Origin of the sequence: Streptomyces sp. UG1, from assembly GCF_049974585.1 — a bacterium.
In the GTDB taxonomy this organism is placed as follows: domain Bacteria; phylum Actinomycetota; class Actinomycetes; order Streptomycetales; family Streptomycetaceae; genus Streptomyces.
Genome location: NZ_JBNGGG010000031.1, coordinates 113257 through 154442, shown reverse-complemented (window position 1 = coordinate 154442; position 41186 = coordinate 113257). Strand labels below are relative to the sequence as shown.

Below are 41186 nucleotides of genomic sequence, written 5' to 3'. Positions count from 1 at the left end.
CACCTACGCGCCTCGATGATCTGGATCAAAGACATCACCCGGACCACCGAATGATCACGACTCAAAACGCGCCCTAGCGCCGTGTAGGTCCACTAGGCAGGCGCTACGCGCCCCGTGGATCAAGGAATCAGCTGCGCGGTCACCGTGCGCCTACGAGGCTCTGGTGACGCGACAGACCCCATATATAAGGAGAGGGCGTCTCACACACTTCTCACAGACCGTGTCACACCATCTCCCCTCCCTGCCCCCCCTGACTTGGACGTTTGCCGGACTCCCTGGACTGTGACGCTCTGACCTTGGGGTCAGTCTGGGAATCAAGGGGTCGCAGGTTCAAATCCTGTCGTCCCGACCAGCTTTGATGCAGGTCGGAGGCCGTTCTCTCGTTTGCGGGAGGGCGGCTTTTCGCGTTCCGGGAGGGCTGGTGGTCGCAGTGTGGTCGCAGGCCGGGTCTGGGGCCGGTTCGCGGGGGTGCAGAAGCCGGGCGACTGTCACCCGGGGAACACCCGCTTCGTCGGGGTGCGGGCGCTGGAGAGGGCCTGGTGGCGGAGGGCGGCGGCGACGCGGGGTGAGATGGCCACCCAGTTCTTGCTGGTGCGGGTCTTGGGCGTCGTGATGACGAGCCGGTTGTTGTCGATCGCGGAGAGTGTGCAGTGCATGTAGTGGACGTCGTCCCAGTGCAGGCCGAGGGCTTCGCCCTTGCGTGGGCCGGTGCCGATGAGGAACTGGAGCAGGTCGGCCATGTCGGGGTCGGCGGTGTGGCAGGGACGGAGGAAGCGCACGGCCTCGGTGGCGGTTCGGATTCGGTGTTCCGGTGAGGAGGGCCGGCGCCGGGTGGGGGGTTGCCGTGCTGTGGTGGAGGAGCCGGGACACCGCCGTCCATGCGGTGCGTACCGAGCATGCAGCTCACCGACCGCGTCTGGGGCGCCGACTACTGGGGCGCCGCCAAGACCCTGGACGGGCATGTCAGGCGCCTGCGCCGCAAGATCGAGCCGGACCCGGGGGCGCCCAGGTGCCGGGCTTGGCTTCGTCGTTTCCGAACCACGCGCCGAAGCCGGTTCAGAGCTTCGCCGGCCTCGCTGACGGCTCGCGCGAGGGGACCGACCCGCGGACCGGTGCGTGGTCTGGCCGATCCTGCCCGCCTCAGGTGTAGCGGCGCAGGACGAGGCGGCGTTGGCCGTTGTCTTCGAGTACGTCGGAGTCCACCTCGTAGCCGTTGTCCTCGGCGTAGCGCAGCGCGGCGGCGTGGCCGTAGGCGCGGGCGACCTTGGTGAGCCAGAGCTGGTCGTAGCGGGACCTGTCGTACTCGCTGATGACGGCTTCGAAGGTGCCGTCGTCACGTCGGCGGAAGCCGATGTCGTTGCTGAGTCGCCCGATGCGGGCGCGGCGGATGATCACTTCGGCGCGTTCCGGGCGGGCGTCGCCCAGGTAGCCGTAGAGGGTCTGCGGCGTGTCGTGGGTTTCGACGGTGGTGAAGCCGACGGCGGCGAGGGCCTGGACGAGGAGGTCGGGGTCGCGCAGTGCGGTGCGGACGCGGGTGAAGTGAGACATGGTGAGTCCTCGGGGTCGGTGCGGGGAGTGGCGGGAACGAGTGGTCACGCGAGGCGGACGACCGGCTGTCTGTCCAGGACCAGGGTGTGGCGGCGCAGGTCGTAGGCGGTGACGGTGAGGCGTTTGTGGGCGTCGATGCGGAATTCGAGGCGGAAGCGGTCCTCGCCGGCGGTGGCGGGCGGGTCGGCCTCCAGGAAGGTGGGGCTGTCCTCGTTGAGCCAGAGCATGGAGCGCTGCTGGCGTTGCTGCGGGGTGACGGCGACGGTGCGGGCGCCGCCGCCGGCGTCGAAGGCGATTTCCAGTTCGGCGCCGGCGTCGCGGTAGGTGGCGTGGGCCAGTTCGTAGACGGCCAGGCCGAGCCTGCGCTGCTTCTCGTGCACCGCCCTGACGGTGAGCGTCCTGACAGGTTCCTCGGTGGGGTAGGGGGTGCCCGCCTCCACCAGGGTCTCGAACTCGTAGGCGCCGGTGCCGTGATCGACGTGCCGGATGGCGTAGTCGTGCTGGATGTGGTCGAACAGCTCGCTGCCGCCCGCGACGGCCGCCGCTCCGGCAGCCACCGCCTCCAAGGGCCGGTCCAGGCGCACTACTTCGGGGTCGAAGTGCAGGTGCACCAGGTCCTGTACGGCGGGGATGAGGCAGCTGCCGCCGACGAGGAAGACGCCCCTGATGTCCTCGCCGCCGAAGCCGCGCGCGGCTGCGGAGTCGAGGCAGGACCGCAGAGCCTGGTTGATCCGGCGCAGCACCCCCTTGTCCTTGAGGAGGGTCTCGAACTCGCCCCGGGCGACGGTGACTTGGTGCACCTCATCGGTACGGGCGTCGGCCGCGCGGATCACGGCGCGATCGGCGGCGGCCAGCTCCCGTTTGGCGCGCTCGGCGGAGGCGAGGAGACGGCGGAAGACCTGGTTGCGGCCGATCTGGTCGCCGTGCGGCAGGGAGAGCCGGCCGATGGCGTGTTCGGCGAGGAGCGCGTCGATGGTGTTGCCGCCCAGGTCCAGGCCCCGCTTGGCGACGGTGCGCACCGCGGCTCCGGAGCCCGCCTCGTCCGGTTCCTGTACGCGGACGACGGAGACGTCGAGGGTGCCCGCCCCGAAGTCGATCACGGCGAAGGCGTCGCCGGGATTGAGTCGTGCGCTGTAGCCGACGGCGGCCGCGGTGGCCTCGTCGACGACGCGGAGGCGGGCGGTGGGCAGGCCGTCGCGGACCTCCCGTACCAGCCAGTCGCGGTAGCCGTCGAAGGATTCCACGGGGGCGGTGGCGACGATCTCCAGGTCGTCGTCCTCGACGGCGAGCAGGGCCAGTGCCATCACGTCGCCGAGGAACTGGGTGGCCGCCTGTCTGCCGGTGACCTTGCGGTCTCCGACCGGGCGGGCGGCGTCGTAGGTCTGCCCCGCGACGTTGCTCTTGGTGGACGCGAAGACGGTGAAGCCGGGGTCGTCGTCCATCTCGGGCGTGACCTGGGCGCCGAGGCGGCGGGTGGTGCCGTCGTGGACGTAGGCGATGAGCGAGGGCACCACCCGCTGGGTGGGCCCGGGGCCGGCCTCGCGCAGTACGTCGATGCCGGGCAGCGGGATGGGGACGCCGCGGCCCGCCTCGTGGTCCCAGCCTGCGACGACGGTGTTGGCGGTGCCGAAGTCGATGCCGATTCGGGTGGTCATACGGTTCCTTGGGGCTTGTCGGTGGACGGGCCGAGGGCGATGTCGTGCGGGCCGCCGGAGGGGACGGAGCCGTCGGCGCCGAGGGCGATGTCGTGGCCGAAGCGTTCGGTGAGGCACTCGGCCAGGAGGTCGAGCGCGTCGCGCACCGCGCGGTCGCCGATCAGCGGGCGCAGCTCCCGCAGCCGCCACATGTCCTGCGGCGTGCTGTGCAGCAGGGGCTGTTCGAGGAGTTCCCGCGCGCCGGGCAGATGGGGACTGTGTACTTCGAGACGCCGAACCGACTGCTGTGCGACGGCGAACATGTCACCGCCTGCCGACATCGCGAGCAGCTTCTGGCCGTGGAAGGACCACTGGTTGGGGGAGAAGGGACGCGGCAGCCAGGGAAAGTCAGGGTCGGGTCGCTGGGACGTCCGCCGCCGGTCTGCGCCGGCCACCCGGGCGGCGAAGGAGTCGTCGAGGACCATTCCTCGCCAGGTGTCGAAGGGCCACCGGTTCCGGATCGCGCCCTCGTGCACGGAAGTCCGGCGCGGCGCACGCCCGTTGGAGAATTCCCACACCTCGGTGAACTGGCCGACGACATCGTCCTCCTTGCCCAGGCGGCCGTCCCGTCCGGCCCCGCCGGCGTACCAGTGCAGCGCCAGCTTGTCGGGGGAGACGAAGGAGAGCGCGGGAAAGAAATCGGAGGCGCGACCGCCCACCCGGTTGCACACCGCCTCGTCGCTCAAGGACATCGAGTGCAGCACCCGGCCGTCCTCGTCCATCACCAGGCAGCCCGCGCCGAGGCCGGCGAACGCGACGAGCCGGGAGGCGGGCAGCGTCGCGAGAGCGCACCGGGCCATGTCGAAGCGGATGTCCCCGCCTCCGTAGATGTCGGCGAGCCGGGGTACGGGCACATACCTCAACTCCCGTGCGCCGCGGTCGGCGAAGGCCAGCCCCGAGGGGCCGACCAGCACCGCGCCGCTGCTCGAGCGGCGCATCTTGACGACCTCGGAGGGCGGGCAGAGCGTCTGGTGGTCCGGCCGGATCCGGACGATCCGGTACCCGTCGCGCCGGCCCTGCTTGAGCAGGATCTCGTCCCCGAGATGCAGGATCGCGTCGTCGTCCTCGAAGTCCCACTTCGTCACCCAGCCGTAGCCGCGGCGGAAGACCTCCGTGGCCGTGCCGGAGCCGATCCGCAGTCTCTTCACCCGCAGTTCCTGCTCGTCGGTCTTCCACCAGGGGGTGCACCGGACGGCAAGTTCGGAGGAGTCCGGGGAGAAGGACGCGCGATGGAAGCCGCCGAAGGTGTGGTGCTCGATCAGCTGTTTCCGTGGCAACCGGTCCACCACGGACCGCAGTTCACTGGCGGACTGCTGCGCGAGCCTCGAAAGCAGCCCGTCCGGGCCCCCGGCGCGCTCGCGTTCGGGCAGCAGCCGGGCGGCCGCTGCCGCCTTGACCAGGGGCAGGTCGCGGATCAGCCGGCGCAGCTCGGGCCATTGACCGCGCTCCGCGAACTGGCGGCCGACATAGTCGAGTTCGTCGTACGACAGCTCGGCGACCCGGTCCCGCTGGTCGCCGGTGACGGCGACCCGGATCACCTCGGTGTCGCCCTCGGCGGCCATGACCGTACGCAGCCGCACGCGGACCTCGGGCGTGGCCGCGCGGTATGCGAGGGCCAGCAACGACCCGTCCGGATCCAGCGCCTGACGCTGGGCCTCCTGACCGACGAGCGCCAGATAGGCGGCCCGGTCGGCGGGCTGGGAGGGGGCTGCCGCCGCGAGTTCGAGGGCGTCCTCGGCGGAGAGGCTTGCGGCCGCGGACCGTACGGCGTCCTGCGCGGCGGGCTCTCCCGCGGCGCAGGCCCGCAGCAGTCGCCGCCAGGCCCGCCGGGCGCGCAACCCCCGGGAGCCGTCGGCGCGTCGGTGTGCGGCGGTGTGCAGGAGCCGGGCGGCCCCGTTCGCAGTGAGCGTCTTCGTCATCCCCATCACCCGCCCAGCTCGATCTCCGAGTCGGCGACGGCCGTCGCCCCCGTCACGTCGCCGATCCCCACGTCGTGCCGGAACCGGTGCTCCAGACAGACCCGCAGGAGCTGAAGCGTCTCGCGGTGGTCGTCGGACAACGGGGCCTGCAGGGTCGCGGTCACATCGTCCAGCGTGCGAGTGGGCATCAGGCCGACGGGCCTGTCGATGACCGAGCGCAGCGCGAGCGGGGCGAGGAAGTGGAGGTCGACGGTGTCGCCCCGGCCCGCGGTGGCCAGGACGTCGCCCCGGGGCGAGAGCCGTACGGGGCAGCCGGCCCAGGCGACGCGCGGCCCGGGGAGCGGGATCGTCTCGGGCACCGGGAGTCCGGGCGCGGAGCCGTCCGGGGCCGGCGGGATGTCGAGGAGTTCCAGCCCCGTCCCGGTCACCGCCAGGAACCGGTTCAGCGCGGCCGACCAGACGAGTCCGATCGGGCCCGCCCCCGCCGGCCAGACGTGGTGGCGCCGCGGCGGTGTCGCGGAGGAGAACGGCTCGTGCCACACCGTCAGGGAGCCGTCGGAGGAACAGCGGACGAGAGCGGAGGGCGACAGAGCGGCATGCCCCGGCTCGTTGAACACCGGGCGCGATCCGCTGTGCAGCCGGGTCACGTCGGAACCGGTCGCGTCCGAGACCACGGCGTACCCGTGGGAGTCGCCGCCGAGGAAGGCGATCCTGCGGCCGTCGGGGCGCACCGCGGTGAACGCCAGGGAGTCCCCGGTGGGGTGGGCCACCCGGTGGCTTCGGACGAGGCTGTTGCCGGGGCCCGGGACGAACACCGCCCACTCCCGTTCTCCCGGCGGATGGTGGATCCATGCCGTCACGGCGAAGGCCCGGTCACCGGCGAGGCGGTGCACCCCCCTGACGACGACGTGGGCCGTGGCGGCGTCGTCGATGAAGCGGAGGGTGCGAAGGCCCTTGCCGTCGGCGCGGTGCACCCGGTGTATCTCGAAGTCGGGACTGCCCTTGTGCGCGGTCGCCGAGGCGACGACCAGAGCGTCCGAGCCCAGATGCGCCACGTGGTCCACCGAATCGACGAAGCCCGAATGCAGGCGCGTCAGTGCCCGGCTGCCAAGATCGACGATCCCGGCGTAACAGCCGTCACCCCCTGCCGCGAAGGCGAGTTGGGTGCCGTCGGGGGAGAGGCCGATGTCACGGACGTACTGCATGCGCCGGTCGAAGTGGGTCAGGCTGATGCGGGTGTGCGGGAGGAGCCCGTTACGGAAGTCCCCCACGCAGGTGCGCAGCTGTGGGGGACGGGCGGCGCGCAGGGCCTCGAAGACCGCACGCTCGCCGTCGCCGGAGGGCCGCCAGTCGCCGAATCCCCGCGTGGTCTGCGCGGCCTCGGCCAGCGGCAGCCGGCGGGTGAGCGACCACAGCTGGTGCCATTCCCGCCGGTCGGCCAACTGCCGTACCAGATAGGCACGTTCCTTCTTGGTCAGGGCAGCGAGGTCGGACCGTCCCGCCAGCACGCGCAGCACGTCGATGCCGCCGAGCGCGGTCATGGCCTCCCGCAGCACCTCGCGCTCCTTGGCCGACGCGCCGCCGTAGCCGAGGGCGAGCAGGGTCCCTTCGGGGTCCAGCGCCCGGTACTGCTCCTGCTGTCCGGTGCATGCGAAGAAGAGGGCGCGCCGGACCTCGTCGGAGGGTGCGAGGTGGTGCGCGACGCAGAAGGCGATCGCCTCGGGCGCGCAGTTCGCCATCGTGAGCTCGCAGAACAGGTCGACGGCCGCGGGGTCGAATGCGGTGAGCAGGCGGGCCCGGGCGACCGCTCCGATCGGGTGGTCGAACCGGCCGGCGGCGTCGGCCAGCGCATCGGGCGGGATCTCCGCATCCCCGTCGCCGAGCGCCAGCCGGCTCAGGGGGACGTGTGCGCTCAGGCCCGTGGCGGGACGGTTCCAGCGCTGAAGCAGGGACCACAGGTCGTCGTCGTGGAGGTACAGCCAGTCCCGCCAGGCGGTGTCCACGACCGCCTCCGGAACCGGCGCGGCCCGGGTGAGCAGCTCGGCGACGACCGGGGAATCCCACGCCCTCGGAGGCGTCTTGGCCCACAACTGCGCCAGCCACGCCTGCCACACCGCCTCCCCACCCTGCCGCTCCACGACCCGGGCGACCCGCCTCAGGGCGCCGGGCGCGCCGGAGGCGGCCGCGCGCACCACGGTGTCGAGGGCTGCGCTGCGGCGCGCGGAGTTCTTGCGCAACGGCAGCCGCAACACGATGGCGGCCATCCAGGTTTCCATACGGCTCACCCCGCCCCGCTCTCGCCGAGGGCGATGTCGGTGGCACCGCCCGCCGCCACCGGACCGGTGGCCCCCAGCGCGATGTCGCCGCCGGAACGCTCTTGCAGACAGCCGTGGAGCACAACGAGGGCGCTGTCCACCTCCGCGTCGCCGACGACCGACCGCACGTCCTCGATCTGCCGCAGCCATTGCGGACTGCCGAGCGCCAGCGGCCGTGCGAGGAGGTCCCGGGCTGCGGGAAGGTGGGGACTGCGCACTACGAGGCATGCTTCCGGTCCCGCCGCCCGGCTGACCAGGATGTCCCCCCACGGCGTCCACGCGACCGCTTCCGCCTCCGGCGCCGCCGGGTACAGGAGCTGGCGTACGTCGACGAGGCGAGGGTCGCCGTGCGGCGGGAGCTCCCAAGTGCGGACCTGCCCCCGCTGCTCCACCGCGAGGAAGCCCGGCGAGGGGAAGGTGAGTGTCACCCTGTCCTGCGGGGCCGGGCCGGGCTCCTGACAGGAAGCGAGGGTGTGCAGCAGTGCGCCGTCCTCGTTCACCACGAGGATGTCCGTGCCGACGCTGAACGCGACGAGCCCGGCCGACGGCAGAGTGGTCAGCCCGCACGTGCGGATGTGCGTCGTGGCCCCCTCATAGCCCGTTGCCTCACGGAGGCCTGAAATCCGCTGGTACCGGAGCTTGTTGGCGCCCCGGTCGACGAAGAGCAGCCCGGTCGCGCCCAACATCACGGCCCCGCCGCTGGCCGGGCACATGTCCGAGACGGCGAAGTCGGGCAGGTCCAGGACGACATGGTCCGGCACGGCGCGGACGAGCTGGTCCGGCCGTCCGGGCTGTCCCGTCCGGACGAAGATCTCGTCGCCGAGATGGAAGACGGCGCTGTCGAGTTCGTGCGGTACCGTCCACGTCCAGCCGCACCGGTGCGTGACGACACCGGTGCCGATCCGGAGGGTCGAGACGTCGAACCGGTACGCGCGGTCCCGCGGCAGCCCGGTCATGATCGTGCGGACTATGGCCAGTTCCGACAGGTCCGCAGAGAAGGACGCGCGCAGATGACCGCCGCGGCCCACATACCCGAAGCGGTACCTCATCTGTGCCTTCGCAGGCAGCCGCTCGACCAACGCCCGCAACCGGCCCGCGGGTTGCCCCGCCAGCTTGTCGAGCAGCGGCCCCCTGCGCTCGCCCGGCGGCAGCAGAGCCGCGGTGGCTGCCGCCCCGGCAAGCGGCAGGTCGCGGGCGAGACGACGCAGCCCGTCCCAGTCCTGGCGCTGCGTCAACTGGCCGTGGACATAGTCGAGTTCGTCGTACGTCAACTCGCCGAGCCGGTCGCGCCCCTCGCCCGTCACCACGACCCGGATGACCTCGCTGTCGCCCGCGGCGGCCAGTGCGGCGCGCAGCCGCGCCCGGACGTCGGGCGGTGCCGCGCGGTAGGCCAGGGCCAGCAGGGTGCCGTCGGGATCGAGGGCGGCGTGGTGGGCGTGCTGCCCGATCAGGACGAGATACGCGGCCCGGTCGGCGGGCTCGGCCGGTGCCCCGGCGAGCAGCTCCAGCGCGTCGGAGTCCGGCACAGCCGCTTCCCGTATGGCGTCCTGCGCCGCGGGATCGCCCGCGGCGCACGCCCGCACCAGCTGCCGCCAGGCCCGCCGGGCGCGCAGTCCGCGCAAGCCGCCGGCCCGGGTATGCGCCGCGAGTTCGGTCAGCCGGGCGGCGTGGCGTGCGCCGATTGTCTGCGCCATACGGCTCACCCGCCCAGCTCGATGTCGTGGTCCCCGGCGGGCGGGATGACGTCGGCGGGACCGATGCCGATGTCGTGCCGGAAGCGGTGCTCCAGGCAGGTGTACAGCAGGTGCAGGGGCGTGCGGTGGTCCTCGTCCAGGAGCGGGTCGTCGAGCAGGGCGGCCACGGACGCCAGGTTCTGCGAGCTCATCAGGCCCATGGGGTTGTCGATGAACGAGGGCAGGGCGGTGGCGGCGACGGGGTAGAGGTCGACGACCGGGGGCACACCCGGGCTCACCGCGAGCACATCGCCCCGGGGAGACAACCGCATGGGGGTGTGGCCCTTGTGGCGTTGGGTGCCGAGGCGGACCGAGGACGACACGAGGGAGTCCGGGATGGGACGGTCAGGGGATTCCGGCACGTCGAGAACCTCCAGGTACTGCTGACACTTCCCGTTGTTCTTCAGCCGCAGGCTGAGCCCCAGGAACCGGCGTTGCGCGAGCGACCACGCGAGGTTCGTCAGCGTCTTGTCCCGAGCGGGCCACAGGTGGCAGGACACGGGAGGCTCCGTGGACGTGAGGGGATCCCGCCACACCTCCACGTGGCCCTCGCGGTCGGCACGCAGGAGAGCGGAGGGCGACAGAGCGCCGTGGTGCATGGCGGTGCCGGCCTGGGGCCAGCTGGGGACGAGTTCGTGCGTCACGGCGTCGGCGAGGTCGATGACCAGGGTGTGGTGACGGGCGAGTACGGCGACGAGCCGGCCGCCGGGCTCGACCACGATCGCGGCGTTCGACAGGTGCAGACCGCCGAGGAGACCGGTGTCGGCCAGTGGACCGGCGGCCTGCCCGGCGGACAGCGTCCAGGTGCGCTCTCCGTCCCGGACCTGATCGGAAAGGACGACGAAGGTCCGGTCGCCTGCGACGCGCGCCAAGCCGTGGACGCGGGCGTCGGAGTCGTCCGAGAAGGGGAGCTTGCGGCGACCGAAGCCCTCGCAGCAGCAGATCGTCTCCTCGAAGCGTCTGCCGGTCACACCCTCGCGGAAGCCCGTGACGACAAGGGTGTCCGCCCCGAGATGCGCGACCGACTGGGCCGAGAACCCGAGGCGGCGGTGCAGCCGGGACAGGCCGGCGCTGCCGAGATCGACGATCCCGGCACGCTCGTCTTGCGTGGCGAAGGCGAGCTGCCGGCCGTCCGGCGCGAAGTCGAGGTGGGTGATGCCGGTCGTCCACTCGTCGAGGTCGGCCAGCGGGATGCGGACGTGCGGCAACCGCCCGGCGGCAAGGGCCTTGAGAGACCTGCGCACGGCCTCGACGTCCGCGGCGAGGAGCGTCTCGAACATCCGGCGCTCGTCCTCGCCCGGCGGCCGCCAGTCCCCGAACTCCCGTATCCCCTCCACGGCTTCGGCCAGCGGCAGCAGCACCGTCAGCCGCCACAGCCGGTCCCATTCACCCCGTGCCCTGAACTGCCGTACCAGGTAGGCGCGTTCCTTCTGGCTGAGGGAGACGGCCTCCTCCTCCCGCGAGCGCTGTCCGGCCAGTACCCGCAGGACGTCGATGCCGCCGAGTCCGGTCATCGCCTGCCGCAGAGTCGAGCGCGCCTTGCTCGGGGCACTGCGGTAGCCCAGCGCGAGGAGTTCCCCGTCGGGATCGAGCGCCCGGTACTGGTCGTGTTGACCGGTGCGGACGAAGAAGACGGCGCGCTGCACGGGGTCGTAAGGGGCGAGATGGTGGGCCGCGCAGAACGCGGCGGCCTCCGGTGTGCCCGACTCCAGCACCGCCGCGCAGAAGAGATCGACGGTTTCCCCGTCGTCGAGGGTGAGGAGCCGTGTGCGGGCCCGCTTCCCGATGGGATGGTCGAAGCGGAGGGCGGTGTCGGTGAGGGTTCGCATGTCCAGGGGCGCATCGTCGCCGAGGGCCAGTCGGCTCAGGAGCGCGTGCCTGGAGGGGCCCGTGGCGGGACGGTTCCACCGCTGGAGCAGGGACCACAACGCGGCGTCGTGCTCGGCCAGCCAGTCGCTCCACGCGGCGTTGACGACCCGTACGGGAACGGGCGCCGCGTCGGCCGTCGGCTCGGTGACCACGGGCGAGGACCACCGCCGTACGGATTCCGCCAGCCAGACCCGCCACACCGCCTCGCGCCGCTGCGACGCGAGAACCCGGGCCACGGACCGCAGCGCAGCGGGCTCCCCGGCGTCGGCCGCGGCCAGGACGGTCACCAGCGCGTCGCGGACGTATACCGAGGTGTACGGCGGACGTCCGGTGAGGCGCAGCACGAGCCTCGCGGTCCACAGGCGCATCGGTCTCACCCGTCCGTTCCGTGCTCGCCGAGGGCGATGTCGGTGGGGCCGCCCCCGCGGATGGCGGTGGTGCTGCCCAGTGCGATGTCGCCGCCGAAGCGCTCGCTCAAGACGGCCACGAGCAGGTCGAGCGCTTCCCGTACCGCGAGGTCGCCGATCTTCGGGCGGAGTTCCAGTGCGTGCCGCAGGTCCGCCGGAGTGCTGTGCAGCAGCGGCCGTTCCAACAGGGCTCGTGCGTCGGGCAGGTGAGGGCTGTGCACCTCCAGGCGCTGGGGGCCCGAGGCCAGCGCCTCGGTGAAGTACATGTCCGCCCCGGGTGACCTGCCCAGGAGCCTCAGGAGCGGCGGCGAGACGTCGGAGCGGCGCTGGATCCACGGCGCGAGGGGGTCGACCCGATGCGCGTCGGCGTTGTTGTAGATGCGGGCGACGAAAGAATCGTCGAGTCGCTTTCCCTGCCATTCCTCATAGGGCCAGCGGTCCGGAATCGCTCCCGTGTGCCGGGCGGTACGGTGCGCGGCGCCTTTCGACGGGAACTTCCATATCTCGGTGAGCCCTCTGGGCGGGAAGGACGCGTTCATGTGCAGCACGAGCGAATCCGGTGAGAGAAAGGACAGCGCGGGGCTGAACCCGCTCATGGTCCCGGCGTCCTTCTTTGTCTCATGGAGCACGGTTCCGTCCTCGTTCACCACAGAGATCTGCTGCATGCGGTAAACCGCGACAAGCCGGTCTTCGGGAAATGTCGTGAGCGTGCAGGAGGCGTCACTGACGGCGAATGAGTGGACACTGTTCTTGAACCGGGGAACCTCCAGACGTCTCAAGGTGTGTGCGCCCGGGTCCGCGAAGGCCAGTCCCGCGTCACAGACGAGTACTGCCCCACCGCTCGACCTGCGCATGTCGGACAGCGCGGAGGGCGAGCCGAGGGCCCTGGGATCGGGGACAACCCGGACGATCTGGTAGCGGTGGTCCTCATCCTCCAGCCTGATGAGGATCTCGTCGCCGAGGTGCAGTATCGAGTTGTCGCTGTCCACGTCCCCCAGCGGGTCTCCGCGGAAACGATGGGTCGTCTCACCCGTGCCGATCCGCAGTGTCTCCACATGGATCTCGTTGTGCTGCCCCCGCTTCCAGACCCCATATCTCAGGGCCACCTCGGACAGGTCCGGGGAGAGCGAAGCCCCCAGGTAGCTTCCACCGGTGTCGTGCGTGATGAGACGGGTGGCCGGCAACCGTTCGACGGTGGCCAGGAGTTGCCGGGCGGACCGCTCGGCGAGCATCGAGAACAGTTCGGCGTGGTTTCCCGGATACTCCGCTACGGGCAGTAGCTGAGCCGCGGCCACCGCCCTGGCCACGGGCAGGTCGCGGATGAGGCGACGCAGTTCGTCCCACTGCCGGTGCTGGGCCAACTGATGCCCCAGATAGTCCAGTTCGCCGTCCGACATCTCGGCGATCCGGTCACGCTGATCCCCGCTGACCACCACCCGGATCACGTCGGCGTCACCCTCGGCGGCCAGGGCCGTACGCAGCCGCTCGCGGACCTCGGGAGCCGCCGCGCGATAGGCCAGCGCCAGCAACGACCCGTCGGGATCGAGGGCCTGCCGCTGGGCGCCCTGCCCGATCAGAGTCAAGTACGCGGCCCGGTCGGCGGGCTGGGCCGGGGCCGCCGCCAGCAGGTCCATGATCTGCGGCTCGGGCAGCTCCCCGGCTATGGCACGTACGGCCTCCTGCGCGGCCGGGTCTCCCGAGGCGCACCGGCGCACCAGTCGCCGCCAGGCCCACCGCGCCCGCGGTCCCCGGGATCCGTTCGCGTGCCGGCCGCCGGCCCGCCATACCAGTTGCCGCGCGGCCTCATCGGTGAGCCGCTGCACTCCGCCTACACCTCCAGTACCGGAACCTGGTGCTCGGCGGCCTGTGCGGCCCCGGCGAAGGAGGCGGACTGGGCGCGGCCCTCGCGCAGCCAGGCCCGCAGGTCCTCGATGACCTCGCGCTGGGACTTGCTCAGCGGGACGGTGCGGGCGGCCGCGCGGGCGATGTCGTCGGTGGTGATGTCACGCTCCTGGGCGAACGCCTCGTACATGGCGTCCACGACGACCTGTTCCAGCTCGGCGCCGACGAACCCGTCGCAGATCCGGGCCAGTCGGTACACGTCGAATGCCTCCGGCCGACGGCCGCGTTTGCGCAGATGCACGGTGATGATCTCCCGGCGTTCCTCCTCGGTGGGCAGGTCGAGGAAGAACACCTCGTCGAACCGGCCGCGGCGCAGTGTCTCCGGCGGCAGGGCGCTGACGTCATTGGCGGTGGCGACCACGAACACCGGCGCGGTCTTCTCCTGCATCCAGGTCAGCACCGTGCCGAACACCCGCTGCGAGGTGCCGCCGTCGTGGCCGCCCGCAGCCAGTGCCTTCTCGACCTCGTCGATCCACAGCACGCACGGAGAGACGGTCTCCGCCAGCCGCAGGGCGCGGCGCACCCGCTCCTCCGACTCACCCACCAGCGAACCGAACAGTGCACCGACGTCCAGGCGCAGCAGCGGCAGCCGCCACAGTCCGCCGATCATCTTCGCGGTGAGGCTCTTGCCGGTGCCGGGGATGCCGATGAGCGCGATGCCCTTGGGAGCGGGAAGGCGGAACTCGCGGGCGGCGTCGCCGAAGGCGCGCTCGCGCAGTCGCAGCCACTCCTTGAGCACGTCCAGGCCGCCGAGGTCGTCGGGGCTCTCCTCGGCGCTGTAGAACTCCAGGGCCTCGTTCTCCCGGATGACCGCTTTCTTCTCGGCCAGCACCGCCTCGATATCGCGGTCGTCGAGCACCTCGTCACGCACGATGGCCTTCGCAAAAGCCCGGCGGGCCTGGGCGGCGGTCAGGCCCAGCGCGGCCTGCGCCAGTCGGCTGCGGCCCGCCGGGGTGAGCGTTGACTTCACGCCCTTGGTGCTGTCGATGAGATGGTCGAGTTCGCGGCGCAGCGCGTCGGCCTCGGGCAGCGGCATCTCCACCACCACCGCGTCGTCGCCCAGTTCCACGGGGATGGAGCGCACCGGGGTGGTCACGATCAGCGACGATCCGGTGAAGACGAGTTTGTGGGCGAGGTTGCGCAGCCGACGGCGTACTGCCGGATCACGTTCCCAGAAGGCATGGAAGTCCTTGAGGACGTACAGGTCGCGGCGGCGCGGCTCCTTCTGGGCCAGCTCCTTGATCTTGGTCAGCGCATCCGGCGGGGAGGTCGCCTTGGGCAGCTGCCGATGCGAAGCGGATTCCAGGCCGTCGGCGATGTCCCAGGTGACAAGGTCGGACGACGGATCCCGGTCGCGCCGTACCTGGTCCAGTACGTTCAGCGCCCGCTGCTCCTCGACCGTGACGAGTACGATCAGTGCCACCCGGGCACGCAGATACAGCCGGATCTCGTCGTGAATACCGGTGGCGCCCACTCAGAATTCCCCTCCCGGTGCGTGCATTCCGGTGAACGTCACCGACGCATCGCCGGCGATGGTGATCTCCAACTCCGGTACGGCGGCCAGGTCGTCCGCCGTGTAGCGCCCCGTGCGCATCCAGTACTCCTTGTTCGACGAGCCGCGCAGCCCTTGGGCCAGCCGCAGCCGCGCGTTGTACCGGCCGGCGATCACCACATCGGCGTCGGCGACGGCCGCCGACCGGGCCGGGTCCGCCTCGATCTCGGCACGCGAGAACCCCGTCAGGACGATCACCGACAGACCGCTGCGGGCCCGCAGTTCGGCGCAGAACGCGGCGACGGGGGCGGGCTGCTCCAGCGGCTCACCGCCGGTCAGGGTGACGCCCTCGAGGTGAGCCGCGCCGGCCAGGGCCTCCCCGGCTACGTCGCCGACCGTACGTTCCAAGCCGGCACCCGACACGGGGTGGGTCTCGGGGTTGAAACAACCCGGGCAGCCCAGGGCGCACCCCTGACTCCACACGACATACCGAACCCCGGGTCCGTTGGCGGCACTTCGGGGGACGACGGCATGCAGCCGCCACGGGATGTCCAGGCCGCTCACCCCTGCCACAGGCGGTCCTGCTCCTGGGCCTCGTCCTGCTGGTACGCCTCGTCGGTGAGTGTCTGGAGCTCCACCTGTCCGCCGAGCAACCGGACGAGCTCGTCGGTGTCGGCCACGCACCGCGTGCCGGCGACACCCTGGACGTGCACCTCCACGGTGCCATCCGCCGAGATCACGACCTCGACGCTCTCCTCCGCCATCAACTCACCCTTCGTCCGGGGGAAATGACACCGCCCATTGTGCGGGGCGAAGCTCGGGAGGGGTCCCGAGGGAAGCGGGCACGGGCGTCACCGGACGTCCTGGCGCTGCCGGGTGCGCTCGTCATCGGCGCAGCGGCCGGGGGCCTGGTCGTGGCGGCTTGAGCGTTACTGACCCTGAAGGAAGGCGTGATGTCGTCATGGTGGGGCGGGGGACGAGACCGGTGCCGGCCGGGCAGCTGTGGAGGACGTCATGACGGGACTGGAGTTGGAGGTCAGTGATCCCAGGGCGAGTTCGGCGCGCAGGCGGCGGAGCCTGTAGATGCCGAGGATGGCCTCGGTCAGCCAGGCGTGCCGCACCGTGTGGGCCGAGGGCGGCCGGTCGCGCCGTCGTCTCCCCGAGCAGTTCGGCCGCTCGGCGGTGGATGGCCGGCTCGGCCTGGGGCATCACGGCCTCCGGAGGCTGCTGGACGGTCGACTGCGCTCGACGAAGACATTTCCCTTGAACGACGGCGCGTCGGCATGAGTCGCCTCAGAGCGATGGGCGTCGCGACGGTACGGGTCGGGCTGCTGCCGACGTACGAGACCGCCGGTCTTCTCGCTCTCGCGCTGCTGGTGGCGCTCCGGCTTCTGCAGGGCGTCAGCATGGGCGGCGAGTGGGGCGGCGCGGTGCCGCTGGCCGCCGAGCACGCGCCTGCGGGGCGCCGGGCGAGCTCGCGTCGATCCCGCAGGTCGGCCCCTTGCTGGGCTTCCTGCTGTCCAGCGCGGCGATTCTGCCGACCCTCTCCATCGCCGGGCGCGACGGCTCCGCGGCCGGGGCATGGCGTGTGCCCTTCCTGCCGGACGCCGAGCACGCGGCATCTCGTACGGTCCGAAGGCCCTTGGCATCTCACAGAGCACGATGCCGGCCGCCGCGAGCGTGGGTGCCGTCGCTGCCGCCGCCACGACCATCCCCGCCGCCCGGGTCGGCAGACGGCCGGTGATCCTGGCAGGCGCGATCGGCTGTGTGCTGTGGGCACTGCCCATGTTCGGGGCGCTGAACACCCGCAACGGGCTTGTCATCACAGGGGCGTTCACCTGGCTGAACAGCCACTGGGCGTCGCCGCCGGCTCTGGGGGGCTACGTGCCGGAGACCCGGGACGGAAAGTTCGAGCTCTGACGAGTACGGGTGGCCGCTCACCTGGGCGGCCACGGTCAGCGCCGCCGGCATTGCCCCTTCCGTCAGGCATGGTGAAGCCTTTCCGCGTGATGGCACGTGCTGTGGGGCACCCACAGCGATGCCGTTCCCAGTGGAGTCACCGCACTGCGACTCGACAGGGTCGGCGACTACACGCATCCGGAAGGGTAGCCCTCCACGCGGTGGGAGCCGGGTGCGCCAGACCTGTCTCGTAGGCGAAGACCACCGCCTGCCCCTGACCCGCGCGCCGATCTTCGCGAGGATGTGGCTGACGGAGGGGTAGCGCAGTCCCGTCGCTGTCGAAACGGCACCGTCTCGACCGTGGCGTCGATCACGCGCTCAGTCGGTTTCGCGCAACGCGGTCCACGTGCCCTGCTCTACGATGCCGTCGGCGTCGAGCCCCTTGGTGCTCTGGAAGCTCTTCACTGCGGCCGTCGTCCCGGGACCGAATTCGCCGTCGACCCCCGAACTGCCCACGTCATAGCCGCGCTTGGTCAGCATGCACTGAGCCTGCAGCACCCGCTTGCCGCTGTCGCCCTCGCGCGTGCGGCCCTTGCCGGCGTAGTACGTGCAGTCGGAGATCCAGGGCGCGGTCGCGGGCTCGGAGGGTGTGCCGGTCGTGGTGGCGAGGCCGGTCGGCTCGCCGGTCCCGGTCGGCCCGGCGGCGGGAGCCGAGGAGGGGTCGTGCCGCTCGGTGCCCGCCGAGCCCGAGGCGGCAGACGACGTGGCGGCGGCAGCACCTCTTGACCCGCCGTCGACTCTCTTGCCGGAGGCGGGCGTGGGCGTGGAGGACGCGGACGCCGTCGGTGCGGCGCCGCCGGGCAGTAAGCCGCCACCTGCCGTGCCGGAGCCGGGGGAGGCGCCGGAAGTGCGCGGGCCTCGGTCGTCGAGGGCCAGGATCCCCGCGGCCGTCGCACACAGCATGACGCCCGCGGTGACGACGAGCAGCGGCTTTCTGCGGCCCCGGGTGCGGGTCTCGGCCGGACGTAAGCGCTCCGGCGGATCCGACGGAGCAGCGGGGGCCTCGGCTTCGGCTTCGGCTGTGGCGACCTGCTCCGCGGGCCCGGCGGCGACGGCCACAGGTAGGTCCTCGGGGGAGCGCAGGCGAGTCGTCCCGTCGCCGGGCAGACCGTCGAGCGCCTCGTACGCCCGCTGCCGGGCCAGCACCTTGCCCGCGAGCGGCTCGGGCCAGTCGGCCGTCTCGGCGCGGGCCGAGGCGGTGTCGATCAGATGCTGCGGGGTGGGCCGCCGCTCGGGTTCCTTGGCCAGGCAGGCGGACAGCAGGTCGGCCAGGTCCGCGTCCGCCGCCGCGACCTTGCCCAGCAGCTCCGCGTTCGGCTCCTCGAAGGCCACCCGGTGCATCACGTCGACGCCCGTGCCGTCGCCGAAGGGGGCGCTCCCGGTCGTCGCGTAGACCAGCGTCGTGCCGAGCGAGAACACGTCCGAGGGCGGCTCGCACGTGCCCGTTCGCAAGTGTTCCGGCGACATGTAGGCCGGGGTGCCCACCCGGTTGCCCGTGCCGGTCAGCGCGCTCGCATCGACGGCCTTCGACAGTCCGAAGTCGATCACGTGGGCGCCGTGGACGGACAGCAGCACGTTGGACGGCTTCAGGTCCCGGTGCACGATCCCGGCGGCGGCGAGGTCGGCCAGCGCCCGCCCCAGCTCGGCCACCAGCCGCCACACCGCGGCGGTCGCCAGGGCGCCGTCCTCGCGCACCGCGTCCGCCAGGTCGAGGCCCGGCAGATACTCGGTGGCCATCCACAGCAGCCGGTCCTGGAAGCCCGTGCCGCACAGGTGGGGCGTGCGCGCGGTGCGGACCAGGTCGTGCACGGACGCCTCACGCTCGAACCGGCGCCGAAAGCCCGGGGCGTCCGCGTACTCGGGCCTGATCACCTTCACCGCGACCAGGCCCGGGCCACCGCCCGCGGGGCGGCCGAGGTAGACCCGCCCCATGCCGCCGCTGCCCAGCAGCGCCAGCGGCACATAGGGGCCGATACGGCGCGGGTCGCCCGAGTGCAGGGGTGCCGCGCCGGTCTGCCGCAGCGCCGCGGCCTCGTCCGGCGCCGAGTCCGATGGCACCGGTCGGTGTTCTGACACGTGTCCCCCCGAAGTGATGTTCGTCGCATGCCAGTTCGCCCATGAGGGAAAGTCGAGGCTAACGCAGCAGCGCCCGGCAGACAGCGGTTTCGATCAGTATTGGGCCCCGAGGCCGAGGTTCACCGGAGGTGGCCAGGCGCGGGTAGGGGATGGTGCGGCCCCGGTCGGCGGAGGGCCGGCCGGTGACGAAGGGGCTGATGTGCCGGCGACCGGCACGCAGTCAGGCGTGAGAGGGTGCGAGCCGTGCCGGCCGATCACAGCCACCGGCCGCAATGGCCGCAGGCGGTCGACTCCTCGGCCTCCTACCGTGGGGGGCATGAGCCACATCGTCGTCGTGTACGAACTCGACAAGCCGGGGGCCGCGCGACCCTCCCCGGAAACGCAGGGCGGCGAGGCACGGCACGTCCGAAGGGTGCACGCGGCGCCCCCCGCCCCGGGGGAGCCCACCGCCACAGGACCACGGACCTTCTGCGGGAAGGACACCTTCGCCATGGAAACGGGCCCCTGGACCACGGAACACCCCGGGACGCCCTGGTACCCCGCGCAATACGCGTCCGTGGTCTGCCCCGACTGCGATGCCGTGATCGAGACCTGATCGGCGCAACGACTGCCGCCATCGGGGCCACGCGAGCTGGAGGGGTGCCTTCCCGCCCGCAATTTCGGCTGCCGTAGCAGAGCAACCGAGTGCACCTGAGCCCACGCTCTGTGCGGCAGACGACCCGGGGCGCAGGAGAGGAGACAAAGTGGAGCTACAGATGCGTGGGAGGAGGAGTACGCGATGGCCGAGTCGCACTCTGGCGGCACCGAAGGCGCGGCGGGCGGCAAGTCGCGGTTCGACGACATCTACGACCGTCCGGACCCTCGCGCGTACTTCGGGCGGCTGGCCCCGCTGGAGTACGAGATCCCGCACCATGCCCAGCCGGTCTTCCGGCACGTCGCCGCCGAACGGGCCGCGCTCGACGACAGCCGCCCCGGCAGGCCGGCGGTGCTGGATGTGTGCTGCTCGTACGGGATCAATGCCGCGCTGCTCAATCACGACGTGACGCTGGCGGAGATGTACGAGCGGTACACCTCTCCCGCCCTCCGGACGATGTCGACGGCGGAACTCGCGGCACGCGACAAGGTGTTCTACGCCGAGCGGCGCCGACCGGACGCCATGCCGGTGTTCGGTCTGGACGTCGCGGCCCCCGCCGTGCACTACGCGCTCGAGGTGGGGCTTTTGGACGAGGGCTTCACCGACGACCTGGAACACGGCTCTCCCAGCCGCACGCTGCGCCGCGCGCTCGCCGAGGTCGGCCTCATCACGCTGACGGGCGGCGGCAGCTATGTCACCACCCGGACGTTCACGGCGCTGCTGGACGGCGCCCGGCGACCGGTATGGGTCAGCGCGTTCGTGCTGCGGACCGTGTCGTACCACCCGATCGTCCGGGCCTTGGCCGCGCACGGTCTGCGCACGACCGTCGATGTCTCGCGCACCTATCCACAGCGCCTGTGCACCGACGAGCGGGAGCGGCAGTACGCGGTCGAGGCGGTACGGACGCTGGGCGGTGACCCCGCCGGGCGCGAGGAGAACGGCCGTTTGCACAGCCTGTACTACGAGTCCCGATCCTTCGGCAGCGCCCTCAGGGGATGACCGTCCCTGCGTCGGCCGGTGTCACCGCCGCATGGGCGTCGTCTGCCCGGCGCGTAGCTGCTCCTCGCACCATTCCCTGGCCTGCCGGGCGACCTCCTCCAACGCACCGGGTTCCTCGAAGAGGTGGGTCGCGCCCGGTACCACCTGCAGCTTGTTCGGGGTGCGCAGCCGCCGTGCGGCCTCCTCGTTGAGCCGCAGCACCTCCGGGTCGCGGCCGCCGACCAGCAGCAGAACCGGTGCGCACACCTGCTCCAAGGCATCGTCGGCCAAGTCGGGGCGGCCACCGCGGGAGATCACGGCGAACACGCCTCGGGGCCGCTGGGCAGCGGCCATCAGGGCGGCCGCGGCGCCGGTGCTGGCGCCGAACACGGCCACGGGCAGATGCTTCGTCTCGGCCTGCTCTCCCAGCCAGACGATCGCGGCCACCAGGCGCCGCCCCAGCAAGGGGATATCGAAGCGGTGCTCGGCCGTGATCATGTCCTGCCGCTCCTCATCCTCGGTGAGCAGGTCCATCAGCAGCGTTCCCAGCCCGGCAGTGCGCAGTTCCCCGGCCACCATGCGGTTGCGTGGGCTGTGCCGGGAACTTCCGCTGCCATGCGCGAACAACACCACTGCCCGGGCCTGGTCGGGCATCACGAGATCGCCTGCGAGCATCGCGCCTTGGGCAGGTACCAGAACCGTCTCGGAGATCATCACGATCAACTCCTTCCTGGGTCCGACAGCTCCGGCGCCGGTGTCGGGCTGCTGACGGGCTCGGCTCAGGTGTGTCCGGGGCGTCCCGGCCTCCTCGCGCCGTACTCATGCGGCGACGGCGTGGCCCGCGTCAAGGGCATGCTCACCGGATGTGCGGTCCACCAGGCCGAGCAGTCGCCCCTCGGGGTCGGTGACCACGACGGTCCGCACGCGCGCTTTCGCCATCCGTTCCAGCAGCGGGCCCAACGGCTCGTGGGCCCGTACGGTCGCCGGTCCCGGACGCATCACCTCTTCCACCGTGGCATCGGCGCGAGCCTCGGCCGTACGGCGGCGCAGCAGCCCTGTGACCACTCGCTCGTCGTTCACCACGACGCACACCGCCTGTCCCGCATCACGCATCCGCACCAGCACCTCGTCGACCGGCTGACCGACCCGGCAGGTGAGCACGTCGCGCTGCGCCACGTCCCCCGCCGACGGCGCGGCGGCGGAGCGGCCCTCGGCGGGCCATCCGGCTGCCAGCCAGTCGGCCTTGCCGGGAACGTAGTCGTAGACCTGGCGGAAGCCGAGCTGCTCGAGCCGGGCCGCGGCCCGCGGGCTCATGTCGCACATCCAGTCCCAGCAGTACACGACCACCGGTCTGGTCCGCTCCAGCCGCTCTGCCGCCTCATGGTCCAGATCCCGCAGCCACAGGTGCACGGCGCCCGGCAGATGCAGGTCCTCGTACTCCTCGCGGGGCAGCACCTCCACCAACTGCGCGCCCGCCTCGGCGAGGCGCCGTACCTCATGCCTGTCCAGCACCCGAACGGGCATCGCATCCATCTCCCCTCTGGCGGAGCATCACCTTTCGCTGCTCGGTCGCCTCCTCACGCCCGCTGTGTCCGGCTTCGGCAAAGAAGCCCGAACGCCTCTTCCCGGGTTCCACCGATAACCCGCAGCAATCACGGTCGCCGCCTCGCGCGGCGCCCTGACCAATGCTGCGAGCGTCTTCTGTGGGCGCTTGGGCGGTCCCGTGCCGGGTACTCGCTGGTCCCCACAGGTACGGCCGGGACCCGTCCCGGGAGGCACTCGGAGGAGACCATGGCTCAGCAAGTCCGGGAGATCATGACGTCGGATCCGGTGACGGTGACGGAGCGGACGCCGCTCACCGAGGTGGCGCGGCTGATGCGGGAGCGGGACATCGGGGATGTCGTCGTCGCCGAGGCGGACGACGTCCGCGGCCTGGTGACCGACCGCGATCTGGTGGTCCGCGCCCTCGCCGAACACCGCGACCCCGACTCCACGACCGTCGGGGAGGTGTGCAGCCACGACCTGGTCACCTGCTCCCCACAGGACCGTATCGACGAGGCCGTACGGCTGATGCGCGAGCACGCGGTGCGGAGGCTGCCGGTGGTGGAGGAGGGCCATCTGGTCGGGACCCTCAGCCTGGGTGACCTGGCCGTCGAGCGCGACCCTGGGTCGGCGCTCGGCGACATCAGCGCCGCGGAGCCGAACGTATAACGGGTAGTGGTCGGCTGCCGCGCACACCGATGCTGCCCCCGCTCCTGGGCGTGGACCCGCGCGTCGAAGCCGTCCGCCCGTGTCCGAGGACCGCGGCGGACCGGCCCCGGCTGTCCGCTCCGAGCTGGGTGCACGGCCCGCTGCCCGGCGCCCACGTACGGCAACACAGGAGGTGCCTCACATGGGGGCGACGCTCACGCTGGGACGCCTGGCGGGCATCCGCATCGGGGTGCACTGGAGCGTCCTGGTCATCTTCGCCCTGATCGCTGTCGGGCTGGCGGCCGGGCGCCTGCCCGACGCGCACCCGGACCGTCCCGGCTGGCTGTACGCGGTGGTGGGGGTGGCCACGGCGGTGGTCTTCCTGCTGTCGCTCCTGGCTCATGAGATGAGCCACGCGATCATCGCCCGCCGCAACGGCGTGGGCGGCGACGAGATCACGCTCTGGTTGCTGGGCGGAGCGGCCCGCCTGAAGAGCGAGGCGCCGAGCCCGGCGGCCGAACTGCGCATCGCCGGCATCGGGCCCTTGGTGAGCCTCGCGCTGGGTGTGGTGTTCGGGCTCCTGACCGTGCTGTTCGGCCAGGTGTACGGATCGGGGCTGCTGGTCGAGGCGCTGGCCTGGCTGGCGGTGATCAATGTCCTGCTGGCGCTGTTCAACGCGCTGCCGGCCGCGCCGCTGGACGGCGGGCGGCTGCTGCGCGCCCTGGTGTGGTGGCGCACGGGCAACCGACTGCGGGCCACCGAAGTCGCCACCGGCGCGGGCCGTGCCCTCGGCTGGCTGCTCATCGCCGCCGGGGTGTTCCTGGCCTTCGCCGGTGCCGCGGTCGACGGCCTGTGGCTGATGCTGATCGGCTGGTTCATGACCGCCATGGCGAGCGCCGAGGGGAGCCAGGCCAAGATGCGGGAACTGCTCGGCTCGGTGCCGGTCCGCCGGGCGATGACCCCGGATCCCACGACGGTGCCGGCCGCCACCACGATCCGGGAGTTCCTGAGCGGCCCGCCCTGGGTCTACCGGCACTCGGCCTTCCCGGTCATCGACGCCGTCGGACGGCCCATGGGGCTGATCAGTGTCAACCGGGCCGGGCAGGTCCCGGTGCCGGAGCGCGAGCGCACGACGGTCGGGGCCGTGGTGCTGCCCCTCGACGATCTCCCGACCGCCCACCCCGACGACCGGCTGATCGACCTCCTGCCCTCCGTCGAGACGAGCCCCGCCCGCCGCGCTCTGGTCATGGCCGAGGACCGGCTCGTCGGCATCGTCACGCAGTCCGACATCAACCGGCTCGTCAACTGGCTCACCTCGGCGTCGCCTGCGGACGGCAACCGCGTTCAGCCGCAGGGCTGACCGCGTCATTCGTACGGATCAGTCGTCGTCGCACCGGAGACCAGGCCGCCTCCTCGGCTTTCTCGTGATGCCGTGCCGTGGCGCGGGCGCCGACCGTTTCGTCCGCCCTGGCCTGGAAACTCGCATGCGGTACGCCACCGTGCGGGTGCCTCCGGCACCCTCGCCACTTCTGATCGAGCCGAGGCAGGGGTCTCACAGCAACCGGAAGGGCAAGACCGATGCGTCCCACACATCCACCTGACTTCGAACACGCCATCCACACCGCCAACATCTGGCTGAAAGCGGTCTGCGAAGCCCTGGGAACCGAGGACCGCCACCTCGCCCACCGGGTGCTGCGCACCTGGCTGCACACGCTCCGCGACCGGGTCACCGTCGACGTGGCCGCCCACTTCGCCGCGCAGCTCCCCGATCTGCTGCGAGGCGCCTACTACGACGGCTGGAACCCCAGCACCGTACCGATCAAGTACGGCCGTGAGGGCTATGTGAACCGCTTCGTCCAGGAAGCGAAGATCTCCGCCGAGGAGGTCCCCCGGTTCGCCGCCGCGGTCACCGCCGTCGTACGCGACCACGTCTCGCCCGGGCAACTGGAGGCGGCACTGGACCAACTCCCGCACGACGTCCGCGAACTGCTCCTCCAGCCGGCTGCCTGACCGAGCTCGTAAGGAGCATGACATGACGCAGAACCGATCCCCTGAATCGGATGCCGTGCTTGGGCCGGAAGACCGATTGAGCCGGCTGGAAGCACAGGTCGCGACCCTGGCCGAGGCCGTCCGGGTGCTCGCCCGCGGGTTGGAGAACATCCCGTCGCAGGACGTGTCGCCCGAGGAAGCGGAACGCGGCGCACGACTCGCCCACGAACTCCTGCTCTCCCAGGGCCTGTAGACGAACCGTCGCGCCGGAAGAACGGAGTCGTCCGGTCGTGGCAACCCTCCCCGGAGTCGGCGATGACGTATGCACCAGGACGTAAACCGATCGTGGCCGGTGTCGACCCCGATCCGGGCAGACGCACGGCGCTCGCCTGGGCTGCCGACGAGGCGGCCCAACGGCACCTGCCCCTGCTGCTGGTCCTCGCCCAGAACGTGCCGACACCCGGGTACCGGCCGACAGGCGGGCGGCCGTCCTGGGAGAAGTGGAACGAGGCGCTGCACGCGACAGGGGATCTCGTGCTGAAGGAGGCGGTGGCCTTCGTCGAGTCCCGGCATCCGCAGGTGTCGGTGTCCGGACTGCTGGCGGAGGGGCATCCGGCGTGGGTGCTGCGGGAGCAGGCGCACAACGCCACACAGGTCGTGCTCGGTTCCTGGCACCTGAGTGCCGTCCAGGAGCTGTTCACCTCCTCCGCCGTCGCTCTGCCGCTCATCGCCCACGCGCCCTGCCCCGTGGTGGTCGTGCCGGAGCCGGAACACAGGGCCCGGCCGCAGCCGTACTTCGTGGTGGGGGTCGACGGCAGCCCGCAGTCGGCCCGCGCCGTCGACTTCGCCTTCGAGGCGGCCGCCCTGCGCGGTGCGGCGCTGCGGGCTCTGTACGTGTGGCACCCTCCGCGGCTCGGTGTCCTCGACGAAGAGGCGACCGTCCAGGAGGGCCGCAGGCTGCTGTCGGAGACGGTTGCCGGGCGTGCCGGCGCTCGTCCCGAGGTGGAGCTGCACCAGGAGGTCGTGCGAGGCCACCCGGTGGAGGTCCTTTCCAAGGCGTCCGAAGAGGCCCTCGGCCTGGTCGTGGGCACCCGCGGGCACGGCGGCTTCACCGGCATGCTGCTGGGCTCCGTCAGTCAGGGCGTACTGCACCACGCACACTGCCCGGTCGTCACCGTCCCGCCGTGACCGCCGTGACTCTCGCCGGGACGGTGCGGGGGCTTTCCGAGGGGCGGGCGGTGGAGAAGAGAACCTGTGCCGCGAGCGCCTGAGGAGGCGCAGGCTTGAAGGACGCCGGCGACACCGCAGTGCGGACCGACGGCGTCGCCTCGCGGAGGATCGGCTCTCGCCCGGGAAGCGAAGCCTTCGAGGACGCCGACCAAAGCCAAGCGGTGCCGTCAGTAGCGCAGGAGCACGCCGATGCCGTCCTCCAGCGGCGTCTCCTGGCGGGGGACGACGATCAGTTCGGCCCCGGTGGCCACGGCGGCGTACAGCAGGGCGGCGTCGGCGGGCTGCTCCTCGTAGCCGGTGGCGCCGAAGGTTTCCAGGTCGGTGGCGGAGAGCGCGACCTGCTTGGGGTCGGCACCGATCCAGATCGGGGGCCACCCCTGGGCGGGTCGGTTGACCACGAGGGCGTCGGCCCGGCCGCGTTGCAGGGCTGCGACCGTGGCCGGCAGGCCTTCACCGGCGAGATGGCGGGCGCGCTGGGCGGCGAAGCTCTCCAGCCGGTCGCGGTCATGGGCGGAGAGGCTGCCGCGGAAGAGCGCCGCGAGCTGTGGCTCCAGCAGGGCCCGACCGCTCTCGACATCCCGCTCGTCGCCGGGCACGGTGGCCACGCGGTTGCGCAGCGGGGCGGGCAGGCGGTTGACCAGGACGCCTCGGGCCCAGGTGTCCCCGCAGAGCACGAGCGTGTCGGCGTGACCGAGGTCGATCAAGTGGGCCAGCTCGGCGGCGAGCCGCTCGGCCTCCTGGCGCCAGCCGTGGATCGGTACCCGCAGGGAGGTCAGGGCGCGCGGGGCGACCGCGCTGCTCGGCCATCGCCCGGTCTGCACCTTCACCAGCAGGTCTTCGGGAGCGGTGGCGCCGCCCTTCGGCTCGACGCGAGTGAGGACGACGGCGGCGTAGGGGATGTCGGGCGCGTACTGCAGTGCCAGGGGCATGGCGTCGGGAAGCGCGGTGTACCGCGTCTTGTCCACGGGCGGAGGCTGGGGCAGCTCCTCTGTGAGGACCACCTCGCCATGGGTGGCGAACAGGGCTTGGCCGTGGCGGCCGGGCAGGTCGGCGTCGGTGCCGACGGCATCGGCGGAGGCGTCGGCGGTGGCCGGGTCCGCCCCGAGCGCGATCAGATCCGAGCGGGTGTGGCGCCGGCGCAGCTCGATCGCCTTGTCGGGGTCGTCAATGTCCCGGGAGGTGTCCACATAGACGGAGGCAAACGGGCCGGCTCTGGCATACAGGGGGTCGAGGAAGTGCAGCCGCACGAGATGTGCTCCTTGCTCAGGTCCACGCGCACGACGCCGTGGACGTCATTGGCCATGGCCTTCCGCCGCGGGCGGTCCTCCAACAAGTAACCATGGCGGCTCCCATCAATCGCCGCGACGGGCAGAAAGGGGGACTGTCCGATGACAGCGCGGCACGCAGCGGGCTCATCGGTCGATGACCACCCGGGCCGGGGCGGCACATCGACCTCGCGACAACGGGTACTCGCTGGTCATCGGCGTGCGAGGGGGTGTGACCGACCATGGCCAGCGACGTCATTGAACGGGGCGACATCTACTTCGCGTACCGGCCCCGAGTCGAGCAGGAGAAGGCTCAGGACATCGAGGACGTCCAGCGCCTCTTCGTGATCCTTCAGCCGTCCGACGGCAACCACAGCCGCCGCCTCGTCATCGGACGCAAGCGCCTGCCGCGGCCGGAGGAGCACGAGCGGTACTGGGGCTTCGTCGAAGAGGTCGCAGACCGGCCGGAAGGCGTCGAAGAGGAACTGGAGCGCCGGACATACGACACACAGACGCGCGGCGAGCGAACGCAACCGGAGGCGCGGCCGGCCGGAGAGGGCCGGTACGCGATCGTCCGGCACGGCAACCACACGCATCTGACCTACGAACTCGAGCTCCCGGCACAGCCTGGCGCCGTCCAGCAGGAGCTGACCATCGAGCCCGAGGCCAGCTACATCCTCGCGATCAAGAACCCCCTGGCCGGCGCACCGGCGAAGGCGGGTCTTGCCCCGCAACAGCGTCCCGACCTGCCGACCGAGGAGCAGGAACGATTCGGGCGGCGACGGTTCACCGCCGCCGATCCCGAGCTGCTCGACGAGGAGGGCATCGAGTTCGTACTGATCGGTGCCGCCCACGACGTCGAGGAGGAGCTGGGCATCCGCCTCGACACGGAAGCCGAGGACGCCGAGTCGGCCGAGATCTTCCGCCGTCTGCACCTGCCGCGCGAGAAGCACCCCACGGAACCGCTGACGAAGGGCGAGTGGCGTTAGCCAAGCCCCCGCCCGGCCGTGCTCGCCACGGGTTGAGTCTTGGCTGCACGAGCCCGCTCAGGCCAGTTCGGCATGGCCGAAGAGCGCGGCGTATCCGGCTGGGAGCGCGCTGATGAGCTTGTTCACCTCCCCGCCGGAGATCGTCTTCGCGAGGACGGTGAGGACCGCCTCGGCGTGGGCACGGGCGGTCGCCTCATCATCCCCCGTGGACTCGGCCACCCGTCGTACGAACTCCCGTACACCCCAGTCTCGGCCGGGGAGGTCGTCGGCCGCGTCCATGAGAACCTCGGCGAGCTCGATCGGGAGCTGATCGGCCAGGTGGTCGGCCGAGACGGGCTGAAGGCGTTCACCGAGCGCCGAGAGCACCGCCTCGGTGACCGCCAGCACCTCTGGGGTGTCGCCGTACCCACCCTGTTCGCGCACGGCGGCCAGAAATTCCCGCAATGCCATCGCTGCTCCTCCCACAAGCCGTAAGACAAGCCCTGGCGTCATCGTCCTTGACGGAGGCTGTCGGTCTCCTCGGCAGCCGAGTCCCCTGGTGGCGGGGTGGCAACCAGGCCAGGGCGATTCGCCGGGGCGGTGCGAGCGAGCGGTTGGGCAGGCCGGCGTCTGAAGGGCTGCGGTGCCTCTTCCCGTACGCCTGCTGATTGCCGGGAAGCGCCTCGGGTTACCCGGAGCTCCGGCACGCGGTCCCCAGTCGGCCCGCCGACCGACCGCCCCCAGCCGCCTCAGCCGACGGAGGAGGCCCCTATGAGCCCGCTCAAGCTGGAAAGCCCCGTCTTCAAGGACCACCACCTCCTGCCGCCCCGGTACACCCAGGACGCCGGGAACGTGTCGCCGCCGCTGACCTGGTCCGATGTGCCGGACGAGGCGGCGGAACTGGTGCTGCTGTGCGAGGACGTCGACGCGCCGTCGGGCAGTGTCGTCCACTGGACGGTGGTCGGTATCGATCCTCAAAGCCAGGGCGTGGAGGCGGGCCGGACCCCGCCGGGCGGCACGGTACTCGCCAACGGCTTCGGCCGCCGCGGCTGGAGCGGACCCAACCCGCCGCCCGGAGACCAGCCGCACCGCTACGTCTTCCACCTCTACGCGTTGGCAGAGCCGTGCGTGCTGCCCGATGCGCCCAGCGCCGAGCAGGTCCATGACACGGTGGAGGAACGTGAACTGACCGACGGCACGCTCATTGGCCTGTACGAGCACTGATGCGAACGCGATGGCGAGCGCCGGCGGCAGACGGGCCCGGTTCGCGCACTCGCGTCGCTTGCCATCACCACGACAAGGGCGTCACCCGGGCGGCGTACCACGACACGGCGTCGCGGAGCGGCCGTGCTTAGCGTGGCAGCGCGTACCAGGACAAGGGGGGGAGTCAGACGCTTCCCAAGCAGGCCGAACCAGGAGGACCCCATGCCGGTTGCCGGGCAGATCATGCACCGAGGCGCAGAATGCATCAACAAGGCGGAAACCCTCGCACGCGCGGCGGAGATGATGAAACGACTGGAGGTCGGCGCACTGCCGGTCTGTGAGGACGACGGCAGGATGTGCGGCATCATCACCGACCGGGACATCGTGGTGAAGTGCGTCGCCGAGGGTCTGAACCCCGCGGACACTCCGTGCACGGAGCTGTGCGAGGGAACCCCGCAGTGGATCGACGTCGACGCCGACGTCAGCGAGGTGCTCGAAACGATGGAGCGGCACCAGATCAAGCGCCTGCCGGTGATCGAGAACAAAACACTCGTCGGCATCATCAGCGAGCGGGACATCGCCCGGCATCTCAACGAGCATCAGATCGCCGAATTCGCCGAGCGGGTGTACGCCACCGCCTGAACGAGGTCCGCCGTGCCTCGGCAGTGGAACACAGTCGGAAGCAGCCGCCACTCACCAGACACCGGGCCACCGGCGCGGGACAGCAAGGAGCGAGGTCCATGGCAGTTTGCGAGGTCTGCAGCAACGACTACGAGATGGCGTTCGAGGTGAGGACACCCGACGCCACCCACATCTTCGACAGCCTCGAGTGCGCGGCTCAACGGATCGCGCCTACCTGTGACAACTGTGGATGCCGCATCCTCGGTCACGGCCTTCAATCGGCGCACGGACAGTTCTTCTGCTGCGCCCACTGCGCGCGCCGCCGAGGACAGGCACAGCTTGTGGACCACGCCTGACCCACACGCGTCATCCATCTATCGATCATGGCTCGGGGCGCGACCAGACCAAGCATCCGCATGACGCTGAAGCGTGCGTTCCGCTCTCCACCCGCTGCCCGCCCTACCACGCAGCGTCCTCCCGCACCGCGACGCATGCACGGCTCCCCCTTTCGGATGGTGGAGTCCGGCCTGTCGGCGGGGGTGGTCCCGCTGGTCGGCGGAGTGAATGTCCGAGGGCGGCGCGATGGGATGGAGGTGTGGGTCAAGAGCGGAGGAGTACGGCGAATGAACACAGTGACGCCCCGGGCGGCGACGTCGCCGAGGACCACGATCGCGTGGGCAGGCCGGCCTGGAACGGCGGGCGGGGCGTCATCTTCCTGCCCAACGCCGTGACAAGACCCTTGAAGATCACCTTTCTGCTCCACAACGCCTACGCGATCGATGGCACGGTCCGAGCCACGAGCGCCCTCGCCGCCGCACTCGCGGCACGTCACGAGGTGGAGATCGTCTCCTACCACCGGACCGCCGACCGGATGCCGCTCGCGGCGGCGGACGGGGTGAGGACGCGGGCGCTGGTGGACCTGCGTCCCGGCGCCCGGCGTACCGCGGCCGAGGCGGCGGACCAGCGCGCTCCAGGCATCGTGTGCCCGCATGATGGCGTTCACGCCGGCTGGACACCGCCCAGCCGGCTCGGCGAGACACGCCTCGCCGCGTATCTCCGGAGCACCGACGCCGACGTGGTGATCGCGACGCGGCCGTACCTCGTCTGTTTCCTCGCCGAGCACGGCCGTAGCGACTACCTGCGCGTCGGCCAGGAGTACGCCGGCCGCGACGCGCACGGGACCGCGCTGCTGGGCGACCTGGACACGGCCGTCTCCCGACTCGACGCCTACGTGACCCTCTCCCAGGCCGACGAGCGCGCTCACCGCGCGGCCCTCCCCGGCGCGCGGACGCGGGTGACGAGCATCCCCGTCTGCTGCCCTCCCTCCGCCGCCGAGCCCTCCACCGGTGAGTCGAGGGTGGTGCTGGCCGCCGGCCGGCTGACACCGATGAAGCGCTACGACCGTCTCGTGGACGCGTTCGCCAAGGTCGCCGCCGTGCACCCGGACTGGAGTCTGCGGATCTACGGACGCGGCCAGGAGCGGCTGCGGCTGCGGCGCCGCATCGAGGAACTCGGCCTCTACAACAACGTCTTTCTGATGGGCGCCCGCACTCCCATGGCACCGGAGTGGGCCAAGGGCGCCCTCGCCGTGACGTCGAGCGGCACGGAACCCTCGGGCATATCCGTCGTGGAGGCCATGAGCTGCGGTCTGCCGGTGGTGAGTACCGACCGCGACCACGCACCCCGCGAGATCATCACGCACGGCGAGGACGGCCTCCTGGTCCCGGACCACGGTCCGGTCGAGGACGCGCTCGCCGACGCCCTCTGCCGGCTGATCGAGAACGAGGCCGAGCGCGGTCGGATGGCCGCCGCGGCCCTGCGGAACTCCGAGCGCTTCCGGCCCGAGTACATCGCCGGGCAGTACGAGGCCCTTTTCGCCGGCCTTCGGCCGAAGCCCGGCCGCCGCCGGTCAAGGAAGGCCGTGATCGGGCCGAGGCGGCCAACTCGGCTGCCCGCCCTGGGCGTTGGTCGGCTCCGCCAGTCTGTCGCGGTCAACTGCCAGGTGGTGTCCGGTGGTGCACTCGCATTCCAGGTGCCGACCGGCCAACTGGCGCCCGGTGGCTGGATGCTGGTCCTGCTGCCACGGAACGAGAGCATCGCCCCCGCTGTCCACAGCATGGAACTCGAACGGTCCGACACGGGCGGCGACGGCAGCATGCGGGCGGTCCTCGACCAACGTCACTGGGAACTCGCCGAGGGCGACTGGGACGTCGCTCTGAGCCGCGTCGGCGGCAGAAGGCCGCGCCCCGTCCGGGCGGGGCTCGTCGAGACCGCGCGCCTCCTGGATCCCGTGGCCCTCCGGCCGGCGGACGGGGGAGTGCGGACGTGGATCCCGTACGCGACCGAAGACGGGAGCCTCGCCGTGCGCGCCTGGCTCCGGCCGGCGCACGCGGAAGTCACGTCGGTCGAGGTCGACGACAAGGCGATCCGGTTGACGGGCTCGCTCCACGGACGGACGGCGCGAGCGCACCACTACCGCTTCCTGGCCCGGCTGCGGGCAGACGGCGGGCACCTCATCGACGCCCCTTGTGCCGTCGATCCGCACGGCGACTTCCGCATCACCCTGCCGGTCGAGGTGGTGGCGGAACTCCATCCCGGAGGAGAGGCGCTGTGGGAACTGCGCCTGAGCGCGTACGGCGGGCCGGAGGTCCGTCTGGCGATGGTGACCGGCGACCTCGTCGACCGCCGGGACGTGAGTGTGTTCCCTGCCGTCCGGTGCACGGGACCCGGCGGTGCGCTGTCGCTGCGGCCCCAATGGACACATGACCACGACCTGGTGCTCAGATCCGCCGACGCGGTGCTCGGCAGACCGTAGAAGACGCTCGTCGGGTGGCTGTCGCGCTGCGCGCGGTCACCACCCGATCTCCCGGATCACGCAGGCGGAGCGGCAGCGCATCGCCGTCGCCCCGGACCGACCCGAGCGGTCTCAGTCAGTGCTGAGGGGAACCCGCAGCCGCACCCGGTAGCCGCCCTCCGTGGTCGGGCCCGTCTCCAGGGTGCCGTGCAGGATCTCGGCCCGTTCGCGTAGACCGACCAGGCCCTGCTGTGAGCCGGGCAGGGGCAGGGAGGGACGCGTGGGCGGGGTGTTGGTGACGGTCACTCCGACGTCGTCGCCGTCCTGCCACAGCTCGACGCACGCCGTGGCGCCGGGGGCGTGCTTGCGGACGTTGGTCAGCGCTTCCTGGACCGTGCGGTAGAGGGCCCGTTGTGCGGGCGTGCCCACGGCGGGCGGCAGCTCACCTGTCAGTTCCACGTGAGTGCCGCTGGATTCCACCAGTTTGCGCAGGTCGGCCAGGGTGGGCTGGGGGGTCAGCTCGGTGGCGTGGCCGCCGGAGGCGCGCAGCAGGGTGACCATGGTGCGCAGTTCGTCGAGCGTGGTGACACTCAGCGAACGGATCGTGCGGGCGGCCTCCTTGGCGTCCGCGTCCTTGGCGGCGACCTGGAGGGCTCCGGCCCGTACGGCGATCAGGCTGACCTGGTGGGAGACGACGTCGTGCATCTCGCGGGCCAGTTGGGCGCGTTCGCGGGCGAGCACGGCCTGGGCGTGCAGGGCCCGCTCGTGCTCCCTCGCCTCCTCGATCTCGACCAACCGCCCCGCCAAGTCCCGGTGCGTCTGCAGGAGTTGGCCGAAGAGGACCGGGGCGGCGGCAGTGGCCAGGCCGTACACGAAGAAGACCAGTGTCATGGTCCGGTCGACCTCGGCCAGGGGCCACGGGACACTGCCCGCGACGGCGGTCAGGGCGGCGCAGACCGCGAGGAGCCGGCGGTTGCGGGAGCGTTCGGCCAGCGTGAACAGCGCCACGAGTACAGCGACCGGGACTTCCTGCATCAGCGCGATGGGCACGGTGAGCAGGAACACCCCGAGCGGGAACCTGCGCCGGAACGCCAACGCGGCGCAGCCGACCGCGGCCAGCGCGACACCGGCTCGCGTCGTGTCCCACATGTTCAGCCACACGTCCACGGCCGCCACCGCCACCAGGGCGAGGTCGATGACCGGCGCGGGAACCCGCTTCCACAGCTCGCGTGCGCGGCTCATGGCCGGGCTTCCGATCGCGGGTGCTCGTCGAGCAGTCCGGCCCGCTGCGCCAGCAGGGCCGCCTGCACCCGGCTCGTCACCCGCAGTTTCGTGAGGATGGCGCTGACGTGGTCCTTGACCGTGCCGGCGCCCAGGTGGATGCGCGCCCCGATGTCGGCGTTCGACATCCCCTCCGCCACCAGCACGAGGACATCGCGCTCGCGGGCGGTCAGCAGCCGGACGCGGGCGGCGTCCTCGTCGACGGCGGCCTGGGTGCCGGAGTGGCTGTGCAGCAGGGTCCGCGACGCCTTGGGGGAGAGCACCACGCCGCCGGCGGCCAGGGTGCGGACCAGGTGGGCGAGCTGGTCCGGTTCGGTGTCCTTGAGCAGGAATCCGGCCGCGCCGGTGTGCAGCGCGGTCAGGATGTACTCGTCGGCGTCGAAGGTCGTCAGCATCGCCACCACCGGAGGGTCCGGCATCGTCCGCAGCTCGCGCAGCACGGTGAGCCCGTCGACGTCCGGCATCCGGATGTCCAGCAGCACCACGTCGGGCCGCTCCCGGCGGACGGTCGCCACGGCCTCGCCGCCGCTCGCGGTCGCGACGACCTCGATGTCCTCCGAGGCACCCAGGATGAGTTCGAAGCCCGAGCGGACCAGTGCCTCGTCGTCCACCACCACTACCCGCACCACCCGGTTCACGCGCGCTCCGCCTCACCTTCGTTCCCACCGCCCGGCTCTTACCGCCTCGACCTTAAGGCCATGCGGCGCCCCGGCGGCCCGGCGAGCGGCAGCTCCAGCCACACGGCGGGGTAGCACCCACCAGTCGGCAGGGGCACGGCAGCCGTCTGCCGGATACTCCGTGATCGGCCCGGTCCCCAGCCTGAGAAGCATGACGCAGCAGGCAGACTCCCCGCCGCTCCCGGCTGACGCGCCGTCCCCTGCACGCGAGCACGGTGAGCCCTCGACCGGCGCGCCCGGCATGGGCCGGTTGATCGGCCTGGACCTGGCCCGCGGCCTCGCCGTCTTCGGCATGTACGCGGTCCACGTGGGCCCCGCCCCGAGCCAGGGCGGCGTCATCGGCTTCCTGATGGAGCCGGCCCACGGCCGCTCCTCCGCCCTCTTCGCCTTCCTGGCGGGTTTCGCCGTCGTGCTCATCACCGGGCGCGGCACGCCGAAGACGGGCCGGGCCGGACGCCAGGCCGCCGCGAAGGTGCTCATCCGGGCCGTGATCCTGCTGGCCCTGGGCACGGCGCTCACCCTGTCCGGCACCCCGGTCGAGGTGATACTCGCCTTCTACGGCGGGTACTTCCTGCTCGTCCTGCCGCTGTACCGGCTCGGCGCAGGCCCGCTGGCCGTGATCGCGGCGGGCACGGCCCTCGTCCTGCCCCAGGTGCTGTATGTGGTGAAGCAGGTGCTCGGCGACCGCGGACTCCCCTCGCCAGGTGAGCCCGACGGACCGCTTTCCCTGCTCGTCACCGGCAGCTACCCCGCCCTGACCTGGCTCCCGTTCGTCATCGCCGGCATGGCTGTCGCCCGCCTCGACCTCGCCTCCACCGCCGTACGCGTACGCCTGGCGCTGACCGGTGCGGCGCTCACGGTCGTCGGCTACGGCGGCTCCTGGCCGGCGCTCCACCTCGTGCCCGGCGCGCTCGTCGCCATCGGTGCGTCCGGGGGCGGGCACCCGGCGAGTGCGTGGGGGTCCGACACGGCCGGTTTCCCGTTCGATGACACCCCCTACTGGCTGCCGGCGGCCTCCCCGCACAGCGAGACGACCCTGTCGATCCTCGCCAACACCGGCGTGGCGATCGCGGTCGTGATCGCCTGCCTCGCCGCCGTGGACGCCTTCCCCCGCCTGCGCCGCCTGGCCGGGCCGGTCATCACGGTCGGCTTCATGTCGCTGACGGCCTACGTGTTCCACATCGTCGGCATCCAGTTCCTGGGAGTCGAGGAACTGCCCGGCTCACCGCTGCGTGTGCTGGTCGGCTTCATCGTGAGTGCGATGGCCTTCGCGATGCTCTGGTCCCGGTATGTCTCCCGCGGCCCGCTGGAGTGGCTGATGGCGAAGGCGACCGGCGTCGCGCGCCACGTCCGCTGAGCAATGCGCGCCGGGGGCCGAACACCGGCTCCCGGAGAGGGCCCCAGACGTGTGGCTCCACGGGCCCCGCCCCGTCCCGCGACCCCCCGTCATGCCGGCCCGCGCTGCCGGTCGTCCGCGACGGCGGCCCGGGCGGTCTTGCGCGCCCACGCGAGTTCGAGCTTGCCGGTCGGGGTGCGTGGCAGGGCGTCCGTCAGGACGACGGCTCGCGGCACCTTGTAGCCGGCGAGGCTTCGCCGGACCCAGTCGCGCAGGTCCTCGGCCTTCGCGGCGCTGTCCGGCCGGACAGCGACGACGGCCGCCACCCGTTCGCCCCAGGTCTCGTCGGGGACGCCCACGACGACGCAGTCGGTCACTGCCGGGTGGGTCAGCAGGAGGTTCTCGACCTCCTGGGGGTGCACCTTCTCTCCACCGGTGTTGATCACGCCGGAGCCGCGGCCGAGGAACCGGATCGCGCCGTCGGCCTCGATCGTGGCGAGATCGCCGGGGATGGCGTATCGGACCCCGCCGATGGTGCGGAACGTCGTCGCGCTCTTCGCGGAGTCCTTGTAGTAGCCGAGCGGCATGGGCCCGCGGTAGGCGAGGTAGCCCGTCTCGTCGCCGCCGGGTTCGACGAAGCGGTCGGCCATGTCGATCACCCGTGTCGCGGGTACGGGGAAGAAGCGGGCGGGCAGGTCCCGTACCGACGAGGTGATCGCGAAGGCGAACGGCCCGCCCTCACTCGACGCGATGGCGTCGACGACCGTGACCTCGGCGCGCTCGTGCAGCTCCCTCTTGAGCACGTCGCTGAGCGCGGTGCCGGAGCTGATGATCCTGCGCAGGGAGCCCAAGTCGTGCGGCGTCCCGGCCTGTTCGGCACGCACCAGTTCGTCGACGAGCGGCCGGCACACGGCGTTGCCCGCCACGATGGCCGTGTCGACGCGCTGCTCGGCGATGGTGTGCCAGACGTGCTCCGGGTCGAGGCCGCCCTGCCGGGCGGTGACGGCTGTGCCGCCCACCATCAGGGCGCCCATGGTGTTGAACAGCCCGGTGGCGTGCATGAGCGGCACGACGGGCATGGTGGTCGGGGCACGGTTCTCGTGGTGGGCCTTGGCCGCGACGGCCACGGCCTCGTCGAGGCTCGCAGGGAGTTCGGTGACACCGAGCGGGTGGAAGATCGGGACCACGAGGGAGTGGAGCAGGTCGCTCTGCCGCCACATGACGCCCTTCGGCCTGCCCGTGGTGCCGCCGGTGTACATGAACAGCCGGTCCGACCCGGGACGCGGCCGCGGCGCACGTGGTGCGTGCGCGGTCAGCAGCTCCTCGAGTTCGGGCACGTCGGGTCCGGCCGGGCGGTCGGCGGCCGGTTCGCCCGCTCTGACGAGCAGCTTCAGGGTGCGTACGTGTCCGGCCGCGTGCGTGACCCGGTCGGCCAGGGCGCCGCTGAAGACGACGGCGGCCGCGTCGGCGTCGATGAGGAGCCCGGAGAGTTCCTCGCCGGTGTAGCGGTAGTTGGCGTTCACCGGTACGGCGCCGAGTTTGAAGGCGGCGTAGACCGTCTCCAGGTACGTGGCGCCGTTGAACAAGTAGCAGGCCACGGTGTCGCCCTCGCCCACCCCGGCCTCCTCCAGAGCGGTGGCCAGCTGTGCGGCGCGCTCGTCGAACTCCCGGTACGTGGTCTCCCGGCCGGGTTCCGCGACGGCGACGGCATCGGGCAGCGCGCGGCAGACCGCCTCCCAGATCGTGCCGATGGACACGTCCATACCCAAGACCTCCTTGGCCCTGCGGATCTCTCGTCGGCATCAGTGACCCGCAGGGCCCTCCTCACCGTAGACAGCGGCCATGCCCGCCGGAACGGGAGCGATGACCGAACCCGGCTCTGCGCTTCGACCCGCCGAGGAACAGGTCGAATGACGTAGGCCTGCCCCGAATACGTCGGCGTACGATGCACAGCGCTCGTCGATGACGACGACGATGACGAGGAGATCGGTCATGTCCGGTACGCCGCTCATCGGGTGGGACGAGGTCGCCGCCGTGGCGCCGGACGGCCTCGTCGTACTGGACCGCACGGGCCGGTTCGTCCGCCTCAACCCGGCGGCGGTCGCGCTGTTCGGGGCGGCGGAGGAGGCCGAACTGCTCGGTGAGCCCGCCCCGTTCGCGCTCGCGGAGGACCACTCGGCCCACGCCGTCCACCCGGACGAGCGGGTCGCCCCCTGGGCGCCCGCCGACGGACCGCGACGCGAGTTCGCCTACCGAGCCCGTGGCCTGCGCACCGACCCGGCGCTCACGGTCGTGTCGTTCCGCGACGTGACCGACGAGCGGCACCGGCAGCGCAGGATCGCGGCCCTGGCCCAGACGTCCATCGCGCTGGCCTCCGAGGGCTCGCTCGGCTCCACGCTGGAGGCCGTGGCACGGCAGATCGTCCAGGCCGACGGTCTGGCCGGCGCACAGATCCTCATCCTGGACAGCACCGGCCGCGAACTGCGGCTGATGGGCTCCGCCGGGCTGCGGCACTGGGACGTGTTCCTCGACCGGCTGCTGGAGTGCCGCGACCGGGGCGCCCGGCTGTGCATGCTGGACGCGCTGCGGGAGCGCCGGCCGATCGTCGTCCCCCACCGATGGGCCCAGATCCGCGAGGACCCGGCCTGGGAGCCGCTCCACACCTACCTCGGGGAGCTGAACTGGGACTCCTTCGTCAGCGTCCCGCTGACGGCACGAGGCCGCGCCGCAGGCGTGCTCAACGCCTACTTCGCACCGGGGCAGGAGATCGGTGGCCGGACGCTGGACTTCCTCGCCGGCATGGCGGAACAGGCCGCCTTCGCCGTCGACCACGCCACACTGCTCCAGCGCGAGCGTGAGGGAGCGCGCCGCAACGAGCGTCAGCGGCTCGCTCGCGACCTGCACGACTCGATCGTCCAGCAGGTGTTCTCCATCGGCATGCAGGCCAACGCCCTCGGCGTGCTGGGCGCGCGCGGCGAGGCGGTGCCCGCGGACTCGGTGCGGGCCTTCGCGGGCGAGGTCGGGGCACTCTCGCGGACCGTCCTGGCCGATCTGAGGGCGATGGTCCACGAACTGCGTCCGTCCTCCTCCACCCGGCTCGGCCTGGAGGAGGCGGTGAGCGCGCTCGTCACCAGCACGGAGAACCGGACCGGCCTCGGCATCCGGTTGCTGTGCGGCCGGGAACTGGACGCGGTCGAGGAGGACCTCGCCGAGGACATGTACCGGATCGTCGCGGAGGCCATCCACAACGTGGTCAAGCACGCCGAGGCCACCGCCGTCACCATCCGCCTCGGCGTACACGACCACACCCTGACCGCGAGCGTCCGCGACGACGGCCGTGGCCTCGTGGCCTCGGGCGGGCGCGGCACCGCGCCGCAGGGCGAGGGCGACGGACAGGCCTGGGAGCACGGCTACGGACTGACGACCATGCGGGAAAGGGCGGAGCGATGGGGCGGCACCATGAGGATCAGGTCCGGGGCGAGGAGCGGCACGACCGTGCGCATCGTCATACCCCTTCCGGTACGGGTCCCGGAGCCGCCCCCCTCGGATCCGGACGGCCACCGCAGGACCCCGCGGGCGGTGCCGCTGAGCGAGACGCCGCAGCCCGCTCCATACGGGTCCTGATCGTCGACGACCATGCCGTCGTACGCCGGGGGATCCGCGCCTACCTCGAGGTCCTGGACGACATGGAGGTGGCCGCGGAGGCCGCCGACGGGCAGGAGGCGCTCACCCGGCTGGACGCGATGGCGGCGCACGGGGAACTGCCGGACGTGGTGCTGATCGACCTGATCATGCCGAAGATGGACGGGGCCACGGCGATCGGAACGATCAGGCGGCGCCACCCCGGCATACGGGTCGTGGTCCTCACCAGCTTCGGCGAGATGGAACGCGTCCACACCGCGCTCGCACAGGGCGCGGCCGGCTATCTCCTCAAGGACGCCGAGGCGGGCGAGGTGGTCGCCGCGATCCGTGCCGCCGCCCGCGGCGAGGTCTTCCTCGATCCCGCGGTGGCCAGGGGACTCACCCAGGAGATCGTCTCACCGCCGACCGGGCTCGCCGCGCTCACCGGCCGGGAACGCGACGTCCTGGTCCTCGTCGCCGAGGGGCGGTCGAACCAGCAGATCGCCGACGAGCTGGTGATCAGCGAGCGCACCGCCCGCACCCACGTGAGCAACGTGCTGCGCAAGCTCCGCCTCACCTCACGCACCCAGGCCGCGCTGTTCGCGGTTCGGCAGGGATTGGTGCCGCCGCAAGCCTGACGAACTGTCGTCGACGCGGAAGGTCAGGCCGTTCACCACGCCGACGACCCCGTCGATCCGCCAGGTCAGCCGGAGGACCAGCGGGATGTCGCCGCGGTGTTCCAGCCGCCCCTCCAGCTTGACCATGCCGTCGTCGACCGAGACGAACTCGGTGTGGGGCGGCAGGCTCATGGCACGGGTGAGGACCTCGTCGATCACCTCCCGGCGGATCTCCTCGTCCGTCCGCAGGAAGACCCGCAGCAGGTCACGGCGGGTGGCGATACCGATCAGCCGGTCCTCCTCGTCCACCACCGGAAGCCGCTCGACGCGGTGCCGTTCCATCACCCGGGCCGCGTCCGCGACGCGCTGCTCCGGGTGCACGGTGATCGCCGGGGTGGACATCAGCTCCTGAGCGGTCGTGGCGCGCGCCTTGGCGGCCGCGGCACGGGCGGAGCGGCGCAGTGCCGGGATCCGGAACCGGCGCCGTCCGGTGCCTCGTTCGGCCTGGGCGGCCTGGCGGCGGATGAGGTCGGTCTCCGAGATGACTCCCAGGACCTTGCCGTCGTGGTCGACGACGGGCACTCCGCTGATCCGGTGCCCGTGCAGCAGCCGTGCCACCTCCTTGTACGACATCTCCCGGCGGGCTTGGATCACCTCGCTGGTCATGACCTCGCCGACGACGCGGGTCTTCACGGCTGCCACCTCCTCTACCGGTCCTTGACCGGTCCACCGCGCCACGGGGGCGGCGTGGCCGACCTGCGGGTGCTGTTCCTGTGCAGGACGCGCCGCACCTGGCCGCGCAGCCGGTCGTGCAGCCGGTCCGCGAGCTCGCGCGCACTGGCCTCCCGCGCGTGCACGACCACGAGGG

The 41186-nt window shown here is 71.7% G+C and carries 36 protein-coding genes and 1 pseudogene (1 of these 37 running past the window's edge); 16 read left to right on the top strand and 21 right to left on the bottom strand.

Features of this window, described 5'->3' with window-relative positions; translation table 11 throughout:
- Positions 1-488: 488 nt before the first annotated feature.
- A complete protein-coding gene (locus ACP4J3_RS31685; RefSeq protein ID WP_426539535.1) occupies positions 489-779 on the bottom strand; it encodes a hypothetical protein in 291 nt (96 codons plus the stop codon).
- 102 nt (positions 780-881) lie between these two features.
- On the opposite strand from ACP4J3_RS31685, the pseudogene ACP4J3_RS31680 reads away from it, so the two are divergent.
- A pseudogene (locus ACP4J3_RS31680) lies at positions 882-1010 on the top strand (winged helix-turn-helix domain-containing protein); the annotation flags it as partial.
- A 130-nt stretch (positions 1011-1140) separates the two neighbouring features.
- Here the strand turns inward: ACP4J3_RS31680 and ACP4J3_RS31675 are convergent.
- Genes ACP4J3_RS31675 through ACP4J3_RS31630 form a run of 10 tightly spaced genes read right to left on the bottom strand, consistent with a single transcriptional unit; the run spans position 1141 to position 15643 of the window.
- Entirely contained in the window at positions 1141-1548 is a 408-nt protein-coding gene (locus ACP4J3_RS31675; RefSeq protein WP_426539534.1) for a DUF1257 domain-containing protein, read from the bottom strand.
- Between the two features lie 44 nt (positions 1549-1592).
- A complete protein-coding gene (locus tag ACP4J3_RS31670) occupies positions 1593-3203 on the bottom strand; it encodes an Hsp70 family protein (protein WP_426539532.1) in 1611 nt (536 codons plus the stop codon).
- Entirely contained in the window at positions 3200-5161 is a 1962-nt protein-coding gene (locus tag ACP4J3_RS31665) for a hypothetical protein (RefSeq protein ID WP_426539530.1), read from the bottom strand. The genes ACP4J3_RS31670 and ACP4J3_RS31665 overlap by 4 nt, the downstream gene beginning before the upstream one ends.
- Before the next feature lie 5 nt (positions 5162-5166).
- Positions 5167-7425, bottom strand: coding sequence for a hypothetical protein (locus ACP4J3_RS31660; RefSeq protein WP_426539529.1), 2259 nt, complete (start codon positions 7423-7425; stop codon positions 5167-5169).
- Positions 7426-7442: 17 nt separating this feature from the next.
- The gene (locus ACP4J3_RS31655; RefSeq protein WP_426539527.1) at positions 7443-9170 is read right to left on the bottom strand and encodes a hypothetical protein; all 1728 of its coding nucleotides are present in this window, start codon (positions 9168-9170) and stop codon (positions 7443-7445) included.
- 5 nt (positions 9171-9175) lie between these two features.
- Positions 9176-11446: a hypothetical protein gene (locus ACP4J3_RS31650; RefSeq protein WP_426539526.1), complete on the bottom strand. Its 2271-nt coding sequence runs from the start codon at positions 11444-11446 to the stop codon at positions 9176-9178.
- A 5-nt stretch (positions 11447-11451) separates the two neighbouring features.
- On the bottom strand, positions 11452-13308 hold the full coding sequence (locus ACP4J3_RS31645; RefSeq protein WP_426539524.1) for a hypothetical protein: 1857 nt from the start codon (positions 13306-13308) through the stop codon (positions 11452-11454).
- 5 nt (positions 13309-13313) lie between these two features.
- The gene (locus tag ACP4J3_RS31640) at positions 13314-14861 is read right to left on the bottom strand and encodes an AAA family ATPase (RefSeq protein WP_426539523.1); all 1548 of its coding nucleotides are present in this window, start codon (positions 14859-14861) and stop codon (positions 13314-13316) included.
- Entirely contained in the window at positions 14862-15443 is a 582-nt protein-coding gene (locus ACP4J3_RS31635) for a 4Fe-4S cluster-binding domain-containing protein (RefSeq protein WP_426539550.1), read from the bottom strand. It lies immediately after the preceding gene.
- Positions 15440-15643: a DUF2997 domain-containing protein gene (locus tag ACP4J3_RS31630; protein WP_426539521.1), complete on the bottom strand. Its 204-nt coding sequence runs from the start codon at positions 15641-15643 to the stop codon at positions 15440-15442. The genes ACP4J3_RS31635 and ACP4J3_RS31630 overlap by 4 nt, the downstream gene beginning before the upstream one ends.
- Positions 15644-16541: 898 nt before the next feature.
- On the opposite strand from ACP4J3_RS31630, the gene ACP4J3_RS31625 reads away from it, so the two are divergent.
- A complete protein-coding gene (locus ACP4J3_RS31625) occupies positions 16542-16799 on the top strand; it encodes a hypothetical protein (RefSeq protein ID WP_426539520.1) in 258 nt (85 codons plus the stop codon).
- Between the two features lie 357 nt (positions 16800-17156).
- On the opposite strand, the gene ACP4J3_RS31620 is transcribed toward ACP4J3_RS31625, so the two are convergent.
- Complete coding sequence (locus tag ACP4J3_RS31620; protein ID WP_426539519.1) at positions 17157-18896, bottom strand: protein kinase domain-containing protein; 1740 nt, start codon at positions 18894-18896, stop codon at positions 17157-17159.
- 334 nt (positions 18897-19230) lie between these two features.
- On the opposite strand from ACP4J3_RS31620, the gene ACP4J3_RS31615 reads away from it, so the two are divergent.
- Positions 19231-19509: a hypothetical protein gene (locus ACP4J3_RS31615; RefSeq protein ID WP_426539517.1), complete on the top strand. Its 279-nt coding sequence runs from the start codon at positions 19231-19233 to the stop codon at positions 19507-19509.
- Between the two features lie 183 nt (positions 19510-19692).
- On the top strand, positions 19693-20547 hold the full coding sequence (locus ACP4J3_RS31610; protein ID WP_426539515.1) for a hypothetical protein: 855 nt from the start codon (positions 19693-19695) through the stop codon (positions 20545-20547).
- Positions 20548-20568: 21 nt separating this feature from the next.
- Here the strand turns inward: ACP4J3_RS31610 and ACP4J3_RS31605 are convergent, their stop codons facing one another.
- The gene (locus tag ACP4J3_RS31605) at positions 20569-21240 is read right to left on the bottom strand and encodes a dienelactone hydrolase family protein (protein ID WP_426539549.1); all 672 of its coding nucleotides are present in this window, start codon (positions 21238-21240) and stop codon (positions 20569-20571) included.
- A gap of 105 nt (positions 21241-21345) precedes the next feature.
- Positions 21346-22050 (bottom strand): CBS domain-containing protein, encoded by a 705-nt coding sequence (locus ACP4J3_RS31600; RefSeq protein WP_426539514.1) that lies wholly within the window; start codon positions 22048-22050, stop codon positions 21346-21348.
- Between the two features lie 267 nt (positions 22051-22317).
- Between ACP4J3_RS31600 and ACP4J3_RS31595 the strand changes: the two genes are divergently transcribed.
- From ACP4J3_RS31595 to ACP4J3_RS31575, 5 genes are all read left to right on the top strand, one after another.
- Positions 22318-22737 carry a CBS domain-containing protein gene (locus ACP4J3_RS31595; protein WP_426539513.1) on the top strand — a complete coding sequence of 140 codons (420 nt, stop codon included), beginning with the start codon at positions 22318-22320 and terminating at the stop codon, positions 22735-22737.
- 181 nt (positions 22738-22918) lie between these two features.
- The gene (locus tag ACP4J3_RS31590) at positions 22919-24076 is read left to right on the top strand and encodes a site-2 protease family protein (RefSeq protein ID WP_426539511.1); all 1158 of its coding nucleotides are present in this window, start codon (positions 22919-22921) and stop codon (positions 24074-24076) included.
- A gap of 218 nt (positions 24077-24294) precedes the next feature.
- The gene (locus ACP4J3_RS31585; RefSeq protein WP_426539509.1) at positions 24295-24726 is read left to right on the top strand and encodes a DUF2267 domain-containing protein; all 432 of its coding nucleotides are present in this window, start codon (positions 24295-24297) and stop codon (positions 24724-24726) included.
- 22 nt (positions 24727-24748) lie between these two features.
- Complete coding sequence (locus ACP4J3_RS31580) at positions 24749-24958, top strand: hypothetical protein (protein WP_426539507.1); 210 nt, start codon at positions 24749-24751, stop codon at positions 24956-24958.
- 62 nt (positions 24959-25020) lie between these two features.
- Entirely contained in the window at positions 25021-25893 is an 873-nt protein-coding gene (locus ACP4J3_RS31575; RefSeq protein ID WP_426539506.1) for a universal stress protein, read from the top strand.
- A gap of 209 nt (positions 25894-26102) precedes the next feature.
- On the opposite strand, the gene ACP4J3_RS31570 is transcribed toward ACP4J3_RS31575, so the two are convergent.
- Positions 26103-27182: a hypothetical protein gene (locus tag ACP4J3_RS31570; protein WP_426539505.1), complete on the bottom strand. Its 1080-nt coding sequence runs from the start codon at positions 27180-27182 to the stop codon at positions 26103-26105.
- 260 nt (positions 27183-27442) lie between these two features.
- Here ACP4J3_RS31570 and ACP4J3_RS31565 point away from each other — a divergent pair, with 260 nt between their 5' ends.
- The gene (locus ACP4J3_RS31565) at positions 27443-28189 is read left to right on the top strand and encodes a hypothetical protein (RefSeq protein WP_426539504.1); all 747 of its coding nucleotides are present in this window, start codon (positions 27443-27445) and stop codon (positions 28187-28189) included.
- Between the two features lie 57 nt (positions 28190-28246).
- Here the strand turns inward: ACP4J3_RS31565 and ACP4J3_RS31560 are convergent, their stop codons facing one another.
- Positions 28247-28639, bottom strand: coding sequence for a DUF2267 domain-containing protein (locus ACP4J3_RS31560; protein ID WP_426539502.1), 393 nt, complete (start codon positions 28637-28639; stop codon positions 28247-28249).
- 300 nt (positions 28640-28939) lie between these two features.
- Between ACP4J3_RS31560 and ACP4J3_RS31555 the strand changes: the two genes are divergently transcribed.
- From ACP4J3_RS31555 to ACP4J3_RS31545, 3 genes are all read left to right on the top strand, one after another.
- Complete coding sequence (locus tag ACP4J3_RS31555; protein ID WP_426539500.1) at positions 28940-29392, top strand: YbhB/YbcL family Raf kinase inhibitor-like protein; 453 nt, start codon at positions 28940-28942, stop codon at positions 29390-29392.
- Between the two features lie 201 nt (positions 29393-29593).
- Positions 29594-30013 carry a CBS domain-containing protein gene (locus tag ACP4J3_RS31550; RefSeq protein ID WP_426539499.1) on the top strand — a complete coding sequence of 140 codons (420 nt, stop codon included), beginning with the start codon at positions 29594-29596 and terminating at the stop codon, positions 30011-30013.
- Positions 30014-30665: 652 nt separating this feature from the next.
- Positions 30666-32807, top strand: coding sequence for a glycosyltransferase (locus ACP4J3_RS31545; RefSeq protein ID WP_426539498.1), 2142 nt, complete (start codon positions 30666-30668; stop codon positions 32805-32807).
- Positions 32808-32918: 111 nt separating this feature from the next.
- Here ACP4J3_RS31545 and ACP4J3_RS31540 read toward each other — a convergent pair whose 3' ends face one another.
- Together ACP4J3_RS31540 and ACP4J3_RS31535 are read right to left on the bottom strand one after the other, a co-directional pair.
- The gene (locus ACP4J3_RS31540) at positions 32919-34028 is read right to left on the bottom strand and encodes a sensor histidine kinase (protein ID WP_426539497.1); all 1110 of its coding nucleotides are present in this window, start codon (positions 34026-34028) and stop codon (positions 32919-32921) included.
- Positions 34025-34696, bottom strand: a complete 672-nt coding sequence (locus ACP4J3_RS31535) for a response regulator (RefSeq protein ID WP_426539548.1) — start codon at positions 34694-34696, stop codon at positions 34025-34027. The genes ACP4J3_RS31540 and ACP4J3_RS31535 overlap by 4 nt, the downstream gene beginning before the upstream one ends.
- Before the next feature lie 199 nt (positions 34697-34895).
- On the opposite strand from ACP4J3_RS31535, the gene ACP4J3_RS31530 reads away from it, so the two are divergent.
- Complete coding sequence (locus tag ACP4J3_RS31530; RefSeq protein WP_426539495.1) at positions 34896-36101, top strand: DUF418 domain-containing protein; 1206 nt, start codon at positions 34896-34898, stop codon at positions 36099-36101.
- Positions 36102-36190: 89 nt separating this feature from the next.
- On the opposite strand, the gene ACP4J3_RS31525 is transcribed toward ACP4J3_RS31530, so the two are convergent.
- Complete coding sequence (locus ACP4J3_RS31525) at positions 36191-37843, bottom strand: AMP-binding protein (protein ID WP_426539494.1); 1653 nt, start codon at positions 37841-37843, stop codon at positions 36191-36193.
- A 229-nt stretch (positions 37844-38072) separates the two neighbouring features.
- Here ACP4J3_RS31525 and ACP4J3_RS31520 point away from each other — a divergent pair, with 229 nt between their 5' ends.
- Positions 38073-39704 carry an ATP-binding protein gene (locus tag ACP4J3_RS31520; RefSeq protein ID WP_426539493.1) on the top strand — a complete coding sequence of 544 codons (1632 nt, stop codon included), beginning with the start codon at positions 38073-38075 and terminating at the stop codon, positions 39702-39704.
- Positions 39692-40339 carry a response regulator gene (locus tag ACP4J3_RS31515; protein WP_426539547.1) on the top strand — a complete coding sequence of 216 codons (648 nt, stop codon included), beginning with the start codon at positions 39692-39694 and terminating at the stop codon, positions 40337-40339. The genes ACP4J3_RS31520 and ACP4J3_RS31515 overlap by 13 nt, the downstream gene beginning before the upstream one ends.
- On the opposite strand, the gene ACP4J3_RS31510 is transcribed toward ACP4J3_RS31515, so the two are convergent.
- Together ACP4J3_RS31510 and ACP4J3_RS31505 are read right to left on the bottom strand one after the other, a co-directional pair.
- Positions 40280-41011 (bottom strand): CBS domain-containing protein, encoded by a 732-nt coding sequence (locus tag ACP4J3_RS31510; RefSeq protein ID WP_426539491.1) that lies wholly within the window; start codon positions 41009-41011, stop codon positions 40280-40282. The two genes, ACP4J3_RS31515 and ACP4J3_RS31510, sit on opposite strands and share 60 nt — an antisense overlap.
- 14 nt (positions 41012-41025) lie before the next feature.
- Positions 41026-41186, bottom strand: partial view of a hypothetical protein gene (locus tag ACP4J3_RS31505; protein ID WP_426539490.1) — the end only. It continues 223 nt past the right edge of the window; only the last 161 of its 384 coding nucleotides appear in the window; the start codon falls outside the window, past its right edge — the gene reads right to left on this strand; the stop codon is at positions 41026-41028.

Bases quoted from the DNA above. Each gene is read 5' to 3' on its own strand.
- ACP4J3_RS31610 (WP_426539515.1), top strand. From the start codon at position 19,693: ATGGCCGAGTCGCACTCTGGCGGCACCGAAGGCGCGGCGGGCGGCAAG.
- ACP4J3_RS31525 (WP_426539494.1), bottom strand. From the start codon at position 37,843: ATGGACGTGTCCATCGGCACGATCTGGGAGGCGGTCTGCCGCGCGCTG.
- ACP4J3_RS31560 (WP_426539502.1), bottom strand. From the start codon at position 28,639: ATGGCATTGCGGGAATTTCTGGCCGCCGTGCGCGAACAGGGTGGGTAC.
- ACP4J3_RS31585 (WP_426539509.1), top strand. From the start codon at position 24,295: ATGCGTCCCACACATCCACCTGACTTCGAACACGCCATCCACACCGCC.
- ACP4J3_RS31580 (WP_426539507.1), top strand. From the start codon at position 24,749: ATGACGCAGAACCGATCCCCTGAATCGGATGCCGTGCTTGGGCCGGAA.
- ACP4J3_RS31630 (WP_426539521.1), bottom strand. From the start codon at position 15,643: ATGGCGGAGGAGAGCGTCGAGGTCGTGATCTCGGCGGATGGCACCGTG.
- ACP4J3_RS31655 (WP_426539527.1), bottom strand. From the start codon at position 9,170: ATGGCGCAGACAATCGGCGCACGCCACGCCGCCCGGCTGACCGAACTC.
- ACP4J3_RS31650 (WP_426539526.1), bottom strand. From the start codon at position 11,446: ATGCGCCTGTGGACCGCGAGGCTCGTGCTGCGCCTCACCGGACGTCCG.
- ACP4J3_RS31530 (WP_426539495.1), top strand. From the start codon at position 34,896: ATGACGCAGCAGGCAGACTCCCCGCCGCTCCCGGCTGACGCGCCGTCC.
- ACP4J3_RS31540 (WP_426539497.1), bottom strand. From the start codon at position 34,028: ATGAGCCGCGCACGCGAGCTGTGGAAGCGGGTTCCCGCGCCGGTCATC.
- ACP4J3_RS31615 (WP_426539517.1), top strand. From the start codon at position 19,231: ATGAGCCACATCGTCGTCGTGTACGAACTCGACAAGCCGGGGGCCGCG.
- ACP4J3_RS31660 (WP_426539529.1), bottom strand. From the start codon at position 7,425: ATGGCCGCCATCGTGTTGCGGCTGCCGTTGCGCAAGAACTCCGCGCGC.
- ACP4J3_RS31550 (WP_426539499.1), top strand. From the start codon at position 29,594: ATGCCGGTTGCCGGGCAGATCATGCACCGAGGCGCAGAATGCATCAAC.
- ACP4J3_RS31625 (WP_426539520.1), top strand. From the start codon at position 16,542: ATGCCGGCCGCCGCGAGCGTGGGTGCCGTCGCTGCCGCCGCCACGACC.
- ACP4J3_RS31605 (WP_426539549.1), bottom strand. From the start codon at position 21,240: ATGATCTCCGAGACGGTTCTGGTACCTGCCCAAGGCGCGATGCTCGCA.
- ACP4J3_RS31675 (WP_426539534.1), bottom strand. From the start codon at position 1,548: ATGTCTCACTTCACCCGCGTCCGCACCGCACTGCGCGACCCCGACCTC.
- ACP4J3_RS31565 (WP_426539504.1), top strand. From the start codon at position 27,443: ATGGCCAGCGACGTCATTGAACGGGGCGACATCTACTTCGCGTACCGG.
- ACP4J3_RS31520 (WP_426539493.1), top strand. From the start codon at position 38,073: ATGTCCGGTACGCCGCTCATCGGGTGGGACGAGGTCGCCGCCGTGGCG.
- ACP4J3_RS31600 (WP_426539514.1), bottom strand. From the start codon at position 22,050: ATGCCCGTTCGGGTGCTGGACAGGCATGAGGTACGGCGCCTCGCCGAG.
- ACP4J3_RS31575 (WP_426539506.1), top strand. From the start codon at position 25,021: ATGACGTATGCACCAGGACGTAAACCGATCGTGGCCGGTGTCGACCCC.
- ACP4J3_RS31670 (WP_426539532.1), bottom strand. From the start codon at position 3,203: ATGACCACCCGAATCGGCATCGACTTCGGCACCGCCAACACCGTCGTC.
- ACP4J3_RS31590 (WP_426539511.1), top strand. From the start codon at position 22,919: ATGGGGGCGACGCTCACGCTGGGACGCCTGGCGGGCATCCGCATCGGG.
- ACP4J3_RS31595 (WP_426539513.1), top strand. From the start codon at position 22,318: ATGGCTCAGCAAGTCCGGGAGATCATGACGTCGGATCCGGTGACGGTG.
- ACP4J3_RS31665 (WP_426539530.1), bottom strand. From the start codon at position 5,161: ATGACGAAGACGCTCACTGCGAACGGGGCCGCCCGGCTCCTGCACACC.
- ACP4J3_RS31555 (WP_426539500.1), top strand. From the start codon at position 28,940: ATGAGCCCGCTCAAGCTGGAAAGCCCCGTCTTCAAGGACCACCACCTC.